Source organism: [Clostridium] fimetarium (assembly GCF_900111235.1).
In the GTDB taxonomy this organism is placed as follows: domain Bacteria; phylum Bacillota; class Clostridia; order Lachnospirales; family Lachnospiraceae; genus Clostridium_N; species Clostridium_N fimetarium.
The window spans coordinates 1-57,671 of the sequence record NZ_FOJI01000015.1 but is presented as its reverse complement, the minus strand read 5'-3'; the positions used below and the strand labels follow the sequence as shown (position 1 = coordinate 57,671).

Genomic DNA, 57,671 nt, shown 5'->3' with positions numbered 1-57,671 from the left:
CCATGATGATTATTGGAAAACTTATGGCGTAAAAAAAGAAAAAATATATCGATACCCATTTACATCTATTAAAGAAAATGATATTTGCTGTGATTTTATAGAAAATCATAAAAAACAAATTATTAGAAAAGAACTCGGTATAACAGCAGAAAATGTAATCCTATCGGTTGGACGATTTATAAATAGTAAAGGTTATGATGTATTACTTAAGGCATGTAAATATATAAATAATGCAGATTTATATATAATTGGTGGCAATCCTACAACTGAATATTTAAAAATCATAGAAGATTTGGGCTTAAGTAATGTTCATTTTATTGAATTTAAAGAAAAGGAAGAATTAAAAAAGTATTTCTTAATGGCTACTGTTTTTGTGCTTCCAACAAGGGGAGACAGTTGGGGTTTGGTTGTGAACGAGGCCATGGCATACGGATTGCCAGTTATAACGACAGATAAGTGTGTGGCAGGAATTGAACTTATAAAGAACTTTGAAAATGGATTTATTACCCCGGTAGAAGATGAAAAAGCATTAACAGAAAAAGTGAATTTAATATTAGAGGATGATGCGCTCAGGTTAAAAATGGCAAACAATAATATAGATATAGTAAGGCAATATACCATTGAATCTATGGTGAAAAGACATATGGAAGTTTTAAAAGTGACAAATATACTATTTTTGGGATATGCAATTAATAAAGAAGAAGCGTTAAATTTATATGGAGCATCTATAGCTGGAAATAAAATGCAAATTAATGTACTTGAAAATTTATCGCTGTATCAAGATTTGAATATAAAATGTATAACGATTTACCCAACTGCTGCATATCCTAGAGGAAAGATGTTTGTAAAAAAACAATCAATTCGCTTATTTGATGAATTTTATAGTTTGAAAGTGGGGTTCATTAATTTACCTATTCTTAAACAATTTTTTGAAACGATTTCAACTTATAATACGGCGAAAAAGATAATTAAAAAAGAGAGAATAGATATAATATTTACATTTAATATGTTTCCACAAATTGGATTGCCGGCTAAATGGTTAAAAAAAAAATATGGATGTAAGATTGTATCCTTGCTAGCCGACTTGCCCATTGATGATAATGTTGGGAAAAAAGGGCTTTATATTTTATTAAGAAAAATTTTTGATTATAGTACACGAAAAGCAATTTTGTGCTGTGATAAAATCATTGCATTAAATAAGCATGCAGTTGATTTATATGCACCAGGATTAGAGTATATTATCGTTGAAGGCGGTGCAGGCTTTGAAGACATTATGGATATCCCTATCAAAACATTTTCAAGAAAGAATATCGTATATTCAGGTGCACTAGTTGAATATAGTGGAATTATCAACTTGATTGAGGCTATGAAATATGTAAGTGACAAAGAGGTTGTGCTTGATATTTATGGTAGTGGGCAAATAATGGAGTATGTTATGCAGTGTGCAGATCTAACTCAAAATGTAAAATATCATGGGAAAGTTGATAATAACACCATGAAAAAGATACAGGGGGAAGCTTATTTACTTATAAATCCAAGACCAATTGAGAATCTGATTTCGAAGGTGACTTTCCCATCAAAAATTTTTGAATATATGATTAGTGGAACACCGGTTCTTACAACAAAATTAAATGGGTTTACGGATGATTATATGGATACCATGTTTTTCGTTGATAGTAATGATCCAATCATATTAGCAGATAAAATCAATGAAATAATGTCTTTGTCGCTCGGCGAATTAAGTGAAAAAGCTTTAAAAGCATGGAAATTTGTGAGTGAGAATAAAACGTGGAGAAAGCAATGTGAAAAAATATATAAATTTATAAGCGATTAGTAATAAAAAAATAAAGAGAAAGGTATCTTATGAATGAATTAATAAAAAGTCTTCCTGAAAATAAAGAATATTTATTTGATAAATTTGTCTTTTTTATATGTATTATTGATTGCCTTTTCCTACCATACTTATGGCTAGTATCGATTCCATATACAATGCCATTAATATTTTATTGGTTTTTTAAAAAATATAAATTATTGAGAAATAATGATCAATACAAATTAGAATATAAATTATTTTTTGCTTTATTTATTTTAATGGGTTTAAGTACGGTTTTTAGCGTTATCTTGGCGCCTCAATATGCTTACAAAAATGTAGTATTTTTAATATTATATACATCCATGTTTTTATATTATTTTATGTTTTTATATTATATAAACAAATATCCGTTTGTTATTAAAAATTTTTTGATTGTTTTTATTTTATTTGTGGTGATTTTAGCTGCATTTTTTAACATAGACAAAAATTTATTCCAAAAGGTAGTTTTATTTTGGAATCCCCGTTCTGAAATTAATGCCAACATAGCTGAGGACTTTGTAAATTATAGATATACATTTATTTGGATGGATGCCAATAATATAGGGTATATGATGAATGCTATCGTTTTGTATTTATGGTGTAATGAAAAAACAAGCTTTTTCATCAAAATATTTTCTTTATTATCATTGCTTTTTGTTTTGATAGCTTGCATGAGTAATGGTGCATTTTTATCTTCTGGTATCAGTATTGGACTATATTTGATTGTAAAGCTTTTTGATTTATTTAAAGGTAATCATAATAAAAAATATAAAATAACACCGATTAATATAGTATTATTCCTGATCGCTTTATTTGCTCTATATAAAATTATCCCACAAATTCCTAATTATTTAGAAACAGGAATTGCTATGGAATCTCTTGAAAGAATTAGCAATAATTCTGGTGATTCTAGATTCGTGATTTGGCAAACGGTCATTCAAAGTGTAAACTTCTTTGAATTTATATTAATTGGAAAGGGCGGAGTAACCTTAGTAAATGGCTTAAAGTTTGCTCCACATAATGGACATTTCTATTGGATATTGGGATATGGGTTTATCTCTTATTTTATATTTATGTATTTGGTATTTAGAAAAAGAAAAGTAACAAGTATCAAAAAATATATATGGATTACACCTATATTAATTGGATATACTGTGAATGTTCTACTTGGAGAGATAAAAATGATGAGTATCATAATGTTATTAATCGCATGTTCGTCAAGTGTAAAATATCTTATGGGAAGCGAAACAAGTGGGAAATAATATGGGGAGAATTGAAAATGCAGTTCGTAATATATTATTTGGTACATTAGGAAACTTTGCGTCAATTATATTAGGGTTTGTATCAAGGACATTTTTGATTCATATTCTTGGGGTTAATTATCTTGGTATCAATGGTTTATATACAAATGTATTATCCGTTTTGTCTTTAGCAGAACTAGGAATTGGTACTGCAATTAGTTATAGTTTATATAAGCCAGTCGTTGATAAAGATCTTGAAAAAATCAAAATTCTCATGCAGCTATATAAACAGGTTTATAGGATTATTGCGATTATTATTACAGCTCTAGGCTTATTAATAATTCCTTTTTTGAAATATATAATCAAAAATCCAGGAGATATAACGCTAGACCAATTAAATATATTTTACTTGATTTTTCTATTTAATACGGTAAGTACTTATTTTGTGTCCTATAAATATAGTTTGACGAATGCAGAACAAAAAAATTATATACAAATTAATATACAAGTAATTACATCCTTAACAATTCTAATAGCCCAAATAATCATATTGATAGTAAGCAAGAGCTTTTTGATATATTTATTGGCGGGTGCTGTAATAGGACTAATTCAAAAGATATTTGTGTACATATATTTTAATAAATTATACCCATATCTTCTGGAAAAAAGTAATGGTAATCTGTCTAAAGAGGAAATTAAAGTATTTAAAAAAAATATAATTGCATTGCTATATCACAAAATTGGTGAAACTAGTATCAATCAAACAGACAATATTATAATATCATCATTTATTAATATAACTTGTGTCGCTATACTTTCTAATTATAATTTGATAATAAATACAGTGAATGTATTTATAAATATAGTATTTAATTCTGTCATTTCAGGACTAGGCAATTTGATAGCAACGGAGAATAAAGAAAGACAATACCTTTTATTTAAGGTATATAGATTTTTAGGGTTCTGGGTTTATGGATTGTCATTATTATTCTTTGTTTTTTTGTTGACGCCGTTTATAAATATTTGGCTGGGCCCCAATATGATTATAGATAAATCAGCAATTATATTAATCATGGTAGACTATTATTTTAAAGGACATCGTACTGTTATCAATAATTTCAAATCAGCAGCTGGAATATTTGATGCTGATAAATACATATCAATTGCACAGGCAGTTGTAAATTTGGTTCTATCAATCATATTGGTACAATTTATTGGACTTAAGGGAGTTTTTATAGGAACCATAGTAGCAGGGTTAATTGCTAATGTAACAAAACCATTTATTATCTATAAAATGATTTTTAATAAGGATGCAAAATACTATTTTATAGATTCCATTACATATATTTTTACGATTAGTTTTGTGTTTGCCATTTTGGGGTTACTCAATACGGTTGTTCTTGTAAATATTACGCTAATAAATATTATTATAATGGGTTTTTTGATATTAAGCATTTCTAATATTATTTTTTATGTGATATTGAGACAAAGAGAAGAATTTGCATATTTGTCAAATATTATCTTGTCCAAAATAGGTGAGAAAGTCAAAGAATTCTATTATACTCATTGTTTATTATTAATCACATTTTTAAAAAAGGCTAGGAATTTGATTGCAAAAGAAACGAATAAATTTACAAGGAATAAAGAAAACTCATTTGAACAAGTAAATGATTTTAATACAGATAGATATAGCGAAAAAAATAAAAAAATGGCATTCATTAGTGAATTAACAAAAAATACAAGAATACAATTGAGCATTTATCCAGTAGTAAGCATGAAACATCAGATAATCTCATTTATAAATAATACTTCAAGCACTAAAAAAGATGAGAAAATAGATCATTATTTTAGGCAAAATGGTCTTTTAGCACAGTCATTGGAATGGTCGTATTCGATTGATAAAGATATTCAAGATTTAAATAGCTTGCAAAAATATTTCGACAAATGGACAAAAAGCGGTGCTTTAATAAATAGTCTTGAGAATGCCATAAATGGATATACACTTATATATTTGAATGAATTGACACCAAATGATAAATATAAGAATACGATTGAAAAAATCAAAGATTATTTATTTGCACATCCAAAAGACAAAAGTGGAAGCCTTCTATATAGAAAAAGTTTTGATGATGTTTATATTGAAAGTGTTGGTATGATTTGTCCATTTTTATGCAGATATGGGAAAGCATATCATAATCAAATGGCTATAGATTTAGCGATAAATCAAATGATTAATTATCTTAAGTATGGTTTTGACAGCAAAACTTCGCTTCCATATCATGGCTATAACATTAAAGGGAATATTAAACATGGGATTATCGGATGGGGAAGAGCAGTAGGTTGGTTGTTAATTGGAATGATTGATAGCCTAGAATATATTTCGTCAACAAATCCATATTATAAAATACTCAGATATCAATTTGAAGTAATCATAAAAACGACAGTAAAGTATCAGACGAATAGCGGCTATTATAAATGGCAGTTAACTGCATTTGAGGGTCATGTTGATACTTCCGCAACTTCGATGATATCTTATGCAATTAAAAGAGGAGTAATGATAGGAATTTTAAATAGATCCTTTTTACATTATTCAAATTTGGGACTTCTTGCGATTAGTCATTCAATTGAAAACGGAGTGGTAATGGATTCCTCGGCTGAATGTACTGGATTTGGAATATATCCACAGGATTATGGTTCAAACCAATGGGCACAAGGACCAACTACAGCATTAGTAGCATTATCATTGAATCAAGAGACAAAAATTATAAATAATAAAATATATAGAAGAAGTTAAAGATAAAAGAGAAAAGTAAAAGTGTAAGGTGAATGAATCAGTGATATACAATTCAAGTCGCCTTTACAATAAAATAATGTAAAGGCGACTTTAGTGTAGTGTACTATTCGTAGCATGAAATAAGTTAGCTAGTTTTTCTTCTTCTCCATCTGCATCTAAAAAATAATCTGTATATAAAACCAGACATAATTGCAAGATTAATTCCAATAAAAACACTAAGGAGAGCATATCGTCTAGTAAAGCTCAAGCATTCAAAACTTGCTATAAGACCAGGCATATTTACAATCCCCTTGAAGAAATACAATCCTGTTATCATAATTATAAAAATCCAAAAATCAAAAATTAAAGTAGTCGCGATTGTTGGTTCTTGTCTCAAACGTGCAATAAAGCCGAAAATGACAGCAGAAATCATACCAGGTACTATGAGTATTAGAAAAAATCTAAAGAGATCTATGAAATTCATAAAATCACCTTCCATTCTTTTTATATTATTTCTATAGTATATTATGCTATTAGCCTGTATTTGGTTACGATATTTGTCAGACTTTGTAAATTAATGAGTTAAGCGATAGTTCCATTAAAAAATATTATTCATACTATAAAATATATAGATTTTTATAAAAATGGGGTAATTAAATGTTTACTAATAAAACACTCTTGATTACTGGAGGAACTGGCAGTTTTGGAAATGCAGTATTAGATCGTTTCTTGTGTACAGACGTAGGCGAAATCCGAATATTTTCTAGAGACGAGAAAAAGCAGGAGGATATGCGAAAGCGATATAACAATAATAAAGTGAAATTTTACATAGGAGATGTACGAGATTTACAGTCAATTAAAAATTCCATGTATGGGGTTGACTATATATTTCATGCAGCGGCGCTGAAGCAAGTTCCATCTTGTGAGTTTTTCCCATTAGAAGCAGTTAAGACAAATGTAATAGGAACGGACAATGTTTTGACAACAGCAATTGAATGTGGAGTGAAGAAAATAATTTGTTTATCAACTGATAAAGCAGCTTATCCAATCAATGCAATGGGTATTTCGAAAGCAATGATGGAAAAGGTATTTATTGCAAAATCAAAGACTGTAGACAATGATAAAACAACAATTTGTGGTACTCGTTATGGAAATGTAATGGCTTCTAGAGGTTCCGTAATACCACTTTTTATTGATCAAATTAAGTCAAGAAAACCAATTACAATTACCAATCCAAGCATGACACGATTTCTAATGAGTCTTGACGAGGCAGTAGAACTTGTTATATATGCCTTCATAAATGCGAAGGCCGGCGATATCATGGTACAGAAGGCGCCTGCATCAACGATTGGGGACTTAGCACAAGCCTTAAAGGAATTATTTAAAGCAAAGAATGACATTAAGATTATTGGTACACGCCATGGAGAAAAACAATATGAAACACTTCTCACAAAAGAAGAATATTTTGTAGCAGAGGATAGAGGCGACTTTTTTTGTGTACCTGCCGATAAGAGAGATTTAAATTACGATAAGTATTTCGTGGAAGGTAGCCAGAAGCTTTCGAATGAGGACGAATATAACTCAAATAATACTAAAAATTTAAATGTCGTAGAAATCAAAGAAATGCTATTGAAACTTGACTATGTGAATAATGAGTTGAAAGGCTGGATATAAAATGAATATTCTAATAACGGGAGCCAGTGGCTTTATAGGAAAAAATTTAATCGCACAGCTGAAAAATGAATTGGAAATAGATGAAATATATACATATGATATCAATACAGAACCTTATTTGTTAGATAATTATTGTAGAGATGCTGATTTTGTGTATAATCTAGCGGGTATCAATCGGCCCAGTGATAATGCAGATTTTATGAAAGGCAATTATGAGTTTATAGTTACCCTGTTAGATGCACTAAAAAAACATAAAAACACTTGCCCCATTATGTTGGCCTCATCAATCCAAGCAGTTTTAGATAATCCTTATGGAAAAAGTAAAAAGGCAGGGGAGGATTTAATGCTTGAATATTCAAAAGATACGGGTGCAAAATTATTGATCTATCGATTCCCTAATGTATTTGGGAAATGGTGCAGACCAAATTATAACAGTGTGGTCGCGACATTTTGTTATAATATTTCTCACAATTTGCCTATAAATGTAGATGATCCTAATTATATTTTAAATTTAGCATATATAGATGATGTAGTGGCAGAATTAATTCGTGTAACGAAAGAAAAGGAAAATAGAAAAGGAGTTTTTTATGAAATCCCTGTAGTGTATAGAGTTGCACTTGGTGAACTTGCATCACAAATCTATTCGTTTAAGGATAGCCGTATCTATATGACAATTCCCAAAGTGTCGGATGAATTTACAAAAAAACTATACAGTACATATTTGAGTTATATGCAAGAAGATTCGTTTAGTTATGCGCTTAAAATGAATTTTGATAATAGAGGCTCATTTACTGAGTTTATAAAGACGCCAGATAGAGGGCAAATATCTGTAAATGTTTCGAAACCAGGAATTATAAAGGGTAACCACTGGCATCATACGAAGCATGAAAAATTTCTAGTGGTAAGTGGAACTGGTGTTATTCGTCTTAGAAATATCTACTCAGATAAAATTATAGAGTACTTTGTGACGGATGAAAAAATGGAAGTTATTGATATACCTGTAGGATATACTCATAACATTGAAAATCTAGGAAAAACGGATATGGTTACAATTATGTGGGCAAATGAATTCTTTAACCGTGATAAGCCTGATACTTACTATATGGAGGTATCAATTTAAGGTTGACATTTCAAGAGGAGATGAGTAGACATGGAAAAATTAAAAGTGGTTACTGTAGTTGGAACACGTCCAGAAATTATACGTTTGTCAGCAGTTATTAATAAGCTAGAACAATCAGAAGTAATTGAACATATACTTGTACATACAGGTCAGAACTATGACTATGAATTAAATGAGGTGTTTTTTGAGGATTTAAATCTAAGAAAACCTGATTATTTTCTTGATGCAGCTAACAATAACGCAATTGAGACAATTGGTAATATTTTAATTAAAATTGATCCTATATTGGAAAAGGTAAAACCAGATGCATTTTTGATACTTGGTGACACAAATAGTTGTTTATGCGCAATTGCTGCAAAGAGAAGGCATATACCTATATTTCATATGGAAGCAGGGAATAGGTGCTTTGATCAAAGAGTACCAGAAGAAACAAATAGAAAAATTGTGGATCATATATCAGACATCAACTTACCTTATAGCAATATTGCAAGAGAATATCTTCTAAAAGAAGGACTTCCATCAGATAGAATTATTAAAACTGGGAGTCCAATGTATGAAGTGATTACTTCCAGAAGAAAAGAAATTGAAAATTCTGATATATTACAAAAATTAGACATTATAGCAAATGAGTACTTTGTTGTATCAGCTCATCGAGAAGAAAATATTAATATAGAACAAAATTTTGTAGAATTAGTAGATAGCCTAAATGCAATCGCTGAAAAATATAATATACCAATTATAGTTAGTACCCATCCTAGAACCAGAAAAAAGATTTACGAAATGGGTATTCAATTAAATCCACTTGTGAAAACAATTAAACCATTTGGATTTAATGATTACATTAAACTTCAACTAAATGCAAAAGCTGTATTAAGTGATAGTGGAACCATAAGTGAAGAATCCTCAATTCTAGGGATAAAAGCGCTAAATATTAGACAATGTCACGAAAGACCAGAGGCAATGGAGGAAACCACAGTTATGATGGTTGGTCTTTCAAAACAAAGAATAATGCAAGGACTTATTGTGTTAGAAACACAACAAAAAGATACATTAAGAGAAGTAGATGATTATAGTGTTTCCAATGTATCTGATAAAGTACTTAGAATTATATTGTCCTATACAGAGTATGTAAATAGAGTCGTATGGGGAATAACCAAGCAAACAATCTAAATTATTAAGAATTTCACAAAGGTGAGAACCCATCATATTAGAAAGGTGAGAACTCATCAATATTATATTGACATGCATGAATTAATGACATATAATATAAAACTTGAGAGGTAAATTAAAGTATCTTCTTATTGCTGGAATAAAAACCCAGTGAAATAAATCAAAAAATGATATGAAATATAAAAGCAATAATCAAACTAAATCATTCGGAAGACAAAGCAAATTAGAAATAAATAAGTTGTAAGTAAGCCGATATCCAAGGATTAATCCAAAGATACCGGCTTAAATAATAAAATGTGAATCACTATTTTAAATTATACTTGAGAGACTGCAAAGGCAGATGGGAAGGAGTTTATATGAACGAATATTTAAGTAAAATCAAATTAGATGATGATGTAATGGACATATTAACTAGCAGCAAAAAATTAATATTTCCAAAAACTAGAGAGGAACTTTTAGCTCTCTCATTTGGAAGCGATGATAAAGATGAATACAATGTTGAATATGAAATCCCAGGTGTTGGCAACCGTGTTGAAGCCACTGTAACAAGATGCAAGAATGGTGTTGTAATTAACTACCCTGATGATTATATGCGTCGCCGTGATCCAGACAGTCTTATCGTTGCCGACGATCAGCCAACTGATAAACCAAAATTCAATGACACATACGGATATGAATTTGATGGCTTAAGAAAAGAAACATTTGCATGGTTAAAGAAACAGGAACTGATTGTTTTACCTTTCCTTTCAGGTGGCGAAAAGTACGGATATCCTTCAATTCTTATCGCTCCAGCCAACGCAGGCCACTTTGCGCTAGCACTTGCCGATTTACAGGGTCGTCTCAATATCGATGATATTAAAGCACCTTTTGAGCCTGTAGCAATTGTTTATCTTGCTCCCCCTTTCCGTCATACACACTTTGAAGGAAAACAGATTTGCGTTCACAATAGATTAGAAAAAGTTCATGAAGTATTTTCATATAACTTGTATCCAGGGCCAAGTGCTAAAAAGGGTGTATACAGCGTATTACTCAATATTGGTGAGAGAGAAGATTGGACAACCTGTCATGCTTCAGCTGTTAAGGTAATCACTCCTTATGATAATGAAATCGTAATTATGCACGAAGGTGCATCTGGCGGTGGTAAGAGCGAGATGCTTGAAAAAGTTCATAGAGAAGCAGATGACAGAGTTTTATTAGGAAAAAATACCGTAACAGGTGAAAAGAATTACCTTAGAATTTCTGAAACATGTGAATTACGTCCAGTAACGGATGATATGGCGCTTTGCCATCCTAAGATGCAAAATGAAAGCAACAAGCTTGTTGTTGGCGATGCTGAGACAGGTTGGTTCTTAAGAGTAGATAGCATTACTGCATATGGTGAAAATCCTTCTTATGAAAGACTTTTTATGCAACCAAGTCAGCCACTTGTATTTATTAATTTACAAGGCACTCCTAATTCAACTTGTATTCCTTGGGAGCATACACTTGACTCAAACGGAAAACCATGTCCTAACCCAAGAGTAATATTTCCAAGAAATATGGTGCCGGATATTGTTGATGGAACAGTTGAAGTTGATGTAAGAAGCTTTGGCGTTAGATGTCCAGCTTGTACAAAGTCTGATCCTACATACGGAATATTGGGTATGATGCATGTACTTCCACCTGCACTTGCATGGATTTGGAGACTTGTAGCACCAAGAGGATTTAAGAATCCAAGTATTGTTGATAATTCAGGCAACGCACTGAAGAGCGAAGGCGTTGGTTCTTATTGGCCATTTGCTACTGGTAAGATGGTTAAACAGGCAAATTTATTGTTAGAGCAGATTTGTAGTTCAACAAGTACAAGATATATTATTATTCCGAATCAGCACATTGGAGCTTACGACGTAGGTTTCATGCCTGAATGGATTTCAAGAGAATATATTGCGCGCCGTGGCGGAGCAAAGTTCAAACAAGAACATTTGGTTGAAGCCCGTTGCACATTATTAGGATATTGTCTTGATTCCATAAAAGTAGACGGTCAATATATCAGAAAAGCATTTTTACAACCTGAAAAGCAAGGAGAAATCGGTATCGAAGCTTATGATATTGGCGCAAAGATATTAACAGATTTCTTTAAAGAGGAATTAGTTAAATTTATTACTCCAGATCTTGAACCACTAGGAAAACAGATTATAGATTGCTTTTTAAATGATGCTTCATTACAAGACTATATGGAATTGATTCCAATGAGATATTAATTATATAAATTAAGCTTTCAAAATAATAAACGGGATAGAATTAAAAATCATCTTATAAATATGTTTTTAGGATGTAATTTGGTTCTATCCCTATTTTTATGCCTATATTCTAAAACCTAAGGGTATAAATTGTTGACTATTTAAATTATACAAAGTATAATTGTTATTATAGACTTTTTTGTTATATTTTAAAATATTTTATTACGTAAGAAAAACTTGGAGGAACTTTGATATGGATATAGTATCAATTGGCAGTTTGATTTTGGGATTCGCGGTACTCGTTATAGGCTTTATTTTGGAAGAGGGAATTGTAACGAAACTTATTTCGCCGACGTCTGCTTTGATTATATTTGGTGGAACATTTGCTGTTCTAGGTGTATCATTTCCAGCTAAAAGACTTGTTAAGATTCCGAAACTGATAAAAATAGCATTTACAACACATAAAGAGGACAGAAATGCAATTTTGTTATATTTTGAAGAATTAGCTGTACTTGTAAGAAAAGATGGATTGTTGTCACTTGAACAGAAAATTACTAGTGGTGAGAATTTGGATCCTTTTCTTGTTACGGGTCTACAGATGGTAATAGATGGTACAGATTTGGATAATATGAAGCATACATTAGAGACTAAAATTAGCAATATGGAAGAAAGACATTCAAAGGGAATTTCGATATTTGAGGCCGCAGGTGGATATGCTCCAACGATGGGAGTTGTTGGTACTGTTTTGGGTCTGATTAACGTACTTGCCGATTTGAACGATATGGAGGCTCTTGGTGGTAAGGTGGCGACTGCATTTATTGCAACACTATATGGTATTGCTTCGGCTAATATATTGTGGCTCCCAATAGCAACAAAGCTTAAAGAATTAGATGGCGATGAAACTGTAACAAAATACATGATGCTTGATGGAATTATAATGCTTCAAAACGGAAGCAACCCAATTTTGATCCGAGAGCATTTGGAAGGATACTTAGAGGATGAAAAAGAAAAAACACAAAGAGGGGAATAGTGAGCGCTGGCTTCTTACATATGCAGATATGCTTACTTTGTTATTTGTATTGTTTGTAGTACTATTTGCAATGAGTAATATAAATTCCGAAAAGCTTGCGGCTGTATCTGGTTCGCTTAATGCAGCACTGGGAAATGGTTCGGGTACTGCTTATTCAATACTGGATGGTGGCGTTGGTCTCTTGGAGGGTGGCGTGCCTGTAGAGACACAAGCCGCAACAGAAGCTGCAACAGTATCTCCTACGAATTCGTCAACTAATCCATCAACACAATCAAGTGAACAGAAATCGGAACAGTCACAAATAAAAGGTGTAAAAGAAAATATTGATAAAATTATATCCACAATTAATGTAGGTGGAGATATTGGAATTAATATTAAAGAAAGTGGTTTGGTTATTACATTCCCAAGTGGTACTTTTTTTGATAGTGGTAAGGCTGTACTAAAAGATAATATGAAGGAAGCTTTAAAAAAAATAGCTGTTGAATTGAATACAATAGATAATACGATTGTAGTTAATGGATATACAGATAATGTAACTATAAATAATAGTATCTATGCTTCTAATTGGCAGCTATCTGCAGCAAGAGCGGCTAATGTTGCTCAATATCTAGATGAGAATTGTCAGGTGGATCGTTCTAGACTAATACCTGCAGGATTAGGCGAAAATAATCCTGTAGCATCAAATGATACGCTTGAGGGCAAAAGTAAGAACAGAAGAGTAGAAATACAAATACTTTATAGTTATAAAGAAGTGATTGAGTAAGAAAAAATCCGTTTCTGCTATGCATTGCATAGTGGAAACGGATTTTTTTTTGAAATAATATTATATACAATTTTTTTCTTTAATTATTCTATTTTATCTTTTTTATCTTTTTGTAACTTTGTCATTATCATAACAATAATTGAAATAATGCCAAGTACTATAAAAATTGCAAGCATTCCCTTCCACATAATATTTAAAGATATTAAAAAATTACTCCATCTTTCGCTATTTAATAATTGTTCTATCATTATAGAGACTCCTTTCTATTGTGTACGATTACTATAATATCGTGCTTAAAATACTAAGTACAACACCACCGGCAACGACTGATCCAATCTGACCTGCAACATTGGAACCAATTGCTGGCATTAAAAGATGGTTGGTTGGATCTTCTTTTAGACCCATCTTTTGAATAACACGAGCTGACATTGGAAATGCTGAAATACCTGCGCCTCCAACCATTGGGTTCACTTTTTGTCCAGGTAACAAGTTCAATAATTTTGCAAATAGAACGCCACCAATTGTATCAAATATGAATGCAATCAGTCCAATACCCATAATCATAAAAGTTGCTGGTGTAACAAATTTATCAGCTGTCATACTTGCAGAAATAGTAAGACCCAAAAGCAACGTAATCAAGTTCGCTAATGATGTCTGCGCTGTATCAGATAAACTTTTGAGTACACCACATTCTCTTAGTAAGTTTCCGAACATCAAGAAACCAACCAATGCTACAGATGCAGGAGCAATCATACCAGCAATAAAAGTTACGATAACAGGAAAAAATATTCTTGTCGTTCTCGAAATATTACTTGGATTATAAGGCATACGAATTAGTCGCTCTTTCTTAGTCGTTACTAATCGAATGGCAAAAGGTTGTATGATTGGAACAAGAGCCATATAACAGTAAGCCGCGACAGCAATGGGCGCTATATAATTAGAATTTAAAATTTGTGATACAAGGATAGAAGTAGGACCATCCGCTGCTCCAATAATACCAATAGAAACAGCGTCCTTTAAGTCAAATCCTAATAATGTAGCAACAGAGATGGCAAAGAAAATACCAAATTGTGCTGCTGCTCCGAAAAGAAACATTTTAGGATTAGAAAGAAGTGGACCAAAATCAATCATTGCTCCGATTCCTATAAATAAGAGAAGTGGCATCGCTTCAGAGGACTTTATTCCAACATGAAATAGCCATTCAATTATACCACTAGTATTGCCGATACCAGCTAACGTCTGGTCTAATACACCAGAAAGTGGGATGTTTACTAATATAGCGCCAAATCCCATAGGCAAAAGCAAAGCAGGTTCAAAATTCTTGTTGATAGCTAAGTAAATTAACAAAATACCAATTAGATACATTACGATCTCTTGCCATGTGATTGCAAGTACACCGCTTAATAAAAAATCCATAATACTTTCCTCCTTTAGCCACATAATACAATTACATATGGCATTTGATTTTTTGTAATAGGGAGCAATTCAATGAAATATAAGTATAAAACTATGTATGTGCACCCTTAACCTTAATAATATTTTATCTTTTTCTTATATTAATGTCAAATTTAATTACAATTAGAGGAGAAAATATAATATCAAATCAATTATAAAGAAAACTTTAATAATATTCTGTTTAATTCACTGTAAACGATTATATTAATATCATATTTCTTGTTAATATGATTCAATAAATTTAGAATATCTACTGACTCACTAAATTCAGCGTATCTACTTGACAATACAGAGTAGATATTGTATAAATAATAAATAGCTACTTAGATATACATAGTAGTTGGAAGAAAGGAAGATAAAATTGGAAGAATCACAATTGTTGAAGGGAATACTTGAGGGTTGTGTTCTTGCTATTATTGCAGCGGGGGAAACCTATGGCTATGAGATTATATCTGTGCTAGCGGATTATGGCTTTAATGATATTCAAGATGGGACATTATACCCAGTTTTAACAAGACTGGAAAAAAGAGATTTGATTGTATGCAGAATAGGTAAATCACCATATGGTCCTAAGCGAAAATATTTTAGGATTAGCGAAGAGGGTAAGGCGTATTTAGAACAATTCAAGAAAACTTATCTAGATATTACAGAAAGAGCAAATTCTATTATTTTAGGGGATGGGGAAAAACATGAAAAAAAATCAGATTGAATATAAGTTAAAGTTAACAGGGGAATATTTAAATGAATTTGAATCAATACAACAGTATATTGAGTGTAGTGATAGTATGTATGAAAAAAAAGAGGAGTGCCTGGAAGAAATATTAGATCTTTTATTAACGGCTCAAGAAAATGGAAGAGTACCTGAAGAAGTAATCGGCAAAGATATCAAAATCTTTTGCAACAATATATTAAAAGGGATTAATTATCATTCCTTTGTTTTTTATATGGCGCTAAGACTAGTTGGTATTTCCGCTACAGCATTGTTTATTAGTATATTTTTCATGGTTTCATATAATGTTCTGAGGATTCAAGGAACAGTTGTAGTTGGAAGCAAAATAAGCATAATATATGCATTTGGAATTGCAGTGAGCACAGTGGTACTTGATTTTTTTATTGATTATTATTTTAGGAAGCAAATTGCTAAGAACGGTAAAAATAAGCATGCCAAGTATAAAGGGAAAATTAGGCTGATTTTAGTGATATTAAGCAGTATTTTATTTGCTTTAATACAAGGAATGGATTTTCATAAAACATATACGACTATACCTAGAATGCTGTTAATCTTTGCTATTGCTTTGCTTTTAGTAGCAATAATCAATTGTATAGAGAGGTGTGGAGGTTTAGGCGATTTATATGGAAGTACTTATAATAAATCAAAAAAAATAGGCGTTCTGAAGACAGGACTTTATATGAAATATGAAAAGAAAAAAGCAAAAAATATTAGAAAAAATAGAGACTATACAGTAGAGTTATTCACAAAAAGGCAAAAAAAAGAAATAGAAATTAGTCACATTTTTTTTTGTATATTACTTCCATTTATCATTGGAGAAGTATGTTTGTGCGGCTATTTGATATTGACTAAAGACATTGGAGCCGGTATATTTATTTTGTTTATCTTTATTCTTGCACTGATGATGATTAATATTATATTTATATTGCTAAAAAAACCTCAGCTTAAATTGCTGCAGGAATTTTGTGGAGAACAGATAGATAATGAGTGGAATGAGGAAAATCATGAAAATTATAAAGCCTAATATACCGAAGGTATTGGTCGATGTAGAAAATTTGATGTCATATAGTATTAGCTTTAGAGAAGAAGATATAGATATTGAAAAAATTATTGTAAAAGAAAATTATTGCGAAAAGGTAGACTTTTATAAAATAAGTATGAATGGTACCGTTTTAGAAAATTGCAAATTTATTAACTGTGATTTCGAAAAATCGAGCTTTGTAGATGTTATCTTTATAAAGTGTGACTTTTCTAATAGTAATTTTCAAAATTCATATTTCAATAAATGTGAATTTATATCATGTAAGTGTCTTGGTATAGATATGTATAATTCTAGCTTGAAGCACGTCCTAATTAGTGACTCGAATTTTCAATACACAAATTTAAATAGAGCAAATTTTAATGGGGTGATGGTTAGCGATAGTGATTTATCAAATGCTAATATATCCGAGTGTACACAAAAGAACTTTGAGGTTGTAAATGCACAATTTTTAAATACTAGTTTTTTTAAAACTATGCTTAAAGGAATAGATTTTACAAATAGTCAAATAGGAGCAGTGGCTTTGTCGGATAGCTTGATTGAGTTAAAGGGTGTAATAATTAATGAATACCAAGCGTCAGATATTGTGAAATTATTGGGAGTAGTAGTTAGATAATATGATTTGTTCCACCATAATAAATAAGAAATTGCCAAAGTAACTTCAGCTTTCGAGTAGGGTAGGGGGGAAGTTACTTTGGCAATTTAGTGGCAATTTAGGCTTTTATTATTATTCGTTAATAACCCGACACTTTAGGCTGCTCAATCGTATTATCAGTGAAAGGGGGAATTCAAATGGAAAAATCTTTGTTTCGTACGGACAAAGAAGTTGGAGAAATATATAATCGTCATGTAAATTCAATTTACCGCATTTGTTTTACCTATATGAAAAATAAAGCCGATACGGAAGATGCTGTACAGGATACCTTTGTGAAATTATTAAAATACAATTGTAAATTTCAAAATGAAGAGCACGAAAAGGCTTGGCTAATTGTAACTGCTACAAATATTTGCAAAGACCATTTTCGGCATTGGTGGCAGAAAAAAGAGCAACTTGAAGATCACGAAAATCTATGTATTGAATCACATTTTGAAATAGATGAAACTATAGCGGTGGTCATGACTTTGCCAGACAAGTATAAAATAGTGATTTATCTATATTATTACGAAGGTTATACAAGCACAGCAATTGCAGGAATGCTCCAAAAACCCCAATCGACAATCCGTAATTATCTTCATGAAGGGAGATTGATTCTTCGAAAAAAGTTAGGTGGTGAATTTGATGAAGAATAAACAAATAATCAACTCTTGGAATAAAATTGAACCAGATGATGCTTTGAAAAACCGAATGCTGGCAAAAATTTTAATACAGCTTGAATCAGAAGTACATCAGGAAAAGAAGACTTTTAGTATGAAGAAGGTATATAAACCACTAGCAGTTTGTTTGCTCCTTGCAGTAGTATTTTATGTCTTACTTTTTAAAGGAGGAAACATTATGCAAAATCATTCGGCTTATCCCGAAACACAGGTTCAGAATGATAATCCCAAAAATAAGAATCCTATATCAACGGCAAAAAAACAGGTGTTTAGTGGATTTGTTCTGACGGTGTATGCTGCGGAAGTAGAGGGAACTAATCTTAGCGTGAATTATAAGGAGGATGCCATTTCGACTGTGTTGACACCAAAAGTGGAGGTGCTGCTCGCTAACTATAGTCCATTAATAAGTAGCGTTCCAGGACTACCATTTAGCTTTGATTTTAATGATAGTGACAGTGATTCATTGAAACCGGACAGTATAAAAGTTACGATTGACTATGGTGAACTGCTTACTTGGAATATGGAAACAGGCATTGTAAATTTTGAAGGGACATCTATTTCTAGACAAACTGGTGACACCCTTTATTGGTCGCCGCTCATTCCCCTCAATGGCAATGAAGAGATAGAAGGAAATCTTGAATATGAGGGGGCTTCTCAGGGTGTTCAAAAAGGAGTTGTAGAAAAAGCGCAAATAACCGTTACAGCAATGAAAGATGGAAAAGAAATTGGCAAACAAACTATTTATATTACTGAAATTGACGGTGATTATTATGCAACAGTAGGAGAACTAATAATTATTGCTTAGAAAAGTTCAGAGTCCTCAGAAAATTTAAATCTCTATGGTAATATAAAAATGCATTGAAAATGTTTGACATTTAAACATTTTCAATGCATCTTTGTTATTATAGAAGGATTAAATATAGTCGGTGATACTAATGTTAAGCTCCTGTTTGGATTCTTTAATAAACGTAGAATAATATATAAAATTTTGGGGATAATTACTTCGAAAATCATAAATGAATATGAACGGCGAAAATGCATGTTGACGATATTAAGAAAATCTTGTATAATCAACAGTGTTTACTATATGTAGATTAATTGGAGGGTAGTGGATTAGATGGATTTAAAAGAGGAATTAACACTAACTTTATACAGTATTTATGATTCCGACATTTTTGCTCCAATAATGGAATTCCTTCAGGGAGAAACTCGTGTGTTACTATTCATGCTCATGAATAAAAATAAAGAGATATATCCATCTGATTTGAGTGAGGCACTGAATGTTACCAGACAAAGAATTACATCGATTTTATCTTCATTACGTAAAAAAGAATTTGTAGTAATGGAATTGTCAAAAAAAGATCGACGTAGAATGCAAGTTTTCTTGACATACAAAGGAAAAAAACATGTTATCGCAAAAGTAAAAATAGCAGAGCGTTTGATAGATACTCTGATAGACCGGCTTGGCTATGATAATGTTAAGCAGTTATCTTCAATTTTAGAAATGGTAGTACGTAAAAAATAGTTTTTAACAATTGAAAGTGAAATTGTATGAAAAAAAGTATGAAATAAAGTATGAAATTCAGTATACGATAAAATATGAAATATAGTATTCAATAAATTATGAAATATAGTATGGGATATTTGCTTAATATGTATTAATAAGCAAATTTTTCTTTGAATATATAGTCAATAGTATTTACTATAAACGGTGTTTGAATTACATATTTTAAACTTGAGTATTAGACTTGAGTTTTAAGTGCCGATAATAATGCGAAGTAAATTCGCACGGCAGATTGGAGCATTTAGCAATTATGAGAAAATTATTTATTGTAACAGAAAGTGGTGCGGATTTACCAAAGAAGTATGTGGATCGTTATCAAATCGAAGTAATTCCTATGCATATTATGATGGGAGACAAGGAATATCTTGATGGGCAGCTTGATATACAACACATTTATGATTATTTTAAAGATACTAAAAAAGTACCTTCAACAGCTGCAGCAAATCCAAGTCAATATCAGGAAGTATTCGAACGAATCACAGCTAAAAATCCTGGATGTTTTATAATTCATATTGGATATTCCGCTGAGGCATCCTGCACATTTGCAAATGCCTGTATCGCCTCACAAGATATGCATAATGTATATCATATTGATTCCAAAAATGTATCTGGCGGCGAATCTGCTATTATTATTAAAGCTGCAGAATTAATTGAGAAGAATCCAGATATGGATCCAGCTGAACTGAAATTAAAGGTTGAAGCATATGCAGCGCGTGCAAAAATGTCATTTATTCCTGGAAGACTTGAGTTTTTAAAGGCAGGCGGACGTGTTTCTAATGCATCATATATAGGAGCAACGGTGCTTAATATCAAACCTATGATCGAGATAATTGAAGGAAAACTGATTGCTACGAAGAAATACCGTGGCTCTATCAATAAAATCATTGAAAAATATTTTGAGGAGTATGTTCACAGACATAATTTAGAATTAGAACAGCTCTTCTGCATATTTAGTATGGGAGTGGAAGAAGCTGTTCTTCAAAAAATAGAGCAGATTTCAAAACAAAAAGGATTTAAAAAAATGATAAGAGTTCAAACTGGAGCTGTTATCACCTGCCATTGCGGTCCTGGTGGAATCGGACTTAGCGGATTTGAAAAAGAATAAGTAATGATAGTAGTGATATAATCAATACAATTTCGTATAAATCGATAATACAGTTTCTTTGTCAAGTACAGCATAGTTATTTGCCATTAACCTGCTTTGCTTGGTCATAACTGTATTCGTAAATATCAATAAATCATTTTCTGTAACATTGTATAAATGTAGAGGCTTTCTCGGTAAAATATTATCGAGAAGCTTTTCTATCTCTATATAAACAAGGTTATCTTCGCATTCTAAAATTTCAGCTAAAATATGATTTAGATTTTTTATGATCCCGTTTGGATTAAGTGCTTGATATGTTTTGTAAACTTCTGTAAACATGAGATAATTTGCTTCACCATGAGGTACATGGTAGGTGGCACCAATTGGATAGCTCATTGCGTGAACAGCTGCACATCCCGCATTTCCAAAGGCAATTCCAGCATAGGTGCTTGCGATTAGAAAATCATTTAGATAGAGGTTTCTAATTTCAGGACCTTTTTTAATGATTTCTTTGTAGCCGGATAATATCATTCGCATTGCTTTTTCGGAAAAAAGCTTACTAAATTCAGTGGCCTTTGGTGAAGTATATGATTCGATTGAATGGATTAGTGCGTCAATTGAACTTGTAGCAAAATACTTGAATGGAAGATTAGAAATCAACTCAGGAATCAAAACTGCATAATCAGCATAGAGTTCATCTACCGCTAATCCCATCTTGGTATTAATAGCAGTAAGTTCAAGTATGGAAATATTTGTGACTTCACTTCCAGTTCCACAAGTTGTTGGTACTAGAATCAATTCCTTATTTTTGACTATTTCAAATTTCCTATCAAACAAATCTAAAACTGGTACCGTTTTTTTCAATGAAAATAATTTAGCTACATCTAGGATTGTTCCCCCACCTATTGCAAATACTCGGTTGTAGGTATATCCGCTGATATCATTATATATATTTTCAACCATAGTATCAGTTGGCTCACCACTCCCATATTTTCTATAATTAACAACCAATGCATCTGAAAATGCATCTGTAAAATAGAAATCGCGAGTAGAATCACTAATAAACACCAAATCCCCTTTCCCAATCCCAAATTCCCCCAAAAACTCCTCACAACTCTCAAATTGCTCAATCGTAGGAAAAATATTAAATTTTTGCATATTACCACCTTCATCCTTCATTTTTATATACTGAATATTCTAAACATCATTTGATTTTTGACTATACTATAATGTAGTTCTAGTTGTAGTTGTAGTTGTATTTGTAGTTGTAGTTGTAGTAGTAGTAGTTGTAGATGTAGTAGTTGTTATTGTCGTTTTTTGTTTATTTTTTTCCCCAATTCGCCCAGTTTTAGGCGTCTGGCTCTTTCAACAAAGTAGCCAGTGAATGTTAATTTATCAGGATGCGTTTTGCGCAGACCGGCTGAAAGCAGTGCCCATGTATTTTACAAGACTCAGATGAAAAACGAGCGCAAGCGAGTCTTTTCATCATCTCTGAGGCTTATAAAATACATACTGCTTGAAGGAAAGGCAAGCAAAACGCATCCTGATAAATTAACATTCACTCACAACCCCCCCAATCCCAGATCTCCTACAAACTATCCCTTATAGCTTCTTCGAAGATGCGAAGACCTTCCGTAAGTTGTTCATCAGTTATAACAAGTGGAGCTAAGAATCGAATTACATTTCCATAAACGCCAGCACTTTCAATCATAAGTCCTTTTTGAACAGCATTCATGACGATTTTAGATACGATTTCAGGGTTTGGTTCTTTGGTAGCTTTATCTTTTACAAATTCAATACCAATCATTCCACCCAATCCACGTACATCTCCGATAACATCGTATTTGCTCATCCATTTGGTATAAGTGGACATAACCTTCTTACCAATCTCCATAGAACGATCAGCTAAGTGATCTCTTTCCATAATTTCAATTGTTTTAAGCGCAGCAGCACAGGCTAAAGCATTACCAGAATAAGTTCCACCGAGCGTTCCAGGCTTAACAGATTCCATAATTTCTTTTCTTGCTGTAATCGCACTTAGAGGAATACCAGCACCGATTGATTTTGCACTTGCAATAATATCAGGCATAATGCCTTCTTCTTTCCAATATTCGCAAGCAAACATTTTACCGGTTCTACAAAAACCCGTTTGTACTTCATCTGCAATTAATAAGATTCCATTGTCATCACAAATTTTACGAACGGCTTTAATCCATTCGATAGGAACAGGAATGAAACCGCCTTCACCTTGTAATGGTTCTACAACAATAGCAGCAACCTGTTCTGCAGGTGATGCTTCATCAAATACTTGCTCAAGTTTTTTGATATAATAAGATAATGTATTTTCTGTGCTCATACCGGCAGGTTTTCTATAGTAATATGGGAATTCTGCTCTATACACGCCATCAGGAAATGGCCCTAAACCATTTGAATAAGATTTTTTAGCTGTCATAGACATCGTTAGTAATGTCCTGCCATGAAATGCACCTGAAAAAACAATAATGTTTGGTCTTTTTGTAAATGATTTGGCAACTTTTATTGCATTTTCATCTGCTTCTGCACCAGAATTTGCAAAAAATGTCTTCTTTTCAACGCCTTTTACTGGGATAATGGAATTCATTTTCTCAGCAAGCGCAACATAACCTTCATGCGTTGCAATGTTTTGCATTGCATGAAAATATTTATCTGCTTGTTCTTTTACAGCAGCAATCACTTCAGGGTGTGAGTATCCGATATTAAGTACTCCAACGCCACCGATCCAATCAAGGAAATAGTTACCGTCTACATCTTCAATCATTGCGCCTTCGCCTCTTGCAATTACAACTGGATATACACAACGTATTGCAGATGGGGTGGCATTGTTTCTTCTTTCAATAAGTTCCTTCGCTTTTGGACCTGGCAAGGACTCTGTAATAATTTTAGGTAACGCTTCTTTTAACATAGTAGAACCTCCAATTTATATAATGTGGTTATGATATCACAGGATGATTATAAATAAAATGGCTTTAGAGCATAAAAATACGAGACAAATATGTGCTAATAGCACGATGTATTTCACCCATATACAATACACTCTTTTGACAATAGGAAAGATATATGGTATCTTAAAAAAAATAGTTGGAGGTTCGCATATGTCCATTACTCTATTTGATTTATTTAACCAATCAAAGAGCCAATATAAGTTAAAGTTGATAGCAGGAGAAGCCGGACTCAAAAATGTAGTATCTTGGGCACAATTTACCGAAGATATTATGACTGTAAGTTTTTTAAAAGGCAGTGAACTTATATTAACAACGGGATTAAATGCGAATAATAGAAAATGGATTTATGAATTTGTACAAGAATTAATAAAACAAAAATCGACTGGTCTCATTATTAATGTAGGTAATTATATTGTAGAAGATGATATTAATGAAGAGATAAAGGAAATGTGCAACAAAAATGAATTCCCGTTATTTGTTATGCCTTGGGAAATACGCCTTTCTGATATTATGCAAGACTATTGCAGTCAGTTGTTGCATGATTCAAAAGTGCAGGATAACATTACAATTGCCTTAAAAGAGATTATTTCTCATCCGGATAATGCATCTGCCTATTTTAGTGAATTGAATACTTATGGTTATAATCAAAATGAAACGTACAGTGTTATGGCTCTTTATTTTGATAATATGAAAGAATTTGATGATAAATCAAAGAATATTTTTATAAACATAACTAATATTCTGATTAAAGAAGAACTAGATTACCATATGTATTTAGATGGAAATATGCTAATTGTTATCATGCATCAAATTGATAAACAGCGAGTAGAAAGAATTGTTGATAAATTGGAAAACTATAAACCAATTACTAGAATTGGAATCGCAGATATAAGTGATACTATATACTCCATTGCTCTATGTTATCATCAGGCGGTTTGTACATTAAGCGCAGCTAAATATAATAATATTAGAAAATGCTATTTCGAAAGTTTAGGAATATATCGAATCTTGTTTTTTGTGAGTGATTTAGAAATATTGAAGAAAATCTACAAAGAGAGTTTGATTATATTAGAAGATTACGATAAAAAGAGAGGTAGTAATTTACTTGAAACGCTTGAATTATATGTAAAATATGATACTAGTATTCAGCTGGTTTCAGATAAAACATTTACTCATCGTAATACAGTTAACTACAGAGTGAAAAAGATTAAAGAATTACTAAATGATGATATTAATACAATGGAATCAAAATTTAAACTTCAAATGGCATTTTATATTAAAAATTACTTGCAGCTAAAGACAGATGGAGGCATTGCGAATGAAAAATCTAGAAACTAGTGATTGGTTGGTACTCAATAACATTATATATAAAATTTATACGACGGAAGATATTATGATAATGCGAAGTAATTTATTAGAGCAGTTGACAATGGTTCTAAATTTCGATAGTGCAGATTTTTTCCTTGCAAATGAAGATGGTAAAAAAGGACTGATAAATCCAGTGTCATTTAATTGTGAGTTAGATCGAGCAGCACAATATGATGAATTGGATTATAGTAGAGGAATTATGTACGGTGGAAAAAGTATGGTATACCGAGAAACGGATATCATTAATGACGAAAAACGTATAAAGTCCGAATATTATCAAAAAGTATATAAGCCGAATAACTGGCATTATTCTATTCAAATGATACTCGCAAGAGAAAAGCAATTTCTTGGAGTAATAACATTATATCGAACAATCGGTAAAGAAAATTTCCAATATGATGATGTATTTTTGTTAGATATGTTAAAAGATCACCTTTCATTTAGAATGTTTAATGAAAAAACGAAAGGAGACAAAATACACTGCAAACTAACAATTACTGAGACCGTAATAAAATTTCAACTAACAAAAAGAGAAGAAGTAATTCTAAGACTCCTTTTGAAGGGATTAGATAATGATAAAATATGCGAGGAATTGGTAATTAGTGTTAATACATTAAAAAAGCATGTGCTTAATATATATCGAAAATTAGGAATTAATAATCGAGTTCAAATGTTTATGATGATTAGAGAAAATGATAATTAAATAATACTTTTAGGATGTAATATTTAAAAAATATAATACTATATAATTACATAATTATAAAAAAGTGTTATAAAAATTACATTTTAGAATAATTGATTATATATATATATAAGATTATAATTGCATTTATAAAGCAACGGAGCTACCTACTGGTAAGTTCCGTTGCTTTTTTTTTTACCTTATAGGAAAGTTCGTCGTTAGACGAAGTAAGTTCAGAAGAATGCGTAGCATTCTTCCAAGCGAAACTTGTTTCGCTTTTTATAATAAGGAGGATATTATATGAAAGAGTTAGTATTGATTATACGGCCAGAAAAATTGGAAACCGTTAAACAGATTTTGGATAACTATAACTGCGGAGGTATGACTATTTCAAGCGTTATGGGATGTGGTACGCAAAAAGGATTTGCAAATGCAGATGGAAGCATTAATGAAATTAAAGGATTCAAAACAACAATAAATCTTCTTCCAAAAATTAGAGTAGAAGTTGTAGTACATGATGAAAAAGTGGAAGAAATTATAACTGAAATAAGGGATTTAGTAGCAACAGGTCGCGTTGGTGATGGTAAAATTTTCATTAGAAATATTGAAGATGCAGTCCGTATTAGAACTGGTGAAAGAGGAAATAAAGCACTGTAAATGAGGATTCTATAATTCAAATAGAAAATCGTGAGAAATAATGCAGATTGGAGTTAATATGAAAAATGCAGTTGTTGAAATTAAAGATGTTAACAAATCCTATGGAAACAATCATATCGTAAAAGATTTGAATCTTACAGTGTATGAAGGAGAGTTTTTGACATTACTGGGATCTTCTGGATGTGGAAAAACGACTACACTTAGAATGATAGCTGGATTTGAAGAACAGACAAGTGGTTCAATTCTCGTACAGGGAGAAGATATTGCAAGTAAGGCGCCTTTTGAAAGAGATGTGAATACAGTATTTCAAAGCTATGCATTGTTTCCACATATGAATGTATATGATAATGTTGCATATGGCTTAAAAATCAAAAAAATCAAAAAGAGTGAAATTAAGAAAAGAGTCATGGATATGCTTGATTTAGTACAATTGGGAGGATTTGAAAAACGTTTTCCTTCAAATTTATCAGGTGGTCAAAAACAGCGTGTGGCAATTGCAAGAGCGTTGATTAATAAACCGAAAGTTTTATTGCTTGACGAACCGCTTGGCGCATTGGACCTAAAGCTTCGAAAACAGATGCAATTGGAATTAAAACGTTTACAAAAAAAGTTAAATATTACATTTATCTATGTAACGCATGATCAAGAAGAAGCGTTATCCATGAGTGACCGAGTTGCAATCATGCATCAAGGAGTTTTAGAGCAAGTTGATATTCCTTATAATATTTATGAAAATCCAAAGACAAAATTCGTTGCAACATTTATTGGAGAAACAAATCTATTTGAAGGATATGTGAAAGAAATTAATAAAGATGAAGTTTCTGTTGTAATAGAATCTGGCATTATTAAAGGAAAAGGTAGTGATTTTAGTTTAAATGAAATAATAGCAGTTTCCGTTAGACCAGAGCGAATGAAGTATTCATTAGAACCCGTAGAAGGATTTACAATAGAAGCAAAAGTAAAAGAACAAGTATATGTTGGTGCAACTTTAAAGACAATAGCGGTGCTACCAAACGGAAGTGAAGTAAAACTGGAAAGACTTGCAGGGCAAGCGTTACCGTCAGAAGGAACTGTATTTCTCTACTGGGAAAACGAAGATGCAAAATTGCTCCATTCACCAGATCAGACATTTTATAATGCAGTTGAAAATATTAAACTAGCTTAGGAGGCAGGCATATGACAAAACATAATTTGAAATCAAATGCAGTTCCGGCTGCAGTAATGGTTGGACCAGTTGCACTATGGCTGTCGTTCTTTGTAGCAATCCCCTTGCTATATGTTTTGGTAATGAGTTTTTGTAGTATTGACGAGCATTACAATGTAGTTTTCAAATTCACCCTTGTAAATTATCAAAGATTATTTAATCCAAATTACATTCAAATATATGGGCAGTCTATATTAATCGCGTTTTTAACAACTTTGATTTGTATATTACTTGCATATCCTTTTACAATGATCATTTCAAGAACATTAAGTAAAAGAAAGACAATATTATATATGTTAGTAATCATTCCATTTTGGACCAATTCATTAATCCGTATTTATGGATGGAAAACATTTCTAGGTACAACTGGATGGTTAAATACAGGGCTAATGCATCTTCATTTAATAGATAAGCCATTGGACCTATTGTATAACAGGGGAACCACAGTACTCGGTATGGTCTACTGCCTATTTCCTTTTATGGTATTGCCACTTTATACGGTACTTGAGAAGCTAGACCAGAACTTACTTGAGGCATCTTCTGATTTAGGTGCGAAAGGGCATACTACATTTTTGAAAATCGTATTACCTTTGACGGTAAGTGGAATATTTTCTGGTTCGATTATGGTATTTATACCAACGTTAGGGTATTTCTTTGTATCAGATATTTTAGGTGGTGGAAATACTGATCTAATAGGAAACTTAATTGAAAGACAGTTCCAAAGCGGAAATAACTGGTCATTGGGTGCAGCCTTATCAATTGTATTGATTTTGATTACGTTACTATTAGTAAAACTTTATCAGAAGTGTGGTGGAGATATGGATAATTTGGGGGTGTAGAAAATGAAAAGACAAAATAAAATAGCATTAGCAAAAATGTCAAAGACCATTTATTGTAGTTTCATTTATCTTTTCTTGTTTTTACCAATTGTAGTTATTGTTGTAAATTCATTTAACGCGACGACCTCGAAACCATATTTGACTTGGAAAGGATTCACGTTTTCCTGGTATGGTAAACTATTTCAAAATACTTCGTTGTTAGATTCGTTTAGAACTACAATTATTATTGCTGTAATCAGCACGATACTGGCAACTTGTATAGGAACAATTGCAGCGGTTGGAATGTATAAGTATAAGTTCAAAGGAAAGAGCACAATTGATGCATTGTTATACATACCAGTTGTTATTCCCGAAATCGTATTAGGTATTTCTCTTTTAACATTATTTACAAAAGTTAATATCCCAAGAGGTACTCTATCTTTGGTTATTGCACATGTGACCTTTAGTGTTCCCTATGTAATATTTAATATAAGAGCAAGATTATCAGGATACGATAATTCAATAGAGGAAGCGTCAATGGACCTTGGAGCAAATAGAATCAAAACATTTTTTAATATTACGTTACCAGTTCTAGCTCCTGGAATCGCTGGAGGAGCACTGTTGGCATTTACACTATCAATTGATGATGTAATTATTAGTTACTTTACAAATGGTCAGACAAAAACGTTTCCATTAAAAGTTATGGAAAGTATCAAAAGTGGTGTTTCGCCAGATGTAAATGCATTGTCTACTTTGATTCTTGTAGGAACAATCATTATAGTCGTGTTATCGCAATCAGGAATTTTTAGTAAGAATAAGATTAAAAAAGCGATTAAAAATTAGTTTATGACACCAACGGGTGTCGGGATGGAGGCAGTTATGAAAAAAAGTATGAAGAAATTAGTCTGTATGATGTTAACTGTAGTTCTTGTATTTTCTCTCGCAGGATGTGGAAAATCAAGTGCAAGTGGAAAAGTATTGAATCTTTATGTGTGGACAGAATATGTTCCAGATGCTGTTATTGCAGCATTTGAAAAGGAAAGTGGAATCAAGGTAAATATTTCAACTTTCTCATCTAATGAAGATATGCTTGCAAAAGTAAAATCAGAGTCCGAGGGTGCTTTTGATATTGTTCAGCCAAGTGATTATATGGTAAAACAGTTAATTGAACAAGATATGCTTCAAAAGATCGATCAGACGAAATTAACAAATCTTAGTAATATTGGTACACAGTATTTAAATCCAAAATATGATCCAGGTAATGTATATTCTATACCATATCAAGGTGGCGTTGCTGCAATTGCTGTAAATACAGCTAAAATAAAAGATACAATCACTTCATATGATGATTTGTTTAATCCAAAATATAGCAATACACTGGTTGTACTAGATGATTATAGAGCAGTAATCGGAATGACAGCTCGAAGCATGGGCTTAAGTATGAACGAAACTGATAGTACTACTTTAGGAAAAATACAAACAAAATTACTTACATTAAAGAATAATGTTAAATTGTATGACAGTGATAGTCCAAAGTCAGCATTGATTTCAGGAGATTGTAATTTAGCATTTTGCTGGAATGCTGAAATCGCATTGGCAATGGAAGAAAATCCGGATATCAAAATAGTATTTCCAAAAGAAGGAGCATATACCTTTATGGATAACTGGTGTGTTACAAAAGGTGCAAAAAACTATGATGCAGCAATGGAATTCATCAATTATATGTTAACACCAGAAGCCGCTAAAATGGTTATGGAGGAGTTCCCATACTTAAATCCAAATACAGTTGCTGTTTCACAAATGAGTGCAGATTATTCTTCAAATCCAGCTAAAAATGTTCCGGCAGAAGTTTTGAATAAAGGCGAATACTTAGATAATCTAAGTACGAGTGTTCTTGAAAAATATGACCAAATGTGGACTGAGTTGAAAAAGTAGGAGGGGGTCATTATGGAAGTGAAAAAAGTATATATTGATGGTGAGTGGACGAAAGGCACTTCAGGAAAAATCCTGGATGTTGAAAATCCTGCAACATGTGAGATATTTGAACGGGTATATGAATGTAGTGTAGAAGATACAAAAAGAGCAATTGCTGCAGCAAAAAATTCATTCTATGTAACAAGAGAATGGAGAGATATGGATTCACAAAAAAGAGGAGATATCCTTTTGAAAATTGCCGATGCAATTGAAGCGAATGCTTCTGAGTTTGCAAAAATAGAAGCGATGGATAATGGTAAGCCGTTAAGAGAAGCAGAAGGCGACGTAGATGATGGTATACATACATTTCGATACTATTCAGGACTTATAAAAGCTCCTTATGGAGGCGTCTATGACGTAAATAACAACTTTGGTACAATGCATTCCTACACGGTACATGAACCAGTTGGCGTATGTGCACAAATTACTCCTTGGAATTATCCATTTTTGATGGCGGTATGGAAGTTAGCACCAGCACTTGCAGCGGGAAACAGTGTTGTATTTAAACCGAGTTCAAATACAGTATTATCAACGATTAAACTCTTTGAAATATTTGAACAAGTTGGACTTCCAAAGGGCTGTGCAAATCTAGTGATTGGGCCAGGTTCAACACTTGGCGAAGAACTTGCATCTAGTAATGATGTTGATATGATTACCTTTACTGGTAGTACACCTGTTGGACAGAGTATTATGCGCTGCGCAGCAGGAAATGTGAAAAAGATTGGATTAGAATTAGGTGGTAAATCACCAAATGTTATTTTTGCAGATGCAGATATGGATGGAGCGGTAGAATGGGCAATGATTGGTGTTTTCTTTAATCAAGGTGAAGTTTGCTCCGCAGGGTCACGTATAATTATCGAAGAATCTGTCAAAGATGAGTTTGTTAAAAAACTTGCTGCAAAAGCCAATGCAATGACTTTGGGAAACCCACTGAATAATCCAGATATGGGTCCACTTGTTTCAAAGTCTCATATGGAAACTGTATTGGATTATATAGAAATTGGTAAAAAAGAAGGCGCAAAATTAGTATGTGGAGGCTTTCGCTATTTAGAAGGCGAATGTGCAAATGGATATTTTGTGCGTCCAGCAATTTTTGATGAATGTGATAGAGAAATGACAATTGTAAAAGAAGAGATTTTTGGACCAGTTGTAACAATCCAAACATTTAAAACAGAAGCAGAAGCGATTAAGCTTGCAAATGATACAATATATGGTCTTGCTGGCGCTGTATTTACTTCAGATGTTACAAGAGCAATCAAAGTAATCAAAGAAATTAGAGCAGGAATCACTTGGATCAACTGTTATAATCCAACTTATAATGAAGCCCCATGGGGTGGTTACAAGATGAGCGGGATTGGTAGAGAACTTGGAATTCATGGGTTAGATGAATATCAAGAAGTAAAACAAATTAATATTAATTTAACACCTGGATTGGTTGGATGGTATGAAAACTAATTATTAATTTAAAGTTAAAGCGGTGAACGGGAGGTGGTGAGTGAATATTAATTTGAAATTATGCTTTACCTTGCCTTTCCTTCAAGCAGCACATTTTTTTGCAAGCCTCAGAGATGATGAAAAATCTCACTTCGTTCGATTTTTATCTGAGTCTTGGAAAAAATGTAAGCGCTGCTTTCAGACGGTCTGCGGAAAAGCATAATTTCAAATTAATATTCACCATTTACTTTGCTGCGAAAGCTTTGAAAATTAAATTAATATTCCCGTTCACTTCGATGAGGAAGATTTTAAAATCAAATTAATATTCACCATTCAATTTATTGAGGAAGATTTAAAAATTAAATTAATATTCACCATTTATTTCGCCGAGGAAGTTTTGAAACCTAAATTAATAATTTAGGTTTAGGACAAGATAAAATTATGATTTGATGATTAGATGATAAAATATAGACGGCTAAAAAGTGATTTAAAAGTAATCTAAAGTAATTAAAAAGTAGTATATGACATGATTAAGTAGTACGTAAATCGTACTTTATAGTAATTGAAAAGAATAAGATAAGATGATATAGTGTGTTTATAAGAGGCGAAGGGGCACTTAAAGGAGTAATTCTTTTAGTGCCCTCTTTGTATTTAAAGGAGGAAATGATATGAGTTATGAACAAGTAAGTAAAGATTTAGAAAAAGTGGTAAAGTTTATTCATAGTGATAATTTGACAGAGGAAGATAAGAAAACGATAACCAAAGATACAATTCAGTACTTTGATGAGTTTGTTAGTCCAGGCTGGCTTAAATATAGAAAATCAGTTTCTACAAATTCAGCAGTTGTAGAATGGACAGATCATGATGGTGTTTGTGAAGGCTTATATGGCGAAGAATTTATTGATTGTCTAGGCGGATTTGGTATTTATACTTGTGGACATAGAAATGAAGAAATTCTTGAAACAGTAGTCGCACAATTAGGCCATCAAGCATTACATTCACAGGAATTATTAGATCCACTTAGAGGATATCTTGCAAAAGCGGTCGCAGATATTACACCAGGAGATTTACAGTATTGCTTCTTTACAAATGGTGGAGCAGAAGCAGTAGAAATGTCACTGAAATTAGCTAGAATTGCAACAGGTGGTAGATGGTATATTTCAACAGTTGGTGCATTTCATGGTAAGACGATGGGCGCTGTTTCGGTTGGTGGTAAAGATACGTACCGCTCACCATATATTCCTATGGTTCAACAAGTTCAACATGTTGAATATGGCAATGCAGAAGACGCAAGAAAAGCTGTTAAAAATTTAGTCGCTGTTGGAGAAAAAGTTGCAGCAATTATTGTAGAACCAATCCAAGGTGAAGCTGGGGTTATTATTCCACCAAAGGGCTACTTAAAAGAATTAAGAGCAATTTGTGATGAATATGGTGTGGCATTAATCTTCGACGAAATTCAATGTGGTATGGGTAGAACTGGTACAATGTGGAGATGTGAAGCAGAAGATGTTGTTCCTGATATTTTAGCTTATGGTAAAGCATTTGGCGGTGGTATCATGCCAATTACAGGAATTATATGTAGACCTAACATGTGGACTGAAGAGTTAGTAGATAACCCATGGTTACTTGGCTCACCTACATTTGGTGGTAATCCTGTATGTTGTTCTGCAGCAATCGCTACGATCAAATACATGATTGATAATGATATCCCTGGACAATGTCGAGCAAAGGGAGAAATATTGAAAGCCGGTTTAGAATCATTGAAAGTAAAGTACCCTACAGTAATTGATGATGTTCGTGGAATAGGCTTAATGCTAGCTGTTGAGTTTGTTAAATGTGATGTTGGATACAGTGTAGCAAAAGGTCTGTTTTCAAGAGGCGTTATGACAGCAGGTACATTAGTGAATGCAAAATGTGTTCGTTTTGAACCAACTGCAGTGATAACAGAAGAACAAATAACGGCAGTTATTTCAAGAATGGATGAAGCGTTAGCAGATACAAAAAAGAAATTTAATTTATAATAGAATAGATATAATTGAAGCAGAGGCTCTCATCCTAAAATATTTTAAATATAGGATGAGAGCTTTTTATTTCATAAATATTAGAGATGACTGAAAAATTGGAGATTATCAACTATTTTTCGGTAATTTCATTGCAAAATTCTTCTTGAGCGATAATCGTTCCTAATGTATCGCCTAGCTGCGTTAAAATTGCAGCAATTACAGGAAGTTCTTCACTGGGATAACATTGAGAAATACTGCATGCAATAGCCGTAATTAAAGTGACAAGTTCACAAGATCTCATATTTGCTCCTATCTGCGCTACAAATGGAATTCGCATTGTTTAGCGACACTCAATAGACTTTTACATCTATTAAAATATATGTTTCATACAATGATAAGTGCTTGATTTTAAAAACAAAAATGAGCGTAAGTATATTTTTTATCCGTTTTAAAAATGAATCCACGTCGTTTTTTTGACAAATAATTAATTGCGTTATATTATATTGTGGTAGTATTTTAAAATAAAAGATAGATATCGCCACTAAATAATGCAAATCAAGTTTGTGTGGCAGACAGGAGCAAATATGAATGAAAACGAAAAAATAAGATTAGCTCAAAGAGGAAAAGGGTTTATGGGAGAGTTCAAAACTTTTGTTTCAAGAGGTAATGTAATGGATTTGTCAGTTGGGATAATTATAGGAAGTGCTTTTACTGCTGTTGTTACAGCACTAACAAGTAATGTTTTAATGCCTATTATTGGCGTTGCGTTAGGAGGCGTTGATTTTTCTAAGCTAGCAATTACATTTGGTAGTGCAAGTATAGGATATGGCTCATTTATTCAAGCTGTTATTAATTTCTTTTTGATTGCAGTGACTGTGTTTTTAATAGTGAAAGGGATGAATGTTGTTACAAGAAAAAAAGAAGAGAAGAAGGAACCAACAAAACCATCAGGAGAGCTTCTTATTTTGACTGAAATTCGTGACTTGCTTAAGATGCAGCAAGAAAAATAGAACATACAAAGGATCTTAGGAGAAAATATTTGAAGATTGATTTGATGGAGGAATTTCATATACCAGTATGATTTATCAAAATATATGAGTTTATAAGGATGTGAACTTGACACTACTAAATGAGGGGAATCAGTGGTGAGGATTGGTCATAGATATCAAGAAATGAGGGATTAAAATGATAAGAATAACAAGAGCTTCTGAATATGTAGATTCAATCAGAAAATATAATGTAATAGTAGATGGCAAAAATATAGGGAAAATAAAAGATGGAATGACAGAGGAATTTGAAATACCAACGGGAGAACATACCATTTATTTGAAAATTGATTGGTGTAGAAGCAATAAAATATTTTTTGATGCGGTAGATAATGAAACTTTAGAATTCAATTGTGGTAACTCAATCGATAAATCGAAATTATTAAAAGGGTTTTTATATATAACTTTTTTAAAAAACAATTATTTATGGATAAAAGCAAAATGAAAAGTGGAAATATACAATTTGGAATGGCAACATTAATTGAAAACAAGAATCTAGATGAATCAGCAGCATTGTGTGAAGAACTAAGGCTGGATTTTGTGGAATTAAACATGAATTTGCCACAGTATCAGGTAGAGAGTATTGGCAAGATTCATGAATTATCAGAAATCGCAAAGAGATATCACATTTATTATACAATTCATTTGGATGAAAATATGAATGTCTGTGATTTTAATTCCAGTGTTGCACAGGCCTGGATAGAAACAGTCACAAGTACCATTCAGATTGCTAAAAAACTTCGGGTGCCAGTTCTGAACATGCATATGAACAATGGAGTGTACTTTACATTACCAGGAAAACGTGTGTATTTATATGAAGAATATAAGGACATTTATTTGCAGAAACTAAAGAAATTCCGTGATATCTGTGAACATGAAATTGGAAATGACAATATTTTAATTTCAATAGAAAACACAGATGGATATTTGCCATTTCAAAAAGAGGGCATCAATCTTTTGCTAGAAAGCAAAGTGTTTTCCCTAACTTGGGATATTGGACATTCGCATTCAGCTGGGAAGTTTGATGAAGAATATATAATAAGTAAAGTAGATAGATTAAGACATTTTCATATTCATGATGCATTAGGGAAGCGTAATCATCTTGCATTAGGATCCGGTGAAATAGATTTGATTCGTAAATTAGAATTGGCAAAAAGAAATGATTGCAGGTGTGTGGTAGAAACTAAAACAGTTGAGGCTTTGAGAGCGTCAATAGAGTGGATTAGAAAATATAATTGAAATATATCCATATAGTTAGTGGAATTGCACAAAAATATTATGGTGTAATTATGGATATATGACAAAAACGTTAATTGTAATTGACAATAGTATATTTTTGTTGTAATATAAACATATTAAGAAAGAAAAGTAAAACCGGATTGTTACTGTTGTCAGGCAAGACTGGGTTATACTCATAAATTAGCATTTTTAAATTGCTAATAGAGTGTAGCACAGTTTTTTTATTGCTATAACTAAAGGATAAGGATGTTATGTATGAGGATTATTAGAATCTTAAATAACAATGTTGTAAGTTCCTTGGATGAAAAAAATAATGAAATCGTTGTTATGGGAAAAGGTATCGGATTTCAGAAAAAGCAAGGTGAGGAGATTGAGGATGCTAAGATTGAAAAAATCTTTCGGATGCCTCATACCAATGCCAGTCAGTTTGAAAGACTGGTTGAGGAAATGCCTTACGAACAGGTAAAGGTTGCAGACGAAATCATTGGTTATGCGAAAGATACGTTAGGTAAAAAGTTAAACAAAAATATATACATTACCTTAACGGACCATTTGAATTTTGCCCTAGAACGACAAAAACAAGGAATTACATTTCAGAATGCATTACTATGGGAGATTGAAAGGTTTTACAATATCGAATTCCAAATTGGATGCAAAGCAATTGAAATCATAAAAGAACGCTTGAATGTTGAACTTACAAAGGATGAAGCAGGATTTTTTGCTTTACATATTGTAAATGCAGAGATGGATATTGGAGATATGCATCAAGCTATGGAAATGCCAGGTATTATAAAAGATATTTTAAATATAGTGAAGTATACATTTGGTATAGAAATTGATGAAAATACACTTTCTTATGAACGTTTTATAACACACTTGAAATTTTTTGTACAACGGGCAGTAACAAATCAGTGTTATCCTACAGATGATGAAGAATTTGTAAAATCGCAAATTAATAAATTCCCGCAGGCATATGGCTGTGCAGTCAGGATTAAGGAATATATGCAGAAAAAAATGAAATATGATACGGGTGAAGAAGAACTTATGTATCTAACAATGCATATTTCAAGAATTGTTCGGAGAAAATTATAATGAGATAGATAGGGATTGTTACGTTTAGACGGCAAAACCCGGATCAAGATAGGAAGCGATTTCTATATCTTGTCCGGGTTTTTTTATTCCAACAACAAGAAATCCGATTTTAGTTTCTGGTTGTTATAGCATTAGAACCAAATGAATACAGGATCTAATGTGGCTCGCTGCTTTACATAAATAATAAAGCACAAAAGATGTGTTTTATATATATTAATTATAAAAATGGAGGTATTTATTATGGCAAGTAAGTATGATGGATTGGCAAGAATCATTATCCAGAATGTGGGTGGGAAATCAAACGTAATCAGTTTGACACATTGTATAACCAGACTTCGTTTCAAATTGAAAGACGAGTCCAAAGCGAACACGGAAATATTAAAAGCTACAGATGGAATTGTTACGGTAATGAAGAGTGCTGGACAATATCAGGTTGTTATTGGTAATCATGTACCAGATGTATATGATGTTGTTTCACAGATTGGTGGATTTACAAATGAGATGTCAGCAGATGAACCAAAGCAAAAAATGGGTATTGGAGCATCGTTGATTGATATTATTTCAGGTGTTTTCCAACCTATCTTGGGTGTATTAGCGGCTACTGGTATTATTAAAGGTGTTTTGGCATTATTGGTATTTATGGGAGTAACGAAAGCAACTGGTGGAACCTATGGTGTATTATATTCTATAGCAGATGGATTCTTTTATTACCTACCTATTATTTTAGGATACACAGCTGCGCAAAAGTTTGGCGGTAATAAATTTATTGGTATGGCAATAGGTGGTTCGTTGTGTTATCCAGCTATGGTAGGTTTATCTGCAAAAGCAATTATTGGTACTGCTTTTGCAGGAACAATGTTTGCAACCAATTATTATAGTACATTTTTAGGAATACCAGTATTACTTCCATCTAGTGGATATCCTTCTAGTGTAGTTCCAATTATTATTGCAGTATATGTGGCTGTAAAACTAGAAAAATTCTGGAAAAAGATAATTCCAGATGTAGTAAAAACATTCCTAGTACCTGTTTTTACATTATCAATTGTAGTACCATTAACATATTTGGCAATTGGTCCTGTTTCTACTATTCTTTGCGCATTAATTGGTAAAGGATTTGGGGCTGTATATGGAATACCTGTTGTAGGTGGTTTAGTTGCTGGCTTAATATTAGGCGCAGTTTGGCAGATTTTAGTAATCTTTGGATTACATTGGGGACTTATTCCTTTAATGATAATAAACTTTGCAACCTTAAAATATGATTTTATACTTACACCGTATTTTGCAGCTTCGTTTGCACAATCTATGGTAGTTCTTGCAATCGTATTTAAGACTAAGGATAAAGCATTAAGACAAATTGCAATTCCAGCATTTATTTCAGGTATGTTTGGGGTTACAGAACCAGCAATTTATGGTATTACACTTCCTAAGAAAAAACCTTTTGTAATATCATGTGTTGCTGCATCTATTGGTGGTGGTATTATCGGACTTATGGGAGCTAGATCTTATGCACTTGGTGGATTGGGTTTATTTGGACTTCCAAACTTTATTGATATAAGTACAAATAATGCTTATAGTATGATATGGGTAATTGTTGGTACCGTAGTTGCAATGGTTGTTGCATTTGTATTAACAATGATTTTATACAAAGATGATGTACTAGCAGAAATTTCAATGAAAAAAGTAGCAAAGACTGTAAAAAATGAAATAATTGTGTCCCCATTAAAAGGAGAAATAAAAGAATTAAGTGAAGTAGATGATGAAGCTTTTTCAACAGGCGCATTAGGACAAGGTATTGCAATTCTTCCAATGGAAGGAAAATTATTTGCTCCATGCGATGGAGAAATCATGACCTTCTTCAAAACTGGTCATGCACTTGGATTATTAAGTGAAGATGGTGTAGAAATATTGATTCATGTAGGCATCGACACAGTAAAATTAAATGGTGAAGGATATACACCCAAAGTTTCCAAGGGTGATAAAGTTAAAAAAGGACAGCTCTTATTGGAATTTGACATTGAAAAGATTACGAAAGCAGGCTATGCTATTATCACACCTATTATTATTTCGAATACAGATGATTTTTCAGATATAATTCCAACAGATGCGAAACAAGTTGTAGTTGGAGATACAATCATAACAGTACTTTAGTAATAAATCATTAAAATAAAAAGGAGTGTCATTATTATGAAAACATTAAGAAGTGATTTTTTATGGGGTGGCGCGACTGCGGCGAATCAGTTTGAAGGAGCATGGGATGTAGACGGAAAAGGGCCGTCTACATCGGATATGTGCACCAATGGTTCCCACAAGACGCCTAAAAGAATAACAAGACAGATAGAAGAGGGTACACTTTACCCAAGCCATGAGGCAATCGATTTTTATCATCATTACAAAGAGGATATTGCACTTTTTGCAGAAATGGGATTTAAGACATTTCGCCTTTCTATTGCATGGACCAGGATATTCCCAACAGGTATGGAGGAAAAGCCAAATGAGGCAGGCCTTGCATTTTATGACCGTGTTTTTGATGAATGTTTGAAATATGGTATAGAGCCACTCGTTACGATATCTCATTATGAAATGCCTTTTGCGTTAACAGAAGCTTACAATGGATGGGCTGGCAGAGAATGTATTGACCATTTTGTTAGATATTGTGAGGTACTATTTGAACGTTTCAAAGACAAAGTAAAATACTGGCTTACGTTCAATGAAATTAATGCTGGAACGATGAAAATGGGGAATTTTTTATCACTTGGGATTTTAAATGAAGGAACCGATGATTTTATAAATCAAGTAGATAATGAACAATTGCGTTTCCAGGGACTTCATCATCAGTTTATTGCAAGTGCCAAAGTAGTTAAGATTGCACATGAAAAATATCCACAGTTTCAGATGGGAAATATGATTTGTTTTATTACAATGTACCCATACTCTTGTAATCCAGATGATATTCTAGAGGCACAGAAAGATATGCAGATGATGAATTGGTTCTGTTCTGATATTCAAGTGCGTGGCGAGTATCCATATTATGCAAAACGTTATTTTGAGGAAAATAATATAACAGTTAAAATGGAGAAAGGCGATTTTGAAATACTAAAAGATGGATGTGTGGATTTCTATACATTTAGCTATTATATGAGTAGTTGTGTTGCAAAGAACCCTATACAGGAGCAGGTAAGTGGAAACCTTATGGGTGGTTTGAAGAATCCGCATCTAAAGGAAAGTGACTGGGGATGGCAGATTGATCCCAAAGGACTTCGCTACACATTGAATGAAATCTATGCTCGTTATGGAATTCCTCTTATGGTCGTTGAAAACGGATTAGGTGCGTATGATATAATAGAGGAAGACGGAAGCATTAACGATGACTACCGCATTGATTATTTGAAAGAACATATTGAACAGATGAAAGAAGCTGTGGCAGATGGAGTTGACCTGATGGGTTATACACCTTGGGGATGTATTGATTTAGTAAGTGCGTCAACAGGAGAAATGGCAAAGCGTTATGGATTCATCTATGTGGAAAAATATGATGATGGAACAGGAACATTAGCGAGACGAAAGAAAAAATCTTTTAATTGGTACCAAAAAGTAATCGCATCAAATGGGGAAAATCTTTAATAAAATATGAATTGAGTATAAAACTCATGTTGAAAGGTGTCGAATAAATAATCATTCATAATTATGTATTTGCCTTGCCTTTCCTTCAAACAGCAAAGTGCGCTGTTTTCAGCCGGTCAGCGGCGAAATGCATAATTGTGAATGGTTATTTATATTAACATTTTGAAATGAGTTTTAGAAACTCAATCATTTATTAAAAATTGGAACGGGAACAGAAACAAGAGCAAGAACAAGAACAGAAACAAGAGCAAGAGCAAGAACAAGAACAAGAACAAGAGCAAGAACAAGAACAAGAACAAGAACAAGAACAAGAGCAAGAACAAGAACAAAAGCAAGAACAAGAACAAGAACAAGAACAAGAGCAAGAACAAGAACAAAAGCAAGAACAGGAATAGAAATTAGAAATAGAAAATAAAAAGTAGAAATTAAAGTTGAAGTTAAAATAACAATCAGAAAGGTGACAAAAATTTATGAAATCATTTAATTATACAATTCAGGATGAAATAGGAATACATGCAAGACCAGCGGGGCTTTTGGTAAAAGCTGCTAAACCATTTACATCGACAATTACACTAAAGGTAAATGACCAACAATCAGATGCGAAGAAACTGATGGCACTGATGGCACTTGGAGTGGGACACGGAGCAGAAATTACAATAACTGCAGAGGGCGACGACGAAGATGCAGCAATTACAAAATTAGAGGAATTTTTCAAGGAAAATCTTTAAGAGAGGATCTAAAATGGAGAAATATAGTGGTAAAAAAATATGTAGCGGCGTAGCAATTGGAAAAATAAAATTTTATGTAAAAGAAGAGAATCAAGTTATTCGTAAGAAAATAATAAATCTTGAGGATGAGATTTCTAGATATGAAACTGCGAAAAATAAGGCAATAGAAGAACTGGGAAAATTATATCAAAAAGCTGTGAAAGAGGTTGGAGAAGTAAATGCGCAAATTTTTGATATACATTCAATGATGCTTGAAGATGATGATTATAATGAATCAGTCTATAACCTAATCCGCACACAATCTGTTAATGCAGAGTACGCAGTAGCAATCACAGGTGATAATTTTGCACAAATATTTGGAAATATGGAAGATGAATATTTTAAAGCAAGATCAATTGATGTGAAAGATATTTCAGAACGGGTGATCTCGATTTTAAATGGTGTTGCGACAAATACAAAAATCAGTGATGAAGCTGTTATTATTGTGGCAGAGGATTTGGCTCCAAGCGAGACAGTACAGATGGACAAAGAAAAATTACTAGCATTTGTTACTAGATTAGGATCAGCAAACTCTCATACTGCAATACTGGCAAGAATGATGACAATTCCAGCAATCGTGGATATGGATATAAAAGAAGAATGGGATGGACAGACTGCAATTGTTGATGGATATTCGGGAACCCTTATTATTTCGCCTGATGAGGATACCCTTGATAAATATGTGAGAATACAGCAAGAAGATATCGAAAAACGTACGCTTTTAGAGACCTTAAAAGGAAAAGAGGACATTACATTAAGCGGACAAAAAATCAATCTTTATGCTAATATTGGAAATTCTACGGATCTGGCATCTGTCTTACAAAATGATGCCTCTGGAATTGGACTCTTTAGAAGTGAATTTTTATTTCTAGAAAAAGATGATTTTCCAACCGAAGAAGAGCAGTTCAAAGTGTATAAGCAAGTAGTTGAGACCTTGGCAGGGAAAAAGGTTATTATCCGTACTTTAGATATTGGTGCAGATAAGCAGGCCGCTTATTTTAAATTAGATAAAGAAGAAAATCCTGCGATGGGATATCGTGCGATTCGAATATGCCTTACAAGACCAGAAATCTTTAAAACGCAACTTCGTGCTATTTATAGGGCAAGCGCCTATGGAACTGTTTCTATAATGTATCCGATGATTATTTCTATTAAAGAAGTACACAAAATCAAAATCATTGTTGAGGAAGTCAAAGCAGAACTTGATAAAGATAAAATTCCATATGGAGCGGTTGAGCAGGGAATTATGATAGAAACACCAGCCGCAGCCATTATTAGTGATATCCTTGCAAAGGAAGTGGACTTTTTCAGTATTGGCACAAACGATCTTACGCAGTATACTTTAGCAATAGATCGCCAGAATGCAAAACTAGATGATTTCTATGATTCTCACCATGAAGCTGTTCTTAGACTAATTCAGCTTGTTATTGATAATGCACATAATGCAGGAATTTGGGCAGGAATCTGTGGGGAACTCGGCGCTGATCTTACATTGACACAGCGTTTTTTAGAAATGGGAATGGATGAAATTTCTGTCTCACCAGGATGCATTCTGCCAATCAGAAAAATCATAAGAGAAATAGAGTAGGTATGTTATGAAAAAAATTGTATTTTTAGATATTGATGGAACTTTGGTAGATTTTAATGCTAAAATGCCAGAATCAGCAAAAAAGGCATTATACTTAGCAAAAGAAAAAGGTTGCTATATTGCATTATGTACAGGTAGGACAATAACTAATATTTACCCATGGTTATTAGAGTTCCCATTTGATGGAATCGTTGCATCTGCCGGTGCATATATCACATGTGGAAATGAAACTATTTTTCATAATGTTTTAAAAAAAGACAAGCTGAATTTGCTTGCAAATCAGTTAATGGAGCATCATGCATCGTATATGTTTCAGGGAGTTTGTGGAAGATATATAGATGAGGTGAATAAACTTAAAATGCAGAATTATTTAATTTCATTAGGTTTTGATAACATTGATGAAATGAATAGTATTACGTTGTGTGAACGCCCTTATGAAATGGAACAGATTGAAAGTGGAATGTATTTTGGCGCAGATAAAGATATTATGTTTATGCAGGAGGCAATAGATCCTTATTTTAAAATTACCGGTTCCAGTTTTGGACAAGATCATATTTATAGTGGAGAAATAACATGTAAAGGAATCGATAAAGCAACTGGAATGCAGAAACTGATGACTTATATGGATATTCCAAGGGATTCCTGTATTGCATTTGGAGATGGGCCAAACGATGTTGAGATGCTGCAGTATGCACATACAGGTGTGGCGATGGGAAATGCCGATGATTCACTTAAAAAACTTGCCGATATGGTGACAGATCACATTTCAGAGGATGGATTGTATAATGGATTTCGTAATTTGGGACTTCTTTAAATTATAAGTCTGACGGGAATGGAACGATTAGAGAAACAGATAAGAGCCCATTCTATTGTTGTAAAAAGGTTACAGCTGAATTAGTGATAGGAGGTGCAGTCGAAAGATTGTATCTCTTTTTAAGTTGTTAAATATATTTTGGTAATTCTTGCGTATATTGATATTTTAACTGAAATTCCTAATCGCAAGATGATTATTAACAGACTTGATTTCCTAGTTACACATTCAGTCAATAATAAAAGCAACTTTGCTGTTGTTTTCATCGATTTGGATAATTTTAAAAGGATAAATGATTCAAGGGGCCATAATATAATTCGCATTCAAAAAAACTTAGAGGATTTGAGGCACTTGTTAGGTGGAAGTCACCAGCATTTGGTTTGGTTAGTCCAACAAAATTTATACCGGTGGCGGAAGAAACCGGTTATATTATTCCAATGGGGAATGGATTCTTAGAAACGCATGTAAGATGATAAAATATATCCAAGAAGATTATCATATTGATGTTGTGATATCTGTTAATATATTATCTGTACAAATAATAGATCCTTCATTTGTACAGATGGTAAAAAGTATCCTTGAAGAAACCAAAGTTAGTGGGAGTTGCTTAGAGCTTGAAGTTACTGAATCAGTATTTATAACATCGATGGAATATGTGATTCAGGTTATTGATAAACTGAAAAAATGGGTATTCAAATTGCTTTAGATGATTTTGGTACAGGATATTCTTCATTAAATTATTTGCAGAAACTGCCAATAGATATTTCGAAAATTGATAATTCTTTTATAGATAGTATTAGTTACGCAAATACAAGTAAGCTGATGGTAGGATCAATTATTTCATTAGTTCATGAAATGGAAATTTCAGTTGTGGCTGAAGGTGTTGAAAATGAGCAGCAATTAGAATATCTAAAAAACCAGAATTGTGATTTTATACAGGAATTTTTATGGGGGGGCCTCCAAATGAGCAAGACCTATATGAATTACTACAGCATTTGGATAATAATTAGCAATATAAAATATTAATAGTAATAAAATAAATAGTATCTTAACTTAAATATAAATTTTATTATTAATAAATGGTTCTGGGTTTAATACCTAAGAACCATTTTTTATTTAGTTAAAGATAACTATCCAGTTAAATATAAAGCTCAAGTAAGTTGTATATTTTCTTGAAAATACGCAAATAGTAATTTGATAATAAATATAACATATTTAAAAATCACTAAAATTAATATTCAAATTCGAACACATTTTAACCATAAAAACCCAGTTATTAGATAATATTAAAATATATAATAAATTGAATAATAATTATTGACATTGAGGTTATAAAAAAATATAATAATATATATAAATTGTCGAAATAAGTCGAAAAACAATGCAAGAGGAGATATTTGTTTATGGGGGAGTTTACACATTTTGATATAGAAGGTAATGCCATAATGGTTGATGTTTCGAACAAGGAGGTTACTGATCGTACAGCAGTTGCAAAGGGTAAAATCATTGTAAATGTTGAAGTTATGCAGTCTATTTTAAATCACACGATAAAGAAAGGAGATGTATTAGGTGTTGCTAGAGTAGCTGGTATTATGGCAGTGAAAAATACAGCAACTTTGATACCTATGTGTCATCCATTAGCTATTAATAAGTGTGCAGTAGATTTTAATATTTGTCAAGAAGATAATACGATTCAAGCTATATGTACTGTAAAAACGGAAGGAAAAACTGGCGTAGAGATGGAAGCCCTGACGGGAGTAACGGTTACTTTGTTGACTATTTACGATATGTGTAAAGCAATTGATAAAAGGATGGAGTTAACAGATATATATCTAGAGAAAAAAAATGGAGGAAAAAGTGGTGACTTTTTTCACGGAAAGGACTCTTAATGAAGGATAATTGCAATAGAAATATTGATTATATTCGAATTTCAGTTACAGATAGATGTAATATGCGCTGTATTTATTGCATGCCAGAAGGTGGAATAAAACCAGTTAATCATAAGCAAATTCTTACATATGATGAAATAATAACAATTTGTGAGAGTCTTGTAAGGTTAGGAATTAATAAAGTAAAATTAACTGGTGGTGAACCATTAGTAAGAAAAAATATAGATATTTTGATTGACCAGATAAAAAGAATAGATGGAATAAAAAGTGTTACATTAACAACAAATGGAAGGAACCTAAAAGAATATTTGCCAAGACTAATTAAAGCGGGTTTAGATGGTATCAACATAAGCCTTGATACTTTAGATTCTAAAATATACGAGAAGATAACCAGAAGAGATGCATTAAAAAACGTACTCGAGGCGCTACACGAGTCTTTAAAATATGATGAATTAAAGGTGAAAATAAATTGTGTTCCGATGTTAGAAACTGATAAGGAAGACATAATAAAGATTGCTATGCTGGCTAAAAATTCCAGATTAAGCGTTAGATTTATTGAAATGATGCCTATAGGTTTAGGAAAAAACTATACTTACTTTAGTGAAGATAAGATTATTACTATATTAGAAGAAGCGTTTGGACACTTCGAAGCAATTGATGATAATCTTGGAAATGGACCTGCACATTATTATTCGGTACCGGCGTTTCAAGGGAAAATTGGTTTTATCAGTGCTATTTCCCATCAATTTTGTGAACAATGTAACCGAGTAAGACTTACTTCAGATGGTTTCTTGAAAACTTGCCTGCAATATAAAAATGGAACGGATTTAAAATCCTTACTAAGAGGGAATCTAGGGGATGCAGATCTAGATCAAGTGATTAGTGATACAATTTATAATAAGCCTAAAAGCCATGATTTTAATGAAAATCATGAGAATGAGACATATGAGAAAGATAATATGTCAAAAATAGGAGGTTAAAAGAAGTTTTATGGGAAAAATAATTGCAGTCTGTGTTAGTGAAAAAAAAGGTACAGAAAAGAAAAATGTACATTCATGTGAATTTATAAAAGATTTCGGGATCAAAGGAGATGCTCACGCAGGAAAATGGCACAGGCAGGTCAGTCTTCTTTCTTATGATAAAATCGAAGAATTTAAGAGTAGAGGAGCAGAGGTTATAGAAGGCGCATTTGGTGAAAATCTTATTGTTGATGGAATCGATTTTAGTTCACTTAAAGTAGGAACTATATTTAAGTGTAATGAAGTTGTTTTAGAGTTGACTCAAGTAGGAAAAGAGTGCCATACCGGATGCAATATTTACCAGAAGATGGGTGATTGCATTATGCCAAGAGAAGGGGTATTTACTAGAGTTTTAGCTGGAGGAGTCATAAATGAAGGCGATGAATTGGTGATAATTAGTGACGTACCAAATAAACCGAGTACGGATGCACTACGAGTGGCTGTTATAACTTCTAGCGATTCTGGATTTGCAGGAGAAAGAGAGGATGTTAGCGGACCTAGGATATGCAAAATTGTGAATGAATATGGTTATAATGTTGTTCATACGACAATTCTTCCGGATGATATTAATATGTTATATGACGAGATGAAATATATTTGTGATAATAATACAGCTGATTTAATTTTAACGACTGGAGGGACAGGTTTTTCCCAAAGGGATTGTATGCCAGAAGCTACACAAAAAGTTGCACAGCGAATGGTTCCAGGAATTCCAGAGGCAATGCGAGCTTATAGCATGCAGATTACAAAGCGCTCCATGTTATCTAGAGCTACCTGTGGTATTAGAAAATCTACATTAATCCTAAATTTACCAGGAAGTCCTAAAGCAGTAGAAGAGTGTCTTACCTATGTTATGCCTGAACTTGAACATGGTCTGAAAATACTGATTGGTTCCGCAAATAATTGTGGAAGATAAAGCGTGAACTAATATTTTAAGTATAAATAAAAATGATTATTTGAAAGGTAAGAAAATATGAAAAAGAAAGCATCTATAATTTTGTTATGTATGATGATGGCTGCTATATTTTGTGCATGTGGCAACACAAAAGTAGAGGAAAAGGTTACAACCAAGGCAACGGTTGCCATTAAAGGGAAAATTATTTTATCAACTACTACAAGTACACAGGATTCTGGATTACTAGATGTCTTAATTCCCAAGTTTACAGAGCAGACTGGATGGCAAGTTGATACAATCGCTGTGGGTACAGGAGAAGCCTTGAAAATGGGGGAAAATGGCGAAGCTGATGTACTACTAGTACATGCAAAGGAAAAGGAAGATGCCTTTATACTAGCTGGATTTGGCGTGAAACGCTATGATGTTATGTATAATGATTTTGTAGTAATCGGTCCTGCAGGAGCAATTGCAAAAAACGAAAGTATTAAAACAACTTTTCAAACTATTTATGATAAACAATATACGTTCATTTCTCGAGGTGATCAATCTGGTACAAATACAAAAGAAATAAGTATATGGAAAAATTTATCGATTACTCCAGCCAATAATCCAAACTATATTAGCTCAGGTCAAGGAATGGGCGCTACCATCTTAATGTCAGATGAAAAAAAGGCTTATACATTAACGGATAGAGCAACTTGGTTAACTACAAAAGATAAAACATCTATGCAAATCATATGTGAAAATGATTCTCAGCTTATGAATTATTATGGAGTAATTGCTGTAAATCCACAAAAAAATCCAAAAGTCAACGTAGCTGGTGGACAAGCATTTGTTGATTGGATACTTTCTGATGAAACCCAAAAATTTATTGGAAGTTTTGGCGTTGAAAAATATGGACAAGTTTTATTCACTCCAAATGCATCAGCTAATAAATAAAATGACAAGAGGAGCATACCTTTATGGGTTTTTTGCAAAGTATTGGATTTGAAATAAATCAAGAAATTTTCGATATTATTTCATTAACAATTAAATTAGCTGTTTGTTCTACATTTGTTTCTACTTTGCTTGGCATACCATTTGGTATGCTTCTTGAAAAGACAGACTTCTTTGGAAAAGGAATTATAATAAGAATTAATAGAACCTTAATGGGTTTACCGCCCGTAGTTGCTGGATTGCTTGTGTATTTACTATTAATGAGAAAAGGATGGTTTGGTAGTTTTAATTTACTATTTACATTTGAAGCTATGATCATTGCACAGGTGGTAATTATAACACCTATTATTAGTGGTATGTCGTATACAACTTCAAGAAATATAGCACCACAAGTTAGAAATTTTGCAAAAAGTATGGGCGCAAACAGGCGGCAAACCTTTTTTTTACTATTAAAAGAAATGAAAAATGATTTATATTTTATTATTGTCACAGGTTTTGGTCGATCCATTAGTGAAGTTGGTGCAGTAATGATTGTAGGTGGTAATATACAATACAAAACTAGAACAATGACAACAGCAATATCATTAATGAGAAATAGAGGTGATTATAGCGAAGCCATTACTTTAGGGGTAATGTTACTATTAATTTCTTTTATAATTCAGTGCATAGTAGATATACTTAGAAGGTGTGAAGATAAGAATGAAAATTATTGAGTGTGAAAAAAGTTATAAAGACTTTCATTTAAATATAAAAGATTTTGAATTAGAAGATCAAAAAATTCATGGTATAGTAGGAAACAATGGATGTGGAAAATCTACACTTGTGAAAATAATTGCTGGATTACTTAAACCAGATTTAGGCGTGGTAGACTATGGACCACATACAATGCAAGATATTACAATAACAACTCAGAGACCATATATGCTTCATGATACTGTATACAACAATTTGATTTATCCATTAAAAATTAGGAAAATGATACTTTCAAAAGATGAAATTGCCGAGTGGATTAGCAAATGTGGATTATCGGGCAAAGAAAAACAATATGCTCCAAGTCTATCAAGTGGTGAACGCCAAAAACTTTCTTTTGCAAGATCATTAATTTTCAAACCCAAAGTAGTTCTTATTGATGAAACTATGGCAAATTTAGATCCAGACAGTGTTGCGCTATTTGAGCAAATAATTTCCGAAATTCAATTGAAAGAACCAATTACATGGATTATAGTTAGCCATCAACTTGCACACATTTATAATATATGTGATGTTGTACATTTTATGGAAGCTGGAACGATTCTACAATCTGGAATACCAAAAGAGGTTTTCTCTAATCCTCAAAATTCTATAATTAGGAAATACCTGCAAAACTATATGGTAGTAGGAAATTGAACATAAGAAAGGTAATGATATTTTATGGAATTATTAAAAGTAGATTCGATTACTTCCGCAAGGGAAAATATGTTAAATGTTCTGCAAAATAAAAATATAGATACTGTATTTAAAAATTTACTTGAATCTCAAGGTTACATACTTGCACAAGATATTATTTCACAAGAACAGGTACCAGAGTTTCGAAGATCAATTGTAGATGGTTATGCTGTCTTATCGAAGGATACAGCAGGAGCTTCAGAAAGTTTACCTATATTTTTAGAAATTGTTGATGAGGTTGTTATGGGTACTCCGGCAAAAAAAGAAATACAAGCCGGTGAATGTGCATATGTTCCAACTGGTGGAATGATTCCAATAGGAGCAGATGCAATGGTAATGGTTGAATACTGCGAATTATTTAGCAGTAATCAAATTGCCGTATATAGTTCAACAGCAATTGGGAAAAATATAGTTTTAGCAGGAGAAGACATTAATAAAGGTGAACTGGTAATAAAAAAAGGAACACAAATTCGTCCACAGGAAATTGGAGCACTTGCTTGTCTGGGTATTACAGAAATAGAGGTATATAAACCTTGGAAAATAACGATTATATCAACAGGGGATGAACTTGTTGCACCAGATACTATTCCACCTTTTGGGAAAATCAGAGATATTAATTCATATTTACTCTATGCCCAAGCTATCAAGCATGGATTAGAAGTGTTAAATACATGTGTTATTGCAGATGATGAGAGGGAACTAAAGAAAGCGATTATTGAAGCAATGCAAGTAAGTGATATTGTTATTTTATCTGGTGGAAGCTCTCAAGGTAAAAAAGATGCAACTAAGAAGATTATTGATGAAGTAGCAAGCCATGGATCTTTTACACATGGTTTAGCACTCAAACCTGGAAAACCTACTATTTTAGGTTATGATGAGAATGATAAAGTGTTACTAGTCGGTTTGCCAGGACACCCAGTGGCAGCGGTATTGGTATTTGAACTACTGGTTAGTTGGTTATGGAAACATATTACGAATCAAACTTATATGAGATCTAATTTCGCTAAAATGATAACAAATCTTGCAGGTGCGCCCGGAAAAGTAACTTGCCAGTTGGTTAGACTGATAAAGCAGGAAAATGAATTTTATGCAGAGCCAATACTTGGAAAGTCTGGTTTAATAACTACTATGACTAGAGCTGATGGCTATATATTAATTGATCAGAATAAAGAAGGATTAAAAAAAGACGAAATTGTTGAAGTCTTTTATATCTAAATTGAAAGGTATAGAGCTATGGGGAAAAGAAACTTGTATTTGAAAAACACACCGTTGGAAGAAGCACTTTCTATTTATACGGATGCATTTAAATCAATATTAAAAATGCAATATGAGGAATTACCAGTAGAAAAAAGCTTGGGAAGAATACTAAAAGAAGCTGTTTATGCAGGGTGTTCATCACCTTTATTTAATGCCGCAGCGATGGATGGAATAGCCGTAATTTCAACAGATACAAAGGGAGCATCAGAAAGAACTCCTCTTACATTGAAAAAAAATAAAGATTTTATAGTGGTTGACACTGGAGATCCAATCAATTTTCCATATGATGCAGTTATTATGGCAGAAGATGTTATTGAAATTGATGATGATACTGTTCAAATAATAGAGGCGGCAACGGGATGGCAGCATATTAGACCTATTGGTGAAGACATTGTCACCGGGGAAATGCTATTACCTAGCTTGCATAAAATACGCCCTATCGATATAGGTGTATTATTTTCTGGCGGTATTATTAAAATAAATGTAGTGAAACGTCCAGAAATTGGAATTTTTCCTACTGGAACAGAAATAATAGAGCCAACCCAAACACCAAAAGATGGAGATATAATTGAATCAAATTCAAGGATGTTTGAAGCTATGGTAACATCTTATGGAGGAACTGCATATAGATTCCCACCAATTGAGGATGATTATAATAAAATCAAAACTGCGATCGAAGAGGCAGTTAATAAGTTCGATATGGTAATTGTAAATGCGGGATCAAGTGCAGGAACAGAAGATTTCACAGTCCATATTCTACGTGAACTTGGTGAAGTACTTATACATGGAGTTGCTATTAAGCCAGGAAAACCGGTTATATTAGCAATTGTAAAGGGGAAGCCAGTTATAGGACTTCCAGGTTATCCTGTATCAGCGTATATAGATTTTGAAAACTTTGTAAAACCGGTTATGTCGTTGATGACAGGGGAACCTACTAGTGATAATAATGTTGTAGATGCAGTGATATCGAAAAGAATGATATCATCTCTTAAACATAAGGAATATGTGAGAGTAAAGGTAGGCCAGGTTGGAGATAAATTAGTTGCTTCGCCACTTGCAAGAGGTGCAGGTGCTGCAATGAGTCTTGTACGAGCTGACGGATTTTGTGTGATTGAGCAAAATTGTGAGGGAGTAGAGGCTGGAGAAATTGTTAAAGTAGAATTATACAGAAGTTTGCAAGAAATTAGACATACCATAGTAGCTATTGGCAGTCATGACTTAATACTTGACCTCATTTCAGATTTGATGTCATCAAATTATCCCGGTAATTATCTTTCAAGTACTCATATTGGGAGTATGGGTGGACTTATGGCGCTAAAAAGAGGTGAGGCACATATTGCACCTACGCATCTACTAGATGAAGCTACAGGGATATATAATATGCCATATATAAAGAAAATGTTTGAAGAGCCTATGGCTTTAATTAAAGGAGTAAAACGTATTCAGGGACTAATTGTACAAAAAGGTAATCCGTTGAATTTAAAAGATATATCAGATTTAAAAAAATGTCGTTATGTAAATAGGCAAAGAGGAGCTGGAACAAGAGTATTATTCGATTATAAGCTTAAACAAGCAGGAATTGATAGTTTAGAAATCCCCGGTTATGATAGAGAATCAGCAACGCATATGGCAGTTGCAGCACTTGTGTCGAGTGGAAGTGCAGATGCAGGTATGGGAATCTTTGCAGCAGCTAAGGCGATGCAATTAGATTTTATAGAAATAGGACAGGAGGAATATGATTTTGCTATACCAGTAAAACATTTAAAACTTCCTGAAGTTATTACATTTATTAATATATTAAAAAGTGATGAATTTCACGTTTGTTTAGATAAATTTGGAGGTTATGAATATTCTCAGTCAGGAAAATTATGCTATATGGATGAGGAAATCATATAAGTGAGGTAATCAATTGCATTTAGGATCAGGATATATAGAAATGCTTCATTTACAAAGAAAAAAAGAATTGCCATTTGAAAATGTTCAATCGCTAGAACTTGTAGCAGGAAAAGGAATTGTTGGAGATTGTCATTGTTTGGGCGGTGAAAAACAAGTAGCATTAATTATGCAAGAAGCTAAAAACTGGATAGTAGGTCAGGAATCAGAAGGTTTATGCTTTTCAAGATATCATGAAAATATTGTGACCCAAGGATTAGATTATTCATTACTAAAAGAAGGCAATATTTTGAAAACAAATCATACAAGTATCGAAATATCATCAATTTCTAAACGATGTTTTTCCGAGTGCAAGTTAGCGCAGAAAAATCAAATATGTCAATTAAAAACAAGTTCAAAATTTGCCAAAGTTATTATTTCTGGAAATATTCAACTCGGTGACAGAATATATATTGATGATAATAATTAATGCTTTGTTTGGAAATAATTAGAAAATACCATAAATTTACAAAAACAACTAAAAACACGAATAAATATATAATAATTCGGCTTATTGTATTGAATAATCTAACAAAAAGAAGTATGATAAGTAAAAGGATCCGAGTTTTATCTTGAGTAGATAAAATCATTGGGTATTAACCTAAGAATTAGTGCCTCCCGCATTTGGAAAGGACTCCTTTTCTATATATTACAAGTGAAAGCACATTTTATTTATGTAATCATTTTAATTAAAGAAAGGGTGGTTTTTTATGCAAACAGCGTATAATGGAAAGACAGCACGTATTAACCTATCAAATGGAGAAATTAAAGTAGAAAAACTTGATATTGATTTAGCCAAGAAGTTTATTGGTGGTAGAGGCCTTGGAACTAAAATGATTTATGATGAAGGAATTGCTACAGTTGACCCTTTGTCAGAACAAAACAAATTAGTTTATATTACAGGAGCAATGACAGGAACGAAAGCTCCAACTACAGGTCGTTTTATGGTAGTAACAAAGTCACCGTTGACTGGTATGATAGCTAGCTCTAACTCAGGCGGCGTTTGGGGAGCAAAACTAAAGTATGCAGGATGGGATGCCATAATAGTTGAAGGAAAAGCCAAAACTCCTACATATATTAATATTGTCGATGATAAAATCGAACTATTGTCTGCACAAGATTATGTAGGTATGAAGAGTGAAGAAATTGATGAAGAATTAAAAAAAGTACATGAAAAATGTTCTGTTTTAAATATTGGACCAGCAGGTGAACATTTATCATTACTTGCTGCAATTATGAATGATAAAGATCGTGCAGCGGGACGTAGTGGTGTAGGTGCAGTAATGGGATCAAAGAATTTAAAAGCAATTACTGTTACTGCAACAAATAATTCTATAGAAGCGTTTGATCCAGAAGCATTAAAGGAAGTAACGAAAAAATCTTTTGAATTAATTAAAGCAAATGGTGTAACTGGAAGTGGATTACCAACATATGGAACAGCAGTACTTGTAAATATTATTAATAATACAGGCGCATTTCCAACAAATAACTGGCAGCAATCTTACTATGATAAAGCAGATGATACTTCAGGAGAAACCTTAAAAGAAAAATATCTTGTGAAACAAAGTTTTTGTCATAAATGTCCGATTGGTTGTGGCCGTGTTATCAATCTTAACGGTAAAGTTGTGGGTGGACCTGAATACGAACCATTATGGGCTTATGGCGGGAACTGTGGGATTAGTGATTTAAATGCTATTAACGAAGGTAATTACTGGTGCAACGAATATGGATTAGACGCTATTTCTACACCTTGTACAATCGCAGCAGCTATGGAACTATATGAAAAAGGGTATATTAAAGAAGAAGAATGTGAAGGTGTTCCTCTTAAGTGGGGTAGTTCAGAAGCTATAATAGAATGGACAAAGAGAATGGGTGAATCAGATATACCGTTAGCTAAGCTTATGGCTGATGGCTCTTATCGTTTATGTGAATATTATGGACACCCAGAATTTTCAATGAGTGTTAAAAAACAAGAAATGCCTGCATATGATGCCCGTGCTATTCAGGGAATTGGTATCACTTATGCAACAAGTAATAGAGGTGGCTGTCATGTTCGTGGATACATGATTTCACCAGAAATACTTGGCTTACCAGAACTATTAGATCGCACTAAAACTGAAGGTAAGGCTTTATGGACAAAGATTTTTCAGGATTTAACCGCAGTAATAGATTCTATGGGACTATGTTTATTTACTTCATTTGCTATAGGTGCGCCTGAGTATGCAAATATGTTGAATGCAGGTACAGGAACAAATTATTCACCAGAGGAATTATTAGAAGTAGGTGAAAGAATTTATAATATTGAGCGTATGTTCAATAAGGCCGCTGGGATGAAACCAGAGGATGACAATTTGCCAAAGAGACTAACAGATGAACCAATTCAAAATGGTCCTTCAGAAGGTCAAACAAGCCAGATTGCAATTACCTTACCAGAATATTATAAAGTTCGCGGTTGGGAGAATGCATTCCCTACACAGGAAACCTTAGAACGTCTGGGATTGTTATAATATTTGTAAATAGTAGAATTGAATAAATAAGTATTCTTAATATGCAGGGAGGATTTTAATGCAAGTGTCTATTGTATAAAATTCCTTCTTGCATTTTTAAAATAAATTTTTACGAAAGTGATGGGTATTAATATGATAGAAGTAAGATTATTTGCAACATTTCGTGAAGGTAGACAAAAAATTGTGTGTTTAGAAGTAGACCAATTCAATACAATAACGAAAGTGTTAGATTATTTCCAGATACCTCATGAAGAGGTAGCAATTTGCTTGGTTAATGGAGCACATTCTAAGTTAGATACATCTTTAAAGGATGGGGATGTTATTGCATTGTTTCCACCAGTAGGAGGAGGGTGAGTGTGAATGATTTTATCATTTACATCCATGATTTTGAGTAGTGCTAAATAGTGTGAATTTCAATATGAAGCAAGCAGATCTTTGATTTGCTTGCAAGAATGCTCCACATTCTTATTCATGGTTCGCGCCTGCACTACGCTTACGCAAACTAGAGATGTGCAGAAAGATGTGCAGAAAGATGTGCAGAAAGATGTGCAGAAAGATGTGCAGAAAGATGTGCAGAAAGATGCATAGAAAGATGCATAGAAAGATGCATAGGAATGAGGAAAAGTATGAGATATGAACGTCAGATTTTAATAAAGCATATAGGTGAAAGTGGTCAGAATACTTTAATGCAATCAAATGTAGTAGTAATCGGTGCTGGGGGGCTTGCCTCACCAGTATTAACTTATTTGACATGCGCAGGAGTTGGAACGATTACATTAGTAGATTATGATATTGTTTCTGAATCCAATTTAAATAGGCAATTTTTATATAAGGAAAAAGACATAGGAAAGCTAAAAGTACAAGTTGCCAAAAAACAATTAAATGAAATCAATTCTAATATTAAAATCAATCAAATTTCTGAAAAGGTAGACGCAAACAATATATGTAAAATTATTGAGGGAGCTGATGCAGTTGTAGATTGCGTTGATAATGTGGAAACAAGATTAATTGTAAATCGTGCATGTTTGAAAATGGATATTCCGCTGGTGGAAGGTGGAGTTAATGGATTTTATGGTTTTGTACTTTCAATTAATAGGAATTATCCTTGCCTTGAATGCATTGGATATGATAATACGAAGATGCAAAAACCAAGTCCTGCAATTGGAGCAGTTGTTGGTGTAATTGGTTCATTACAAGCAGTAGAATGCATAAAAATATTATTAGGTCTTGAAGGTATCATGTATGGACGATTACAAAATTATGATGGAATCTCTGGATGTTTTGAAACAGTTGAAATTCAAAAGAATGATTTGTGTGAAGCTCATAGATTAATAAAATGAAGAAGTATAGTAAGAAAAATATAATAATACTTTAGTTAAAATTGATAATAACAACCAACAATAATGGTCGAATGAAAAGTTAAATTCCATATTGTAAGGTTAAATTCCACCGGTTAAGGATAGAAATAAAATAATTTATAAAATTATTGTTTTATACT

General features: G+C 32.7%; 54 protein-coding genes and 1 pseudogene (1 of these 55 running past the window's edge). 49 read left to right on the top strand and 6 right to left on the bottom strand.

Going from position 1 to position 57,671, the window contains the following annotated elements:
* The 3 genes in view from BMY18_RS16580 to BMY18_RS16570 are tightly spaced (at most 29 nt apart) and all read left to right on the top strand, a layout consistent with a single transcriptional unit that may run on beyond the window.
* On the top strand, window positions 1-1,834 hold the 3' portion of the coding sequence (locus BMY18_RS16580; protein WP_092456188.1) for a glycosyltransferase family 4 protein. The gene continues 428 nt to the left of window position 1, outside the view; only the last 1,834 of its 2,262 coding nucleotides appear in the window; its start codon lies beyond the left edge, outside the window; its stop codon occupies window positions 1,832-1,834.
* Between the two features lie 29 nt (window positions 1,835-1,863).
* Window positions 1,864-3,114: a hypothetical protein gene (locus tag BMY18_RS16575; protein WP_092456185.1), complete on the top strand. Its 1,251-nt coding sequence runs from the start codon at window positions 1,864-1,866 to the stop codon at window positions 3,112-3,114.
* Window position 3,115: 1 nt separating this feature from the next.
* On the top strand, window positions 3,116-5,887 hold the full coding sequence (locus BMY18_RS16570; RefSeq protein WP_139197314.1) for a glycoside hydrolase family 88 protein: 2,772 nt from the start codon (window positions 3,116-3,118) through the stop codon (window positions 5,885-5,887).
* Between the two features lie 124 nt (window positions 5,888-6,011).
* Here BMY18_RS16570 and BMY18_RS16565 read toward each other — a convergent pair whose 3' ends face one another.
* The gene (locus tag BMY18_RS16565; protein ID WP_092456179.1) at window positions 6,012-6,350 is read right to left on the bottom strand and encodes a hypothetical protein; all 339 of its coding nucleotides are present in this window, start codon (window positions 6,348-6,350) and stop codon (window positions 6,012-6,014) included.
* A 173-nt stretch (window positions 6,351-6,523) separates the two neighbouring features.
* On the opposite strand from BMY18_RS16565, the gene BMY18_RS16560 reads away from it, so the two are divergent.
* The 6 genes from BMY18_RS16560 (at window position 6,524) to BMY18_RS16535 (ending at window position 13,842) form a co-directional block, all read left to right on the top strand.
* The gene (locus BMY18_RS16560; RefSeq protein ID WP_092456176.1) at window positions 6,524-7,540 is read left to right on the top strand and encodes a polysaccharide biosynthesis protein; all 1,017 of its coding nucleotides are present in this window, start codon (window positions 6,524-6,526) and stop codon (window positions 7,538-7,540) included.
* 1 nt (window position 7,541) lies between these two features.
* The gene (locus BMY18_RS16555; protein ID WP_092456172.1) at window positions 7,542-8,660 is read left to right on the top strand and encodes a polysaccharide biosynthesis C-terminal domain-containing protein; all 1,119 of its coding nucleotides are present in this window, start codon (window positions 7,542-7,544) and stop codon (window positions 8,658-8,660) included.
* A 30-nt stretch (window positions 8,661-8,690) separates the two neighbouring features.
* Complete coding sequence (gene wecB, locus BMY18_RS16550) at window positions 8,691-9,830, top strand: non-hydrolyzing UDP-N-acetylglucosamine 2-epimerase (RefSeq protein ID WP_092456169.1); 1,140 nt, start codon at window positions 8,691-8,693, stop codon at window positions 9,828-9,830.
* 356 nt (window positions 9,831-10,186) lie between these two features.
* A complete protein-coding gene (locus BMY18_RS16545; RefSeq protein WP_092456166.1) occupies window positions 10,187-12,070 on the top strand; it encodes a DUF4914 family protein in 1,884 nt (627 codons plus the stop codon).
* 232 nt (window positions 12,071-12,302) lie between these two features.
* A complete protein-coding gene (locus BMY18_RS16540; RefSeq protein WP_092456163.1) occupies window positions 12,303-13,079 on the top strand; it encodes a motility protein A in 777 nt (258 codons plus the stop codon).
* Window positions 13,048-13,842 carry an OmpA/MotB family protein gene (locus BMY18_RS16535; protein WP_092456160.1) on the top strand — a complete coding sequence of 265 codons (795 nt, stop codon included), beginning with the start codon at window positions 13,048-13,050 and terminating at the stop codon, window positions 13,840-13,842. Before BMY18_RS16540 ends, BMY18_RS16535 begins: the two co-directional genes overlap by 32 nt.
* Before the next feature lie 83 nt (window positions 13,843-13,925).
* On the opposite strand, the gene BMY18_RS21175 is transcribed toward BMY18_RS16535, so the two are convergent.
* Both BMY18_RS21175 and BMY18_RS16530 read right to left on the bottom strand, forming a co-directional pair.
* Window positions 13,926-14,090: a hypothetical protein gene (locus BMY18_RS21175; protein ID WP_170841455.1), complete on the bottom strand. Its 165-nt coding sequence runs from the start codon at window positions 14,088-14,090 to the stop codon at window positions 13,926-13,928.
* Window positions 14,091-14,121: 31 nt separating this feature from the next.
* Entirely contained in the window at window positions 14,122-15,258 is a 1,137-nt protein-coding gene (locus BMY18_RS16530) for a sodium ion-translocating decarboxylase subunit beta (RefSeq protein WP_092456157.1), read from the bottom strand.
* Window positions 15,259-15,658: 400 nt separating this feature from the next.
* On the opposite strand from BMY18_RS16530, the gene BMY18_RS16525 reads away from it, so the two are divergent.
* The 7 genes from BMY18_RS16525 (at window position 15,659) to BMY18_RS16495 (ending at window position 21,049) form a co-directional block, all read left to right on the top strand.
* Window positions 15,659-16,006, top strand: coding sequence for a PadR family transcriptional regulator (locus BMY18_RS16525; protein ID WP_092456154.1), 348 nt, complete (start codon window positions 15,659-15,661; stop codon window positions 16,004-16,006).
* Window positions 15,987-17,051, top strand: coding sequence for a DUF1048 domain-containing protein (locus BMY18_RS16520; RefSeq protein WP_170841454.1), 1,065 nt, complete (start codon window positions 15,987-15,989; stop codon window positions 17,049-17,051). The genes BMY18_RS16525 and BMY18_RS16520 overlap by 20 nt, the downstream gene beginning before the upstream one ends.
* On the top strand, window positions 17,032-17,682 hold the full coding sequence (locus BMY18_RS16515; RefSeq protein ID WP_170841453.1) for a pentapeptide repeat-containing protein: 651 nt from the start codon (window positions 17,032-17,034) through the stop codon (window positions 17,680-17,682). The genes BMY18_RS16520 and BMY18_RS16515 overlap by 20 nt, the downstream gene beginning before the upstream one ends.
* A 176-nt stretch (window positions 17,683-17,858) precedes the next feature.
* Window positions 17,859-18,356 carry an RNA polymerase sigma factor gene (locus BMY18_RS16510; protein ID WP_092456145.1) on the top strand — a complete coding sequence of 166 codons (498 nt, stop codon included), beginning with the start codon at window positions 17,859-17,861 and terminating at the stop codon, window positions 18,354-18,356.
* Window positions 18,346-19,185: a hypothetical protein gene (locus BMY18_RS16505; protein WP_092456142.1), complete on the top strand. Its 840-nt coding sequence runs from the start codon at window positions 18,346-18,348 to the stop codon at window positions 19,183-19,185. The genes BMY18_RS16510 and BMY18_RS16505 overlap by 11 nt, the downstream gene beginning before the upstream one ends.
* 408 nt (window positions 19,186-19,593) lie before the next feature.
* Window positions 19,594-19,905, top strand: a complete 312-nt coding sequence (locus BMY18_RS16500; protein ID WP_170841452.1) for a MarR family winged helix-turn-helix transcriptional regulator — start codon at window positions 19,594-19,596, stop codon at window positions 19,903-19,905.
* A gap of 289 nt (window positions 19,906-20,194) precedes the next feature.
* Window positions 20,195-21,049: a DegV family protein gene (locus tag BMY18_RS16495; RefSeq protein WP_092456136.1), complete on the top strand. Its 855-nt coding sequence runs from the start codon at window positions 20,195-20,197 to the stop codon at window positions 21,047-21,049.
* Window positions 21,050-21,070: 21 nt separating this feature from the next.
* Here the strand turns inward: BMY18_RS16495 and BMY18_RS16490 are convergent, their stop codons facing one another.
* Both BMY18_RS16490 and BMY18_RS16480 read right to left on the bottom strand, forming a co-directional pair.
* Window positions 21,071-22,186, bottom strand: coding sequence for a 4-hydroxybutyrate dehydrogenase (locus tag BMY18_RS16490; RefSeq protein ID WP_092456133.1), 1,116 nt, complete (start codon window positions 22,184-22,186; stop codon window positions 21,071-21,073).
* A 430-nt stretch (window positions 22,187-22,616) separates the two neighbouring features.
* On the bottom strand, window positions 22,617-23,969 hold the full coding sequence (locus BMY18_RS16480; protein ID WP_092456130.1) for an aspartate aminotransferase family protein: 1,353 nt from the start codon (window positions 23,967-23,969) through the stop codon (window positions 22,617-22,619).
* Between the two features lie 190 nt (window positions 23,970-24,159).
* Here BMY18_RS16480 and BMY18_RS16475 point away from each other — a divergent pair, with 190 nt between their 5' ends.
* From BMY18_RS16475 to BMY18_RS16435, 9 genes are all read left to right on the top strand, one after another.
* On the top strand, window positions 24,160-25,347 hold the full coding sequence (locus BMY18_RS16475) for a PucR family transcriptional regulator (protein WP_170841451.1): 1,188 nt from the start codon (window positions 24,160-24,162) through the stop codon (window positions 25,345-25,347).
* A complete protein-coding gene (locus BMY18_RS16470; protein ID WP_092456124.1) occupies window positions 25,328-26,080 on the top strand; it encodes a response regulator transcription factor in 753 nt (250 codons plus the stop codon). Before BMY18_RS16475 ends, BMY18_RS16470 begins: the two co-directional genes overlap by 20 nt.
* Window positions 26,081-26,359: 279 nt before the next feature.
* The gene (locus BMY18_RS16465) at window positions 26,360-26,716 is read left to right on the top strand and encodes a P-II family nitrogen regulator (RefSeq protein WP_092456121.1); all 357 of its coding nucleotides are present in this window, start codon (window positions 26,360-26,362) and stop codon (window positions 26,714-26,716) included.
* Window positions 26,717-26,774: 58 nt separating this feature from the next.
* Window positions 26,775-27,881: an ABC transporter ATP-binding protein gene (locus tag BMY18_RS16460; RefSeq protein WP_092456297.1), complete on the top strand. Its 1,107-nt coding sequence runs from the start codon at window positions 26,775-26,777 to the stop codon at window positions 27,879-27,881.
* A gap of 11 nt (window positions 27,882-27,892) precedes the next feature.
* A complete protein-coding gene (locus BMY18_RS16455; protein WP_092456118.1) occupies window positions 27,893-28,759 on the top strand; it encodes an ABC transporter permease in 867 nt (288 codons plus the stop codon).
* 3 nt (window positions 28,760-28,762) lie between these two features.
* Window positions 28,763-29,581 (top strand): ABC transporter permease, encoded by an 819-nt coding sequence (locus BMY18_RS16450; protein WP_092456115.1) that lies wholly within the window; start codon window positions 28,763-28,765, stop codon window positions 29,579-29,581.
* A gap of 36 nt (window positions 29,582-29,617) precedes the next feature.
* Window positions 29,618-30,673, top strand: a complete 1,056-nt coding sequence (locus BMY18_RS16445) for an ABC transporter substrate-binding protein (protein WP_170841450.1) — start codon at window positions 29,618-29,620, stop codon at window positions 30,671-30,673.
* Between the two features lie 12 nt (window positions 30,674-30,685).
* The gene (locus BMY18_RS16440) at window positions 30,686-32,167 is read left to right on the top strand and encodes an aldehyde dehydrogenase family protein (RefSeq protein WP_092456109.1); all 1,482 of its coding nucleotides are present in this window, start codon (window positions 30,686-30,688) and stop codon (window positions 32,165-32,167) included.
* Between the two features lie 647 nt (window positions 32,168-32,814).
* A complete protein-coding gene (locus tag BMY18_RS16435; protein ID WP_092456107.1) occupies window positions 32,815-34,167 on the top strand; it encodes a putrescine aminotransferase in 1,353 nt (450 codons plus the stop codon).
* 112 nt (window positions 34,168-34,279) lie between these two features.
* Here BMY18_RS16435 and BMY18_RS21170 read toward each other — a convergent pair whose 3' ends face one another.
* Window positions 34,280-34,450, bottom strand: a complete 171-nt coding sequence (locus BMY18_RS21170; protein WP_170841449.1) for a DUF6774 domain-containing protein — start codon at window positions 34,448-34,450, stop codon at window positions 34,280-34,282.
* A gap of 283 nt (window positions 34,451-34,733) precedes the next feature.
* Between BMY18_RS21170 and mscL the strand changes: the two genes are divergently transcribed.
* From mscL to BMY18_RS16305, 24 genes and pseudogenes are all read left to right on the top strand, one after another.
* Window positions 34,734-35,159 (top strand): large conductance mechanosensitive channel protein MscL, encoded by a 426-nt coding sequence (gene mscL, locus BMY18_RS16430; RefSeq protein ID WP_092456105.1) that lies wholly within the window; start codon window positions 34,734-34,736, stop codon window positions 35,157-35,159.
* 175 nt (window positions 35,160-35,334) lie between these two features.
* Window positions 35,335-35,640: a hypothetical protein gene (locus BMY18_RS16425; protein WP_092456102.1), complete on the top strand. Its 306-nt coding sequence runs from the start codon at window positions 35,335-35,337 to the stop codon at window positions 35,638-35,640.
* On the top strand, window positions 35,637-36,434 hold the full coding sequence (locus BMY18_RS16420) for a sugar phosphate isomerase/epimerase family protein (protein ID WP_207647453.1): 798 nt from the start codon (window positions 35,637-35,639) through the stop codon (window positions 36,432-36,434). The genes BMY18_RS16425 and BMY18_RS16420 overlap by 4 nt, the downstream gene beginning before the upstream one ends.
* Before the next feature lie 255 nt (window positions 36,435-36,689).
* Entirely contained in the window at window positions 36,690-37,526 is an 837-nt protein-coding gene (gene licT / locus BMY18_RS16415) for a BglG family transcription antiterminator LicT (protein ID WP_170841448.1), read from the top strand.
* 240 nt (window positions 37,527-37,766) lie between these two features.
* Window positions 37,767-39,674, top strand: a complete 1,908-nt coding sequence (locus BMY18_RS16410) for a beta-glucoside-specific PTS transporter subunit IIABC (RefSeq protein ID WP_092456095.1) — start codon at window positions 37,767-37,769, stop codon at window positions 39,672-39,674.
* Between the two features lie 36 nt (window positions 39,675-39,710).
* On the top strand, window positions 39,711-41,147 hold the full coding sequence (locus BMY18_RS16405; RefSeq protein WP_092456092.1) for a glycoside hydrolase family 1 protein: 1,437 nt from the start codon (window positions 39,711-39,713) through the stop codon (window positions 41,145-41,147).
* A 200-nt stretch (window positions 41,148-41,347) separates the two neighbouring features.
* Window positions 41,348-41,542 carry a hypothetical protein gene (locus BMY18_RS21165; protein ID WP_170841447.1) on the top strand — a complete coding sequence of 65 codons (195 nt, stop codon included), beginning with the start codon at window positions 41,348-41,350 and terminating at the stop codon, window positions 41,540-41,542.
* Between the two features lie 75 nt (window positions 41,543-41,617).
* The gene (locus BMY18_RS16395; protein ID WP_092456090.1) at window positions 41,618-41,875 is read left to right on the top strand and encodes an HPr family phosphocarrier protein; all 258 of its coding nucleotides are present in this window, start codon (window positions 41,618-41,620) and stop codon (window positions 41,873-41,875) included.
* A gap of 13 nt (window positions 41,876-41,888) precedes the next feature.
* On the top strand, window positions 41,889-43,502 hold the full coding sequence (gene ptsP / locus BMY18_RS16390) for a phosphoenolpyruvate--protein phosphotransferase (protein WP_092456087.1): 1,614 nt from the start codon (window positions 41,889-41,891) through the stop codon (window positions 43,500-43,502).
* Window positions 43,503-43,509: 7 nt separating this feature from the next.
* A complete protein-coding gene (locus BMY18_RS16385) occupies window positions 43,510-44,316 on the top strand; it encodes a Cof-type HAD-IIB family hydrolase (RefSeq protein ID WP_092456085.1) in 807 nt (268 codons plus the stop codon).
* Window positions 44,317-44,454: 138 nt separating this feature from the next.
* Window positions 44,455-44,769: a diguanylate cyclase domain-containing protein gene (locus tag BMY18_RS21825; RefSeq protein WP_139197311.1), complete on the top strand. Its 315-nt coding sequence runs from the start codon at window positions 44,455-44,457 to the stop codon at window positions 44,767-44,769.
* Window positions 44,688-45,339: pseudogene (locus BMY18_RS21820) on the top strand (EAL domain-containing protein); the annotation flags it as partial. The gene BMY18_RS21825 and the pseudogene BMY18_RS21820, both read left to right, overlap by 82 nt.
* A 377-nt stretch (window positions 45,340-45,716) precedes the next feature.
* Window positions 45,717-46,202, top strand: coding sequence for a cyclic pyranopterin monophosphate synthase MoaC (gene moaC / locus BMY18_RS16360; protein ID WP_092456073.1), 486 nt, complete (start codon window positions 45,717-45,719; stop codon window positions 46,200-46,202).
* Window positions 46,202-47,182 (top strand): GTP 3',8-cyclase MoaA, encoded by a 981-nt coding sequence (gene moaA / locus BMY18_RS16355; protein ID WP_092456069.1) that lies wholly within the window; start codon window positions 46,202-46,204, stop codon window positions 47,180-47,182. The genes moaC and moaA overlap by 1 nt, the downstream gene beginning before the upstream one ends.
* 10 nt (window positions 47,183-47,192) lie before the next feature.
* Window positions 47,193-48,137 carry an MOSC domain-containing protein gene (locus BMY18_RS16350; RefSeq protein WP_092456066.1) on the top strand — a complete coding sequence of 315 codons (945 nt, stop codon included), beginning with the start codon at window positions 47,193-47,195 and terminating at the stop codon, window positions 48,135-48,137.
* A gap of 57 nt (window positions 48,138-48,194) precedes the next feature.
* On the top strand, window positions 48,195-49,055 hold the full coding sequence (locus tag BMY18_RS16345) for an ABC transporter substrate-binding protein (RefSeq protein WP_092456063.1): 861 nt from the start codon (window positions 48,195-48,197) through the stop codon (window positions 49,053-49,055).
* Window positions 49,056-49,078: 23 nt separating this feature from the next.
* Window positions 49,079-49,765 carry an ABC transporter permease gene (locus BMY18_RS16340; RefSeq protein WP_092456060.1) on the top strand — a complete coding sequence of 229 codons (687 nt, stop codon included), beginning with the start codon at window positions 49,079-49,081 and terminating at the stop codon, window positions 49,763-49,765.
* The gene (locus tag BMY18_RS16335; protein ID WP_092456057.1) at window positions 49,752-50,438 is read left to right on the top strand and encodes an ATP-binding cassette domain-containing protein; all 687 of its coding nucleotides are present in this window, start codon (window positions 49,752-49,754) and stop codon (window positions 50,436-50,438) included. Before BMY18_RS16340 ends, BMY18_RS16335 begins: the two co-directional genes overlap by 14 nt.
* 24 nt (window positions 50,439-50,462) lie before the next feature.
* Complete coding sequence (locus BMY18_RS16330; protein ID WP_092456055.1) at window positions 50,463-51,692, top strand: molybdopterin molybdotransferase MoeA; 1,230 nt, start codon at window positions 50,463-50,465, stop codon at window positions 51,690-51,692.
* A gap of 18 nt (window positions 51,693-51,710) precedes the next feature.
* A complete protein-coding gene (locus BMY18_RS16325) occupies window positions 51,711-53,630 on the top strand; it encodes a molybdopterin biosynthesis protein (protein WP_092456053.1) in 1,920 nt (639 codons plus the stop codon).
* A gap of 13 nt (window positions 53,631-53,643) precedes the next feature.
* Window positions 53,644-54,096 (top strand): hypothetical protein, encoded by a 453-nt coding sequence (locus BMY18_RS16320; protein WP_092456050.1) that lies wholly within the window; start codon window positions 53,644-53,646, stop codon window positions 54,094-54,096.
* A gap of 280 nt (window positions 54,097-54,376) precedes the next feature.
* Window positions 54,377-56,173 carry an aldehyde ferredoxin oxidoreductase family protein gene (locus BMY18_RS16315; protein ID WP_092456047.1) on the top strand — a complete coding sequence of 599 codons (1,797 nt, stop codon included), beginning with the start codon at window positions 54,377-54,379 and terminating at the stop codon, window positions 56,171-56,173.
* A 132-nt stretch (window positions 56,174-56,305) separates the two neighbouring features.
* Window positions 56,306-56,527 (top strand): MoaD/ThiS family protein, encoded by a 222-nt coding sequence (locus tag BMY18_RS16310; RefSeq protein WP_092456043.1) that lies wholly within the window; start codon window positions 56,306-56,308, stop codon window positions 56,525-56,527.
* A gap of 272 nt (window positions 56,528-56,799) precedes the next feature.
* Window positions 56,800-57,513: a HesA/MoeB/ThiF family protein gene (locus BMY18_RS16305; protein WP_170841446.1), complete on the top strand. Its 714-nt coding sequence runs from the start codon at window positions 56,800-56,802 to the stop codon at window positions 57,511-57,513.
* Window positions 57,514-57,671 lie beyond the last annotated feature (158 nt).

Excerpts from the sequence above, each read along its gene's own strand:
- BMY18_RS16490 (WP_092456133.1), bottom strand. The coding sequence starts at position 22,186 with ATGCAAAAATTTAATATTTTTCCTACGATTGAGCAATTTGAGAGTTGT.
- moaA (WP_092456069.1), top strand. The coding sequence starts at position 46,202 with ATGAAGGATAATTGCAATAGAAATATTGATTATATTCGAATTTCAGTT.
- mscL (WP_092456105.1), top strand. The coding sequence starts at position 34,734 with ATGAATGAAAACGAAAAAATAAGATTAGCTCAAAGAGGAAAAGGGTTT.
- BMY18_RS16405 (WP_092456092.1), top strand. The coding sequence starts at position 39,711 with ATGAAAACATTAAGAAGTGATTTTTTATGGGGTGGCGCGACTGCGGCG.
- BMY18_RS16460 (WP_092456297.1), top strand. The coding sequence starts at position 26,775 with ATGAAAAATGCAGTTGTTGAAATTAAAGATGTTAACAAATCCTATGGA.
- BMY18_RS16395 (WP_092456090.1), top strand. The coding sequence starts at position 41,618 with ATGAAATCATTTAATTATACAATTCAGGATGAAATAGGAATACATGCA.
- BMY18_RS16450 (WP_092456115.1), top strand. The coding sequence starts at position 28,763 with ATGAAAAGACAAAATAAAATAGCATTAGCAAAAATGTCAAAGACCATT.
- BMY18_RS16445 (WP_170841450.1), top strand. The coding sequence starts at position 29,618 with ATGAAAAAAAGTATGAAGAAATTAGTCTGTATGATGTTAACTGTAGTT.
- BMY18_RS16535 (WP_092456160.1), top strand. The coding sequence starts at position 13,048 with ATGAAAAAGAAAAAACACAAAGAGGGGAATAGTGAGCGCTGGCTTCTT.
- BMY18_RS16335 (WP_092456057.1), top strand. The coding sequence starts at position 49,752 with ATGAAAATTATTGAGTGTGAAAAAAGTTATAAAGACTTTCATTTAAAT.
- BMY18_RS16515 (WP_170841453.1), top strand. The coding sequence starts at position 17,032 with ATGAAAATTATAAAGCCTAATATACCGAAGGTATTGGTCGATGTAGAA.
- BMY18_RS16340 (WP_092456060.1), top strand. The coding sequence starts at position 49,079 with ATGGGTTTTTTGCAAAGTATTGGATTTGAAATAAATCAAGAAATTTTC.
- BMY18_RS16530 (WP_092456157.1), bottom strand. The coding sequence starts at position 15,258 with ATGGATTTTTTATTAAGCGGTGTACTTGCAATCACATGGCAAGAGATC.
- BMY18_RS21170 (WP_170841449.1), bottom strand. The coding sequence starts at position 34,450 with ATGAGATCTTGTGAACTTGTCACTTTAATTACGGCTATTGCATGCAGT.
- BMY18_RS16575 (WP_092456185.1), top strand. The coding sequence starts at position 1,864 with ATGAATGAATTAATAAAAAGTCTTCCTGAAAATAAAGAATATTTATTT.
- BMY18_RS16470 (WP_092456124.1), top strand. The coding sequence starts at position 25,328 with ATGAAAAATCTAGAAACTAGTGATTGGTTGGTACTCAATAACATTATA.
- wecB (WP_092456169.1), top strand. The coding sequence starts at position 8,691 with ATGGAAAAATTAAAAGTGGTTACTGTAGTTGGAACACGTCCAGAAATT.
- BMY18_RS16465 (WP_092456121.1), top strand. The coding sequence starts at position 26,360 with ATGAAAGAGTTAGTATTGATTATACGGCCAGAAAAATTGGAAACCGTT.
- BMY18_RS21175 (WP_170841455.1), bottom strand. The coding sequence starts at position 14,090 with ATGATAGAACAATTATTAAATAGCGAAAGATGGAGTAATTTTTTAATA.
- BMY18_RS16540 (WP_092456163.1), top strand. The coding sequence starts at position 12,303 with ATGGATATAGTATCAATTGGCAGTTTGATTTTGGGATTCGCGGTACTC.
- ptsP (WP_092456087.1), top strand. The coding sequence starts at position 41,889 with ATGGAGAAATATAGTGGTAAAAAAATATGTAGCGGCGTAGCAATTGGA.
- BMY18_RS16475 (WP_170841451.1), top strand. The coding sequence starts at position 24,160 with ATGTCCATTACTCTATTTGATTTATTTAACCAATCAAAGAGCCAATAT.
- BMY18_RS16310 (WP_092456043.1), top strand. The coding sequence starts at position 56,306 with ATGATAGAAGTAAGATTATTTGCAACATTTCGTGAAGGTAGACAAAAA.
- BMY18_RS16505 (WP_092456142.1), top strand. The coding sequence starts at position 18,346 with ATGAAGAATAAACAAATAATCAACTCTTGGAATAAAATTGAACCAGAT.
- BMY18_RS16560 (WP_092456176.1), top strand. The coding sequence starts at position 6,524 with ATGTTTACTAATAAAACACTCTTGATTACTGGAGGAACTGGCAGTTTT.
- BMY18_RS16330 (WP_092456055.1), top strand. The coding sequence starts at position 50,463 with ATGGAATTATTAAAAGTAGATTCGATTACTTCCGCAAGGGAAAATATG.
- BMY18_RS16410 (WP_092456095.1), top strand. The coding sequence starts at position 37,767 with ATGGCAAGTAAGTATGATGGATTGGCAAGAATCATTATCCAGAATGTG.
- BMY18_RS16495 (WP_092456136.1), top strand. The coding sequence starts at position 20,195 with ATGAGAAAATTATTTATTGTAACAGAAAGTGGTGCGGATTTACCAAAG.
- BMY18_RS16420 (WP_207647453.1), top strand. The coding sequence starts at position 35,637 with ATGAAAAGTGGAAATATACAATTTGGAATGGCAACATTAATTGAAAAC.
- moaC (WP_092456073.1), top strand. The coding sequence starts at position 45,717 with ATGGGGGAGTTTACACATTTTGATATAGAAGGTAATGCCATAATGGTT.
- BMY18_RS16510 (WP_092456145.1), top strand. The coding sequence starts at position 17,859 with ATGGAAAAATCTTTGTTTCGTACGGACAAAGAAGTTGGAGAAATATAT.
- BMY18_RS16325 (WP_092456053.1), top strand. The coding sequence starts at position 51,711 with ATGGGGAAAAGAAACTTGTATTTGAAAAACACACCGTTGGAAGAAGCA.
- BMY18_RS16385 (WP_092456085.1), top strand. The coding sequence starts at position 43,510 with ATGAAAAAAATTGTATTTTTAGATATTGATGGAACTTTGGTAGATTTT.
- BMY18_RS16425 (WP_092456102.1), top strand. The coding sequence starts at position 35,335 with ATGATAAGAATAACAAGAGCTTCTGAATATGTAGATTCAATCAGAAAA.
- BMY18_RS16480 (WP_092456130.1), bottom strand. The coding sequence starts at position 23,969 with ATGTTAAAAGAAGCGTTACCTAAAATTATTACAGAGTCCTTGCCAGGT.
- BMY18_RS16520 (WP_170841454.1), top strand. The coding sequence starts at position 15,987 with ATGAAAAAAAATCAGATTGAATATAAGTTAAAGTTAACAGGGGAATAT.
- licT (WP_170841448.1), top strand. The coding sequence starts at position 36,690 with ATGAGGATTATTAGAATCTTAAATAACAATGTTGTAAGTTCCTTGGAT.
- BMY18_RS16435 (WP_092456107.1), top strand. The coding sequence starts at position 32,815 with ATGAGTTATGAACAAGTAAGTAAAGATTTAGAAAAAGTGGTAAAGTTT.
- BMY18_RS16315 (WP_092456047.1), top strand. The coding sequence starts at position 54,377 with ATGCAAACAGCGTATAATGGAAAGACAGCACGTATTAACCTATCAAAT.
- BMY18_RS16440 (WP_092456109.1), top strand. The coding sequence starts at position 30,686 with ATGGAAGTGAAAAAAGTATATATTGATGGTGAGTGGACGAAAGGCACT.
- BMY18_RS16565 (WP_092456179.1), bottom strand. The coding sequence starts at position 6,350 with ATGAATTTCATAGATCTCTTTAGATTTTTTCTAATACTCATAGTACCT.
- BMY18_RS16350 (WP_092456066.1), top strand. The coding sequence starts at position 47,193 with ATGGGAAAAATAATTGCAGTCTGTGTTAGTGAAAAAAAAGGTACAGAA.
- BMY18_RS16545 (WP_092456166.1), top strand. The coding sequence starts at position 10,187 with ATGAACGAATATTTAAGTAAAATCAAATTAGATGATGATGTAATGGAC.
- BMY18_RS16345 (WP_092456063.1), top strand. The coding sequence starts at position 48,195 with ATGAAAAAGAAAGCATCTATAATTTTGTTATGTATGATGATGGCTGCT.
- BMY18_RS16305 (WP_170841446.1), top strand. The coding sequence starts at position 56,800 with ATGAGATATGAACGTCAGATTTTAATAAAGCATATAGGTGAAAGTGGT.
- BMY18_RS16570 (WP_139197314.1), top strand. The coding sequence starts at position 3,116 with ATGGGGAGAATTGAAAATGCAGTTCGTAATATATTATTTGGTACATTA.
- BMY18_RS16455 (WP_092456118.1), top strand. The coding sequence starts at position 27,893 with ATGACAAAACATAATTTGAAATCAAATGCAGTTCCGGCTGCAGTAATG.
- BMY18_RS16555 (WP_092456172.1), top strand. The coding sequence starts at position 7,542 with ATGAATATTCTAATAACGGGAGCCAGTGGCTTTATAGGAAAAAATTTA.